51 protein-coding genes (2 of these 51 cut by a window edge) are annotated in these 56,951 nt (G+C 66.8%); 24 read left to right on the top strand and 27 right to left on the bottom strand.

Translation table 11 applies throughout. The features are described from left to right. The 4 genes from AC5RUU_RS16340 to AC5RUU_RS16325 all read left to right on the top strand — a co-directional run. A protein-coding gene (locus tag AC5RUU_RS16340; protein WP_493976247.1) for an LCP family protein crosses the window boundary here: on the top strand, nt 1-995 show its 3' portion. It extends 127 nt beyond the left edge of the window; 995 of the gene's 1,122 nt are visible here — the last part of the coding sequence; its start codon lies beyond the left edge, outside the window; the stop codon is at nt 993-995. A gap of 129 nt (nt 996-1,124) precedes the next feature. Further along, entirely contained in the window at nt 1,125-2,813 is a 1,689-nt protein-coding gene (locus AC5RUU_RS16335) for an alkaline phosphatase D family protein (RefSeq protein ID WP_493976246.1), read from the top strand. A gap of 133 nt (nt 2,814-2,946) precedes the next feature. Beyond that, nucleotides 2,947-3,723, top strand: a complete 777-nt coding sequence (locus tag AC5RUU_RS16330; RefSeq protein ID WP_493976245.1) for a histidine phosphatase family protein — start codon at nt 2,947-2,949, stop codon at nt 3,721-3,723. Further along, nucleotides 3,692-4,633, top strand: coding sequence for an NAD(P)H-hydrate dehydratase (locus tag AC5RUU_RS16325; protein WP_493976244.1), 942 nt, complete (start codon nt 3,692-3,694; stop codon nt 4,631-4,633). Before AC5RUU_RS16330 ends, AC5RUU_RS16325 begins: the two co-directional genes overlap by 32 nt. Before the next feature lie 408 nt (nt 4,634-5,041). On the opposite strand, the gene AC5RUU_RS16320 is transcribed toward AC5RUU_RS16325, so the two are convergent. Continuing rightward, complete coding sequence (locus AC5RUU_RS16320; RefSeq protein ID WP_493976243.1) at nt 5,042-5,464, bottom strand: Hsp20/alpha crystallin family protein; 423 nt, start codon at nt 5,462-5,464, stop codon at nt 5,042-5,044. Nucleotides 5,465-6,144: 680 nt separating this feature from the next. Here AC5RUU_RS16320 and AC5RUU_RS16315 point away from each other — a divergent pair. Beyond that, entirely contained in the window at nt 6,145-8,388 is a 2,244-nt protein-coding gene (locus AC5RUU_RS16315; protein WP_493976242.1) for a S9 family peptidase, read from the top strand. Nucleotides 8,389-8,555: 167 nt separating this feature from the next. Here AC5RUU_RS16315 and AC5RUU_RS16310 read toward each other — a convergent pair whose 3' ends face one another. Next, entirely contained in the window at nt 8,556-9,008 is a 453-nt protein-coding gene (locus tag AC5RUU_RS16310) for an SRPBCC family protein (RefSeq protein WP_493976241.1), read from the bottom strand. Between the two features lie 239 nt (nt 9,009-9,247). Here AC5RUU_RS16310 and AC5RUU_RS16305 point away from each other — a divergent pair, with 239 nt between their 5' ends. The 3 genes from AC5RUU_RS16305 (at nt 9,248) to AC5RUU_RS16295 (ending at nt 13,630) form a co-directional block, all read left to right on the top strand. Further along, nucleotides 9,248-9,895, top strand: coding sequence for a peptidoglycan-binding protein (locus AC5RUU_RS16305; RefSeq protein ID WP_493976240.1), 648 nt, complete (start codon nt 9,248-9,250; stop codon nt 9,893-9,895). A gap of 6 nt (nt 9,896-9,901) precedes the next feature. After that, a complete protein-coding gene (locus AC5RUU_RS16300) occupies nt 9,902-12,319 on the top strand; it encodes a hypothetical protein (protein WP_493976239.1) in 2,418 nt (805 codons plus the stop codon). A 114-nt stretch (nt 12,320-12,433) separates the two neighbouring features. Continuing rightward, nucleotides 12,434-13,630, top strand: coding sequence for an NAD(P)/FAD-dependent oxidoreductase (locus AC5RUU_RS16295; RefSeq protein WP_493976238.1), 1,197 nt, complete (start codon nt 12,434-12,436; stop codon nt 13,628-13,630). On the opposite strand, the gene AC5RUU_RS16290 is transcribed toward AC5RUU_RS16295, so the two are convergent. Beyond that, complete coding sequence (locus AC5RUU_RS16290) at nt 13,627-14,781, bottom strand: acetate kinase (protein WP_493976237.1); 1,155 nt, start codon at nt 14,779-14,781, stop codon at nt 13,627-13,629. The two genes, AC5RUU_RS16295 and AC5RUU_RS16290, sit on opposite strands and share 4 nt — an antisense overlap. 236 nt (nt 14,782-15,017) lie before the next feature. Between AC5RUU_RS16290 and AC5RUU_RS16285 the strand changes: the two genes are divergently transcribed. After that, nucleotides 15,018-15,299, top strand: coding sequence for a hypothetical protein (locus AC5RUU_RS16285; protein ID WP_493976236.1), 282 nt, complete (start codon nt 15,018-15,020; stop codon nt 15,297-15,299). Between the two features lie 74 nt (nt 15,300-15,373). On the opposite strand, the gene pta is transcribed toward AC5RUU_RS16285, so the two are convergent. Then, on the bottom strand, nt 15,374-17,452 hold the full coding sequence (gene pta / locus AC5RUU_RS16280) for a phosphate acetyltransferase (protein ID WP_493976295.1): 2,079 nt from the start codon (nt 17,450-17,452) through the stop codon (nt 15,374-15,376). Between the two features lie 222 nt (nt 17,453-17,674). Between pta and AC5RUU_RS16275 the strand changes: the two genes are divergently transcribed. The 5 genes from AC5RUU_RS16275 (at nt 17,675) to AC5RUU_RS16255 (ending at nt 21,800) form a co-directional block, all read left to right on the top strand. Beyond that, complete coding sequence (locus AC5RUU_RS16275) at nt 17,675-18,142, top strand: hotdog fold thioesterase (RefSeq protein ID WP_493976235.1); 468 nt, start codon at nt 17,675-17,677, stop codon at nt 18,140-18,142. A 6-nt stretch (nt 18,143-18,148) separates the two neighbouring features. Then, a complete protein-coding gene (paaK, locus tag AC5RUU_RS16270) occupies nt 18,149-19,513 on the top strand; it encodes a phenylacetate--CoA ligase PaaK (protein WP_493976234.1) in 1,365 nt (454 codons plus the stop codon). A gap of 88 nt (nt 19,514-19,601) precedes the next feature. After that, nucleotides 19,602-20,222: a TetR/AcrR family transcriptional regulator gene (locus AC5RUU_RS16265; protein WP_493976233.1), complete on the top strand. Its 621-nt coding sequence runs from the start codon at nt 19,602-19,604 to the stop codon at nt 20,220-20,222. A gap of 113 nt (nt 20,223-20,335) precedes the next feature. Further along, nucleotides 20,336-21,481 (top strand): S1C family serine protease, encoded by a 1,146-nt coding sequence (locus AC5RUU_RS16260; protein WP_493976232.1) that lies wholly within the window; start codon nt 20,336-20,338, stop codon nt 21,479-21,481. Nucleotides 21,482-21,494: 13 nt separating this feature from the next. Further along, entirely contained in the window at nt 21,495-21,800 is a 306-nt protein-coding gene (locus AC5RUU_RS16255; protein ID WP_493976231.1) for a hypothetical protein, read from the top strand. 79 nt (nt 21,801-21,879) lie between these two features. On the opposite strand, the gene AC5RUU_RS16250 is transcribed toward AC5RUU_RS16255, so the two are convergent. Then, the gene (locus AC5RUU_RS16250; protein WP_493976230.1) at nt 21,880-22,287 is read right to left on the bottom strand and encodes a VOC family protein; all 408 of its coding nucleotides are present in this window, start codon (nt 22,285-22,287) and stop codon (nt 21,880-21,882) included. A gap of 73 nt (nt 22,288-22,360) precedes the next feature. After that, nucleotides 22,361-24,472 (bottom strand): phenylacetic acid degradation bifunctional protein PaaZ, encoded by a 2,112-nt coding sequence (gene paaZ, locus AC5RUU_RS16245; RefSeq protein WP_493976229.1) that lies wholly within the window; start codon nt 24,470-24,472, stop codon nt 22,361-22,363. 152 nt (nt 24,473-24,624) lie between these two features. Between paaZ and AC5RUU_RS16240 the strand changes: the two genes are divergently transcribed. Next, the gene (locus AC5RUU_RS16240) at nt 24,625-25,071 is read left to right on the top strand and encodes a PaaI family thioesterase (RefSeq protein ID WP_493976228.1); all 447 of its coding nucleotides are present in this window, start codon (nt 24,625-24,627) and stop codon (nt 25,069-25,071) included. Nucleotides 25,072-25,074: 3 nt separating this feature from the next. On the opposite strand, the gene AC5RUU_RS16235 is transcribed toward AC5RUU_RS16240, so the two are convergent. Then, nucleotides 25,075-27,180: a S1 family peptidase gene (locus tag AC5RUU_RS16235; protein ID WP_493976227.1), complete on the bottom strand. Its 2,106-nt coding sequence runs from the start codon at nt 27,178-27,180 to the stop codon at nt 25,075-25,077. Next, nucleotides 27,177-27,896, bottom strand: coding sequence for a tyrosine-protein phosphatase (locus AC5RUU_RS16230; protein WP_493976226.1), 720 nt, complete (start codon nt 27,894-27,896; stop codon nt 27,177-27,179). The genes AC5RUU_RS16235 and AC5RUU_RS16230 overlap by 4 nt, the downstream gene beginning before the upstream one ends. A 157-nt stretch (nt 27,897-28,053) precedes the next feature. Here AC5RUU_RS16230 and AC5RUU_RS16225 point away from each other — a divergent pair, with 157 nt between their 5' ends. Further along, nucleotides 28,054-28,968, top strand: a complete 915-nt coding sequence (locus AC5RUU_RS16225; protein ID WP_493976225.1) for an SGNH/GDSL hydrolase family protein — start codon at nt 28,054-28,056, stop codon at nt 28,966-28,968. Between the two features lie 12 nt (nt 28,969-28,980). On the opposite strand, the gene AC5RUU_RS16220 is transcribed toward AC5RUU_RS16225, so the two are convergent. Continuing rightward, entirely contained in the window at nt 28,981-29,589 is a 609-nt protein-coding gene (locus tag AC5RUU_RS16220; protein ID WP_493976224.1) for a GNAT family N-acetyltransferase, read from the bottom strand. Nucleotides 29,590-29,663: 74 nt separating this feature from the next. Here AC5RUU_RS16220 and AC5RUU_RS16215 point away from each other — a divergent pair, with 74 nt between their 5' ends. Beyond that, entirely contained in the window at nt 29,664-29,897 is a 234-nt protein-coding gene (locus AC5RUU_RS16215; protein ID WP_493976223.1) for a DUF6480 family protein, read from the top strand. Between the two features lie 68 nt (nt 29,898-29,965). On the opposite strand, the gene AC5RUU_RS16210 is transcribed toward AC5RUU_RS16215, so the two are convergent. From AC5RUU_RS16210 to AC5RUU_RS16195, 4 genes are all read right to left on the bottom strand, one after another. Further along, entirely contained in the window at nt 29,966-30,838 is an 873-nt protein-coding gene (locus AC5RUU_RS16210; RefSeq protein ID WP_493976222.1) for a 3-hydroxyacyl-CoA dehydrogenase family protein, read from the bottom strand. Further along, complete coding sequence (locus tag AC5RUU_RS16205) at nt 30,838-31,662, bottom strand: enoyl-CoA hydratase/isomerase family protein (protein WP_493976221.1); 825 nt, start codon at nt 31,660-31,662, stop codon at nt 30,838-30,840. Before AC5RUU_RS16205 ends, AC5RUU_RS16210 begins: the two co-directional genes overlap by 1 nt. Then, nucleotides 31,662-32,888 (bottom strand): thiolase family protein, encoded by a 1,227-nt coding sequence (locus AC5RUU_RS16200; protein ID WP_493976220.1) that lies wholly within the window; start codon nt 32,886-32,888, stop codon nt 31,662-31,664. The genes AC5RUU_RS16205 and AC5RUU_RS16200 overlap by 1 nt, the downstream gene beginning before the upstream one ends. Before the next feature lie 435 nt (nt 32,889-33,323). Next, nucleotides 33,324-33,782, bottom strand: a complete 459-nt coding sequence (locus AC5RUU_RS16195) for an SRPBCC family protein (protein ID WP_493976219.1) — start codon at nt 33,780-33,782, stop codon at nt 33,324-33,326. A 135-nt stretch (nt 33,783-33,917) separates the two neighbouring features. Between AC5RUU_RS16195 and AC5RUU_RS16190 the strand changes: the two genes are divergently transcribed. Continuing rightward, on the top strand, nt 33,918-34,094 hold the full coding sequence (locus AC5RUU_RS16190; RefSeq protein ID WP_079597484.1) for a CsbD family protein: 177 nt from the start codon (nt 33,918-33,920) through the stop codon (nt 34,092-34,094). A gap of 117 nt (nt 34,095-34,211) precedes the next feature. Here AC5RUU_RS16190 and AC5RUU_RS16185 read toward each other — a convergent pair whose 3' ends face one another. The 9 genes from AC5RUU_RS16185 to AC5RUU_RS16145 all read right to left on the bottom strand — a co-directional run bounded on the left by AC5RUU_RS16185 (nt 34,212) and on the right by AC5RUU_RS16145 (nt 45,020). Beyond that, nucleotides 34,212-35,282, bottom strand: coding sequence for a DNA polymerase IV (locus tag AC5RUU_RS16185; RefSeq protein WP_493976218.1), 1,071 nt, complete (start codon nt 35,280-35,282; stop codon nt 34,212-34,214). Nucleotides 35,283-35,403: 121 nt separating this feature from the next. Continuing rightward, nucleotides 35,404-36,864 (bottom strand): amino acid permease, encoded by a 1,461-nt coding sequence (locus AC5RUU_RS16180; protein ID WP_493976217.1) that lies wholly within the window; start codon nt 36,862-36,864, stop codon nt 35,404-35,406. Between the two features lie 174 nt (nt 36,865-37,038). Beyond that, complete coding sequence (locus AC5RUU_RS16175; RefSeq protein WP_493976294.1) at nt 37,039-37,365, bottom strand: Rieske (2Fe-2S) protein; 327 nt, start codon at nt 37,363-37,365, stop codon at nt 37,039-37,041. Nucleotides 37,366-37,370: 5 nt separating this feature from the next. After that, nucleotides 37,371-39,887 (bottom strand): nitrite reductase large subunit NirB, encoded by a 2,517-nt coding sequence (nirB, locus tag AC5RUU_RS16170; RefSeq protein WP_493976216.1) that lies wholly within the window; start codon nt 39,885-39,887, stop codon nt 37,371-37,373. After that, complete coding sequence (locus AC5RUU_RS16165) at nt 39,887-40,234, bottom strand: molybdopterin oxidoreductase (RefSeq protein ID WP_493976215.1); 348 nt, start codon at nt 40,232-40,234, stop codon at nt 39,887-39,889. Before AC5RUU_RS16165 ends, nirB begins: the two co-directional genes overlap by 1 nt. Nucleotides 40,235-40,476: 242 nt before the next feature. Beyond that, the gene (gene abc-f / locus AC5RUU_RS16160) at nt 40,477-42,204 is read right to left on the bottom strand and encodes a ribosomal protection-like ABC-F family protein (RefSeq protein ID WP_493976214.1); all 1,728 of its coding nucleotides are present in this window, start codon (nt 42,202-42,204) and stop codon (nt 40,477-40,479) included. 220 nt (nt 42,205-42,424) lie between these two features. Then, the gene (locus AC5RUU_RS16155) at nt 42,425-43,291 is read right to left on the bottom strand and encodes a metal ABC transporter permease (RefSeq protein WP_493976213.1); all 867 of its coding nucleotides are present in this window, start codon (nt 43,289-43,291) and stop codon (nt 42,425-42,427) included. Next, nucleotides 43,291-44,052, bottom strand: coding sequence for a metal ABC transporter ATP-binding protein (locus tag AC5RUU_RS16150; protein ID WP_493976212.1), 762 nt, complete (start codon nt 44,050-44,052; stop codon nt 43,291-43,293). Before AC5RUU_RS16150 ends, AC5RUU_RS16155 begins: the two co-directional genes overlap by 1 nt. Then, on the bottom strand, nt 44,049-45,020 hold the full coding sequence (locus AC5RUU_RS16145) for a metal ABC transporter substrate-binding protein (RefSeq protein ID WP_493976211.1): 972 nt from the start codon (nt 45,018-45,020) through the stop codon (nt 44,049-44,051). The genes AC5RUU_RS16150 and AC5RUU_RS16145 overlap by 4 nt, the downstream gene beginning before the upstream one ends. Before the next feature lie 149 nt (nt 45,021-45,169). Here AC5RUU_RS16145 and AC5RUU_RS16140 point away from each other — a divergent pair, with 149 nt between their 5' ends. The 4 genes from AC5RUU_RS16140 (at nt 45,170) to AC5RUU_RS16125 (ending at nt 49,084) form a co-directional block, all read left to right on the top strand. Continuing rightward, complete coding sequence (locus AC5RUU_RS16140; protein WP_493976210.1) at nt 45,170-45,934, top strand: CPBP family intramembrane glutamic endopeptidase; 765 nt, start codon at nt 45,170-45,172, stop codon at nt 45,932-45,934. Between the two features lie 46 nt (nt 45,935-45,980). After that, nucleotides 45,981-46,934, top strand: coding sequence for a 1,4-dihydroxy-2-naphthoyl-CoA synthase (locus tag AC5RUU_RS16135; RefSeq protein ID WP_493976209.1), 954 nt, complete (start codon nt 45,981-45,983; stop codon nt 46,932-46,934). A gap of 12 nt (nt 46,935-46,946) precedes the next feature. Continuing rightward, nucleotides 46,947-48,128 carry an AMP-binding protein gene (locus AC5RUU_RS16130; protein WP_493976208.1) on the top strand — a complete coding sequence of 394 codons (1,182 nt, stop codon included), beginning with the start codon at nt 46,947-46,949 and terminating at the stop codon, nt 48,126-48,128. A gap of 74 nt (nt 48,129-48,202) precedes the next feature. Further along, entirely contained in the window at nt 48,203-49,084 is an 882-nt protein-coding gene (locus AC5RUU_RS16125) for a 1,4-dihydroxy-2-naphthoate polyprenyltransferase (protein WP_493976207.1), read from the top strand. A gap of 5 nt (nt 49,085-49,089) precedes the next feature. Here the strand turns inward: AC5RUU_RS16125 and AC5RUU_RS16120 are convergent, their stop codons facing one another. Further along, nucleotides 49,090-49,434, bottom strand: a complete 345-nt coding sequence (locus AC5RUU_RS16120) for a DUF4229 domain-containing protein (protein ID WP_493976206.1) — start codon at nt 49,432-49,434, stop codon at nt 49,090-49,092. A gap of 62 nt (nt 49,435-49,496) precedes the next feature. On the opposite strand from AC5RUU_RS16120, the gene AC5RUU_RS16115 reads away from it, so the two are divergent. After that, nucleotides 49,497-49,889, top strand: coding sequence for a PLD nuclease N-terminal domain-containing protein (locus tag AC5RUU_RS16115; protein ID WP_493976205.1), 393 nt, complete (start codon nt 49,497-49,499; stop codon nt 49,887-49,889). A 5-nt stretch (nt 49,890-49,894) separates the two neighbouring features. Beyond that, complete coding sequence (locus tag AC5RUU_RS16110; RefSeq protein WP_493976204.1) at nt 49,895-50,560, top strand: hypothetical protein; 666 nt, start codon at nt 49,895-49,897, stop codon at nt 50,558-50,560. A gap of 17 nt (nt 50,561-50,577) precedes the next feature. On the opposite strand, the gene AC5RUU_RS16105 is transcribed toward AC5RUU_RS16110, so the two are convergent. The 4 genes from AC5RUU_RS16105 to AC5RUU_RS16090 form a co-directional block, all read right to left on the bottom strand. Next, nucleotides 50,578-52,077, bottom strand: coding sequence for a dynamin family protein (locus AC5RUU_RS16105; RefSeq protein WP_493976203.1), 1,500 nt, complete (start codon nt 52,075-52,077; stop codon nt 50,578-50,580). Then, nucleotides 52,074-53,960: a dynamin family protein gene (locus AC5RUU_RS16100; RefSeq protein ID WP_493976202.1), complete on the bottom strand. Its 1,887-nt coding sequence runs from the start codon at nt 53,958-53,960 to the stop codon at nt 52,074-52,076. Before AC5RUU_RS16100 ends, AC5RUU_RS16105 begins: the two co-directional genes overlap by 4 nt. Nucleotides 53,961-54,065: 105 nt before the next feature. Next, on the bottom strand, nt 54,066-55,220 hold the full coding sequence (locus AC5RUU_RS16095) for an IniB N-terminal domain-containing protein (RefSeq protein WP_493976201.1): 1,155 nt from the start codon (nt 55,218-55,220) through the stop codon (nt 54,066-54,068). A gap of 164 nt (nt 55,221-55,384) precedes the next feature. After that, on the bottom strand, nt 55,385-56,951 hold the 3' portion of the coding sequence (locus AC5RUU_RS16090) for a LuxR C-terminal-related transcriptional regulator (protein WP_493976200.1). The gene runs 503 nt beyond the window's last position; the window shows 1,567 of its 2,070 coding nt (coding positions 504-2,070); its start codon lies off the right edge, out of view — the gene reads right to left on this strand; it ends in the stop codon at nt 55,385-55,387.

Below are 56,951 nucleotides of genomic sequence, written 5' to 3'. Positions count from 1 at the left end.
TGGTGCTCGCGGCCGTGGCCGTAGTGGCGGTGGTCAGCCTGAACCGCGTCGGATCGGAAGCCCAGCCAGCGGCGGCCCAGACCGAATCAGCCAGCCCCACGCCGTCGGAAACGCCCACGGAAACAACGCCGGCACCGCCTCCCCCACCCCCGCCGCCACCGCCTATCCCGGAACTTCCGGCAGCCCCCATGAACGTGCTGGTGATCGGCAGCGACAGCCGCGCAAGCGCCCGGGACGCAGCAGCCCACACCGCGGCAACCGGCGAACCCATCGACCACCGCGCCGACACCCTGATGGTGGTCCATGTCCCTGCTGACCGCCGGACGCTTTACATTGTGTCCATCAACCGCGACACCTGGGTGGACATCCCCGGCTTCGGCGGCGCGAAGATCAACGCCGGCCTGCAGTACGGCGGCATCGACATGCAGACCTCGGCAGTGCAGTCGCTGCTGGGAATCACCATCGACCACACCCTGATGCTGGACTTCCACGGTTTCCGGGGCCTGATTGACGGGCTGGGCGGGATCGACGTGAACGTGCCCATCGCGTTCCAGTCCACCCACGACACCGGGCACGTCTTCGCCGCGGGCGTGAACCACCTGGACGGGCAGTCCGCCCTGGAGTTCGCCCGCGAGCGGTACGCGTTCGCTGACGGTGACTTCCAGCGGGTCCGGAACCAGCAGATCCTGCTCCGTGCCATCCTGGCCCGGCTTACCGCGGGCGGGGCGCTGAACGACGTCAACGCCGTCCGCGGGCTGGTGGACTTCGCCTCCTGCTGCCTCACGGTGGACCGTGGCTTCGACCCTGTGCAGGCCGCCATCCTGGCCTACAGCCTCCGCAACCTTGACGCGAACGCGATCGGCACCATGACGCTGCCTACTGCCGGTGCCGGATTCGTGGCCGGGCAGTCGGTGCTGTTCCCCGACTACGGCGCCGTCGCGGCCGTTGGGGCTGCCCTGCGCGACGGCCGGATCGCTGAGTTCGCCAGGCCCTAGGGGGACCCGGAATCAGTAGTCGCCGCCCCAGGTTGGGACGGACGCTAAGACCCGGCTGTTCAGCCCCGGGTTGCCGGCAGTTCATCCGCGGGAAACAGTCCATCCGCCGGCCGGCGGGAACCTGAAGGCATGACTTCGAACTCCCGCGCTGACATCTCCCGCCGCACCATGGTCAAGGGCTCCGTCCTGGCCGCCGCACTGACCTCCGTCCCTGCCGCCGCAAACGCCGCACCCACCCGGTCCCCCGCCGGCGTCGCCCTGGTCCGCAACCGGCTCACCCTGCCCAGCGGCATCGCCACCGGCGACGTGACGTCGGATTCGGCAGTGCTGTGGTCCCGCTCGTCGGGAGCCGGCCGGATGACGGCCGTCCTGCGCGCCGTGAACGACGCCGGCGGGATCCTGCGCGGGCGCGGCGCCTTTGAGCGCACCCTCCGCGGCCCCCGGGCCACCCAGGCCTCCGACTTCACGGCGAAGATCCACGCGGGCAACCTGCCGCCCAACACGCGGTTCGCGCTTGAAATCAGCTTCGAGGACGACGGCGGCGCGGCCGGTGAGACGGTCCGCGGCACCTTCCGCACGGCCCCCGACGCCGGGTCGTACAACGGCAGGGGGCGCACCGGCGACACGAGCCACGGCGGTGACGTCCCGGCGTCGTCCGCCCAAAGCTTCGTGTGGACCGGCGACACCGCCGGGCAGGGCTGGGGCATCAACGAGGAGATCGGCGGGATGCGCGGCTACCGGGCCATGCACCATACCCGGCCGGACTTCTTCATCCACTCCGGCGACACCGTGTACGCCGACGGCCCACTCGCGGAAACCGTGGTGGAAAAAGACGGCCAGGTGTGGCGGAACCTGGTTACCGAGGAGGTGTCCAAGGTGGCCGAAACGCTGACCGAGTTCCGCGGCCGGCACCGCTACAACTCGATGGACGCCAACATGCGCGCCATGTTCGCGGACGTGCCCGTCATCGCCAACTGGGATGACCACGAAACCACCAACAACTGGTACCCGGGCGAAATCCTGGAGGACCCCCGCTACACGGTCCGCGACGTGAACACGCTTGCTGCCCGCGGCCGGCAGGCGTGGCAGGAGAACATGCCCATCGCTGACAGTGCTGCGCTATGGCGGCCCGGAACGTTCGACGACGCCGGCCAGTATCAGCCCGCGCGCATCTACCGGAAGATCCGCCGCGGCCCGCAGCTGGACATCTTCTGCCTGGACATGCGCACGTTCAAGTCGCCCAATACGGACGGCAAGGAGGCCTACGCCACGAACATCTTGGGCCAGGAGCAGGTGGACTGGCTGATCCGGGAGGTGTCGGCGTCGAAGGCCACCTGGAAGGTGATCGCCGCGGACCTGCCACTGGGCATCATCGTTCCCGACGGCGCCGTGAACCAGGAGAGCCTGGCCAACCGCGACCCCGGCGCTCCGCTGGGCCGCGAGCTGGAGATCGCCGGCGTGCTCAGCGCATTCAAGCGAAACCGGGTCAAGAACGTGGTGTGGCTGACCGCGGACGTCCACTACTGCGCCGCCCACCACTACTCCCCCGAGCGCGCCGCGTTCACGGATTTCAACCCGTTTTGGGAGTTCGTAGCCGGGCCCATCGCCGCCGGGTCCTTCGGGCCGAACACCATGGATGACACGTTTGGGCCCGAGGTGGTGTTCGCCAAGGCCGGGCGCTTCCCCGGCGAATCACCGCGCGACGGCGAGAACCAGTTCTTCGGGCACGTCCAGCTGGATGCCGAAACCTTCACGGTCAGCCTGCGGAACGCCAACGGCGCCACGGTGTTCTCCAAGGTGCTGACGCCGGAAGGGTAGGCCGCCCGGGCGTGGCTGGCGGGGGTCGCTCCCCGGTGGCCCGTCGCCGTCGTCCGTTATTTTCCCGGCCCCGTGGGTACGCCGCTGGTAGTGTTCCTCCATTCGGAACCGAACGCGGACGGGGTGATCTTTCTTGAACGACGACGGACTGACACAGGCTGTACAGGAAGCCGGGGCGGTGGAGCTGCTGCTGATCCGGCACGGCGAGAGCGAAGGCAACGTGGCCGCCACCGAGGCGCGGCTGGCGGGGGCCGAGGTCATCGAGGTGCCCGCCCGAGACGCCGACGTGAACCTTTCCGGCACCGGGCAGGAACAGGCCAAGGCGCTGGGCACTGCGCTGGCCCGGATCGCCGAGGAGTTCCGCCCTGATGCCGTGGTGTCCTCCCCCTACGCCCGGGCGCGCCAGACCGCGGAGATCGCCGTGGAAACGGCTGGCTGGCCGGCGAAGGTGCGCACCGACGAACGGCTGCGTGACCGTGAACTGGGCATCCTGGACCGGCTGACCCGGCTCGGCGTGGAGAAGCGATACCCGGACGAGGTGGAACGGCGGACCTGGCTGGGCAAGCTGTACTACCGGCCGCCGGGTGGGGAATCCTGGGCGGACGTGGCCCTCCGGCTGCGCTCGGTTCTGGACGAACTGAACAACTTGGGCAGCGGGCACCGGGTGATGCTGGTCTGCCACGATGCCGTGATCATGCTGTTCCGCTACGTGCTGGAGGGCTTGTCCGAACGGGAGCTCCTGGACCTTGCCGCCAGTAACTCGGTGCTGAATGCCTCGATCACCAAATACGTGCGTCCGTCGGGTGCCGGGCCGTGGACCCTCGAGAGCTTCAACGTGGCCGACCACCTCACCGAGCAGGGCGTGGAGGTTACCGAGCATGCAGGGGATACAAGTGTCCACCCGCGGTGATGCCGCCGACCCCGTCCTGGTCACGCCGTCGCTGCTGCGCGAGTGGCCGCTGCCGGCCGCAGGTGAGGACAAGTATTCCCGCGGTTCGGTGCTGGTAATCGGCGGTGCCCGGGTAACGCCGGGTGCTGCCCTGCTCGCCGGAGCTGCCGCCCTCCGCGCCGGTGCCGGGAAGCTGACCCTCGCGGTCGCCGAATCCGTGGCGGTGCAGGTGGGGGTGGCGCTGCCGGAATGCGGGGCCATCGCCCTGCCCGAGACCGCCGACGGATCCATCGAGGCTGGCGGACTGGACCGGATCTCCTCGTACCTGGACCGGGCGGACGCCATCCTCGTGGGACCGGGCCTTGACGATCCTGACCTGGCTGAAGAGCTGTTGCGGGCCCTGCTGGAGCGGGAGGAATCGTCAGGCAGGGCCGATGACGGCCGTGGTGCCGCCGTCATCCTTGATGCCTACGCCCTGGGCGGCCTGGCCAGACTTGAAGAACAGCTGGAACCTTGGCGGGGCCGGCTGATCCTGACCCCGAATCCGAAGGAAGCGGCGATTCTGCTGGGCCGTGAAATCGACGACCTGGAAACCGACGTGGCCGCGATTGCCAGCCAGTTCGACGCAGTGGTGAGCTGCCAGGGCATCATCGCCCAGCCGCCCCGTCCTGGTGGCGGCGGGGAACCGGAACTGTGGAAGATCACCACGGGGTACGGCGGACTCGGGACCTCGGGAAGCGGGGATGTCCTGGCCGGTGCGATCGCCGGACTCAGGGCCCGCGGAACCACCAGCGCGCAGGCGGCATGCTGGGGAACGCATCTTCACGCCGCGGCCGCCGACCGGCTGGCCAGCAGGATGGGACCGCTGGGATTCCTTGCCCGCGAACTCGCGGACGAATTGCCCGCGCTCATGCTGGAGCTGAACACCTGATTTCGCTGGATGCTTGGCCTTGCAGGTTGGTTCGGGCAGTTATTTCAGCGCAAGGGGATGGCCCCCTGCTTGGAAGCTCGGGGGCCATCGTATCGGAGGGGATCACTCGCAACTGCCGATGCGCTACCGGCGCTGTGGCGTTCCTTAAAGGCAAACCGCCCAATACTGGCAGATACAACGCGTTCGGATCCTCCCGGTAACCCTGTTCTAGCACCGGCAGGCGGGCCAATACAAGGCATCCCCGCCGGTAACTTAGGACGACCCCCGGCCAAGCCGGGGGCCACCACATCGGGAAGTTCAGGTTTACGCTGCCGATGCGCTGTCTGGCGCTGTGGCGTGCACTTCAAGGCGACCCGCCCCACACTGGCAGTCAACAGAAATACCCGACATCCCGATCCTTCAAGGGAACTAGGCGGCGATTTCCTGCTTAGCCCCCTTCGTTTCGATCTCGATCTTGCGCGGCTGGGCCTTTTCGGCGACAGGAATCCGCAGCGTCAGGACACCGGCGTCGTAGCTTGCCTTAATGTTGTCCACATCCAGGGTATCGCCGAGGATCAGCTGGCGGCTGAAGACGCCGCGCGGCCTCTCGGAGGCGATCAACTCGGTGTCCTTGCCCGCAACGTCGGGCCGCTCGGCCCGCACCGTCAGGACATTCCGTTCCACATCCAGATCCACTGAGTCCACCGCAACGCCGGGCAGATCGAAGGCCACGACGAATTCCTTGTCCTCCCGCCAGGCGTCCATCGGCATGGCTGCCGGACGCGCTGCCGTTCCGAGGACCTGCTGGGCCAGCCTGTCCAGCTCGCGGAACGGATCGGTTCGCATCAACATGGCTTCCCTCCTCGTAAGAGATGGTCCAACACTTGTTTTGAGTACCAGCCGATCTGTATTGGCTGATATAGATTTTTTAGCACTGACGACAGAGATCTGCAAGCGGTCCGGCAAGGAATTTTCGAATTTTTTTGCCGCCTCCCGGGGCATGGGGAAGGGGCCCCTCGCGGTACGCGAAAGGCCCCTTCTGCTGTACCCTGCCGGGCTTTCGTCAGCTCCTGGTGGGGTCCGGGCGGAGCGGTGCCGGGCCCGGATCCGGCACGGGCAGCGGCCCTGGAGGCTCCGGCGTCGGGAACGGGTTCGGGGCCGGCGGCCCCGGATGGCCGGGCTGGGTGGGATCAGGCGACGTCGGGTCCGGCCCGGGCTCCGGCGGGAACGGCTCGGGTTCGTGCACTGGCGGGATGGTCATAAGCTTCCCCTCTCTCGCTGGGCGATGTGCCTTGGCGTGAACAGAATACGCCTGCCACCCGAACCCCACTAGGGCAGTACCGTCGGGCCCCGTCACCCTCTCTCACTTTTGGCACCTCCCACCCAAACGCCCTCCCACCTGGGTGAAAGGGCGTTCAGGAAAAAGCCACCAAAGGTGAGAGAGCGTCGGGGTTGGGCGGTAGTGGCGGGGGCCGCTCCCCCGGTAGCGAACGGCCCCGGCCATTGTGAGGGGTGGTGGATATATTGAAGGCATGACCTCCACTCCGCTGCAGGATTCCGCCAGCACGTCCATGTCCGCCGCCACCCCGCCGGTGGCCAAGAGGGTCCCCCTGGACCGGACGCACCACGGGGATACTTTCGTGGACAGCTACGAGTGGCTGCGGGACAAGGAGTCCGCCGAGGTGGTTGAGCACCTGAAGGCCGAGAACGCCTACCAGGAGGCAGTCACCGCACACCAGGAACCGCTCCGCGAAGCCATCTTCCAGGAAATCAAGGGCCGGACGCAGGAAACCGATTTGTCGGTTCCGCACCGCAAGGACGGCTGGTGGTACTACAGCCGCTCGGTGGAGGGCAAGGAGTACGGCATCCAATGCCGGGTCAGGGCCGCGGACACCGACGACAAGATCGCCGACTGGACCCCGCCCGCCGTCGAGCCCGGCGTCGCCATTCACGGGGAGGAAGTCCTGCTGGACGGTAACGTCGAGGCAGAGGGCAAGCCTTTCTTCTCGGTAGGCGGTTCGGCCGTGACAGTGGACGGCGACCTTTACGCCTACGCCGTGGACAACTCAGGCGACGAGCGCTTCACCCTCCGTATCAAGGACCTGCGCACCGGCCAGCTGCTGCCGGACATCATCGAGAACGTCTTCTACGGTGTCTCGTTCTCCCCGGACGGCACCCGCATCTTCTACACCGTGGTGGACGATTCCTGGCGCCCGTACCAGGTGAAGGCGCACGTCCTGGGCACGCCCGTGACCGAGGACGTGGTCATCTACCAGGAGGACGACGCCGCCATGTGGCTGGGCTTCGAGCTCTCTGCCGACCGGCGCCACCTGGTGCTGGGCATTGGCTGCTCCGAATACAGTGAGACCCGGCTGCTCCGCTTCGACGATCCCGCCGGGACTGTCAGCACCGTCATCTCCCGGAACGAGCGGGTTCTCTACGAGGCGGAGCCTTTCCTGCTGGAGGGCCCGGACGGGCAAAAGACAGAGCGCATCCTCCTCACGCACAACCGCGGCGCCATCAACTCCATGGTCTCCCTGGCGGACCCGGCGGAGCTGGAAAAGCCGCTGGCACAGCAGACGTGGCAGACCGTCGTCGAGCATTCCGACGACGTCCGCGTCAACGGCGCGGGGGTCACCTCCACGCACCTCATCGTCTCCATCCGCAAGGACACGATTGAGCGGGTGCAGGTGATGGGGCTGGCCGGGCTGGGCACGCCGGCCCAGCAGGCCGCGGTCGAGCCCGCTTTCGACGAGGAGCTTTACACGGCGGGCGTGGGCGGGTCTGACTACGAGGCCCCGGTCATCCGGCTGGGCTACACCTCCTACTTCACGCCGTCGCGCGTCTACGACTTCGTGCTGCCCACCCCGGAGCGGCCCGCCGGCGAGCTCCTGCTGCGCAAGGAAAGCCCGGTGCTGGGCGGCTACGACGGAACCAACTACATTGCAACCCGTGAGTGGGCGACGGCGGCGGACGGCACGCGGATCCCGCTCTCCGTGCTGCGGCACAAGGGCATCAAGCAGGATTCGACGGCGGCGGGCCTGGTGTACGGGTACGGCTCCTATGAGATGAGCATGGATCCGGGCTTCGGCATCGCGCGCCTGTCGCTGCTGGACCGCGGGGTGGTGTTCGTGATTGCGCACATCCGCGGCGGCGGCGAACTGGGCAGGCACTGGTACGAGGACGGCAAGAAGCTCACCAAGAAGAACACGTTCACCGATTTCATTGCCGCCACCGACTGGCTCGCCGGCTCGGGCTGGGTGGACCCCGCACGGATCGCGGCGCTGGGCGGCTCAGCCGGCGGCCTGCTCATGGGCGCGGTGGCCAACATGGCGCCGGAAAAGTACGCGGCGATCGTGGCGCAGGTGCCGTTCGTGGACCCGCTGACCAGCATCCTGGACCCGGACCTGCCGCTGTCCGCCCTCGAATGGGAGGAGTGGGGCAACCCCATCACGGACCCCCAGGTGTACGCGTACATGAAGTCTTACTCCCCCTACGAGAATGTGCGGGAGGTGGCGTACCCCAAGATCGCCGCCGTCACGTCCTTCAACGACACCCGTGTGCTCTATGTGGAGCCGGCGAAGTGGGTGCAGGAGCTGCGCAGCAAGACCACCGGCTCCGAACCCATCGTCATGAAGATTGAGATGGACGGCGGCCACGGCGGCGCGTCCGGCCGGTACGTTCAGTGGCGCGAGCGTGCGTGGGACTACGCTTTCATCGCCGATTCCCTCGGCGCGGCGGAACTGCTGCCCGGCGCGGGCCTGAAGCAGGGATAAACAAGGCGCGCCGCCATTCGGGTGGCCTGATGCTCGATGATCCGGACGGCGGGGCCATCCCAGGGAACTTGCCCGGCCCCGGCGGGCAGGCCGGTAATGGTTTGCACCGGCATCATTGCCATATGGGTGGATGGGGGCGGCTTTGGAACTTACGGGTGATTGGCCGATCAGGAGTTGGGATGTTCGGCCAACCACTCAGCCAGGGTTTCAAGATTGGCGCGGACCGTCCGGCCCTGGGCACGCTCCACGAGGGGATCGGCCAGTTTGCCGAAGACGCCGCCCAGCCCTGACGCGGCCTCGATCCGTTGGGTAAGGCGGGTGCCGCCGTCGGCCGGTTCCAGCGTGAGCGTCACCGTGAAGTCCAGCTTGCCTTCGACTGACCGGGACACCATGCGCCGGGGCGGATCGAACTCCACGATCTCCACCGTCCAGTCGAACTGCCGCCCCATGATCTTGCTGGTTCCCCGTCCACGGGTACCCACCCCCAACGGCCCATCACCGATCTGCTCCGAGGACGTGACCGAGGAATCATAGACGGCGATGTTTTCGAACCTCGACAGGAACTCGAAGACCTCCTGCGGCGGGCGGGCAATGACGACACTTTCTTCTACAACAGGCACGGGATTCTCCTTTGAAGGGCACCTGGTGCCGGCACGGCTCTGCCGGCGGGAAGGCAGGCACAGCGACAGCTTGGACCTCCCCTCAACTCCTGTCAATGGCTGAACGACGTGCAGTAATACGGTCGTCCGGACGGTACGCAAAAATGCTAATCATGCTTACTATTGTGGGGCGCAGGGCTGCCCGCTGGGGGCAGGCCAACCCGCGCCGTACCGGAGGTTGCAGAAGCATGGAACACGAAATGCGTCCCCTGACTGACGACGAACTGCTCGCGGAGCAGGCCACAGCTTTGCCGGACAAGGAAGTCGCCTCGGTCCTGGACCTGAACGCGGACCTGGATCTTGGCATCGACGCCGCGGCACCCATCGACCTGGCCGTTGCCGCCAACGCGAACGTGGCCGCGCCGATCGACGCCGCCGCCTCGGCCAACATCCTCTCCTACGGCTCCGATGCCCAGGCGCTGGCCGACCAGGGCGTCGTCATCGAGCAGGGCATCACTGCTGACGCGAATGCCGAGTCCACCCAGGACAGCACCATCAACCAGGCCGACGACACTATCGGGGGCGGCACGACGGCGGACGGCACCACTTCCGAGGATGCCCTGCCAAACGTCGGTGCCCTACCCACAGACCCCACCGCAGCGCTGGACGGGGACCTGCTCAACGTCAACGTGGACCTCGCCGCCGACGCGGACATCGCCGCGCCCATCAACGGCGCCGTTGCAGCGAACGCGAACGTGGCCGCACCGATCGACGCAGCCGTGGCCGCCAACATCGGCTCCATCGACAGCCAGGCCTACGCCGTGTCCGAGCAGGACGCCATCATCTCGCAGAACATCGAGGGCGAAGCCAACGCCTCTGCCGACCAGCAGTCCGACCTGCAGCAGTAAGCCCAGATGAGCCACGCCACCGGCGGGCCGCGCCCCGAGGCCGGCCCGCCGCCGTCCCCTGCCTCCACCGCCGAACACCCCCGGCAATTCCCTGCCCGGGCGAACGGTGTCCAACTCCTCGGCCGGTCCGAAGGGTCCGGCTACCGCGAAGCGCCCTCGCTGGTGCGCCGTGCGGACGGCCAGACGCTGCAGCTGACCCGGCTGCTCTACCTGGTGCTGGAGGCGGCGGACGGGACACGGGACGTGGAGGAGATCGCCCGGCACGCGAGCCAGGGCTCGGGCCGGCTGGTCAGCGGCGACAACGTGCGCACCCTGATGGACACGCAGCTGCTGCCGATGGGTTTGCTGCGCCTTGCCGACGGCTCCGAACCCGAGGTCCGCAAGGCAGACCCCCTGCTGGGCATGCGGTTCCGCTACACCGTGACGGACCCGGAGCGCACACGCAAAATCACCGCCCCATTCGCGGTGCTTTTCAACCCACTGATCGTCGTCGCCGTCACGGCCGCGTTCCTGGCAGCCTGCTGGTGGGTGCTGATGGTCAAAGGCCTGGGCTCGGCCACACACGAAGCATTTGCGAATCCCGCGCTGCTGCTGCTGGTCTTCGCCATCACCATATTCTCGGCCGGCTTCCATGAATTCGGCCACGCCGCCGCAGCCCGCAGGGGCGGCGCAACGCCAGGCGCCATGGGCGCTGGATTGTATCTCGTCTGGCCCGCCTTCTTCACGGACGTCACGGATTCGTACCGGCTTGGCCGCGGCGGCCGGCTCCGCACCGACCTGGGCGGGCTGTACTTCAACGCGATGGTGGCCGTCGCCGTCATGGGCCTCTGGTGGGCCACCGGGTTCGACGCCCTGCTGCTGGTGGTGGTCACCCAGATCCTGCAAATGGTCCGGCAGCTCCTCCCCCTGGTCCGGTTCGACGGGTACCACATCCTGGCGGACACCGCCGGCGTCCCGGACCTGTTCCGGCGCATCAAGCCCACACTGCAGGGTCTGCTGCCCTGGCACTGGGGCAAACCGGAAAGCCACACGCTCAAACCCTGGGCCCGGACCTTAGTGACGGTCTGGGTCCTGGTCACCGTTCCGCTGCTCCTTTTCAGCCTGGCCATGATGGTGATCGCCCTGCCGCGGTTGCTGGCCACTGCATGGGACAGCGTGGCCACCCAGCGGGAGATGCTGGCCGCCAGCCTGGCCACCGGGGACTTGGCCGGCGCCGCCGTGCGTATCCTGGCGATCGCCGCCGTCGCCCTGCCCATGCTCGGCATGCTGTACATCATGCTCCGGCTGCTGCGCCAGCTGGTCACCGGCCTCTGGCGGAAAACCCGCGGGAGAACGCTGCAGCGGACCGCCGCCATGGGTGCCATTGCCGCATTGCTCGCCGGGCTCGCCTGGGCATGGCGGCCCGACGGCGGGACGTACCGTCCGGTGCAGCCTTACGAGCACGGCACGCTGGCTGATGCCACTACCTCGGTCTTCCCGCAGGCGGGCAGCACGGTGCTGCGTGAGGGCGGCAGCGGCCGCACGGTTGCGCTGTGGCCGGAAGGCACCGCGAAACCCACCCGGGAGAACCCCCAGCTCGCCATGGTGCTGGTGCCGGCAGAAGGATCCGGCGGGTCCGGCCCGGTTGATCCAGCCACCGCCGCGCCGTCCTGGGTGTTCCCGTTCGACCGGCCCGCCGCCCCGGAGGAGGACGGAAACCAGGCCCTCGCTGTGAACACCACCGACGGTTCGGTGACCTACAGCGTGGCGTTCACCCTGGTGTGGGCCGAGGACGGGGAACCGGTGGATACCCGGAACGAGGCCTACGCGTTCGCCAGCTGCAGCGGCTGCGCTGCTGTGGCGGTGGGCTTCCAGGTGGTCCTCATCGTGGGCCAGACGGACGTCATCGTTCCCGAAAACCTGTCCGCCGCAGCCAACTACAACTGCATCGACTGCCTGACCTATGCGCTGGCCAGCCAGCTGGTCCTCACCCTCGACGGACCGCTGGGCAGCGACAGCCTGGCCCGGCTGAACGCCCTGTGGGCGGAGATTGCCGAGTACGGGCGGAACCTCCAGAACGTCCCGCTCTCGGAAATCCAGGCCCGGCTCGCGGCGTACAAGGAGCAGATCACGGCCATTATCAAGGCCGATCCAACCGCCCCCCGCAATACGGATGCCCCAGCCACGTCCTCCCCCACGCCGGCACCCACCGGAACCAACGCCCCTGCTGCGCCCGCCTCGCAGGCACCGGCCGGATTGGCGTCCGAGCCGGCCGGAGTGGCACCCGCCCCGGCAGGAACAGCGCCGGCCGCCGCCCCGGCAACGCAGCCGGCGGGAGGCGGGGCGCCGCCGTCGTACGCACCCGTTGAGACACCGGTGCCAACGGCGGATACTGGGGGCACGGCCCCCGCCGTGGAGCCCCAACCCACCGCAAACCCCAGCTAGGAGATCAGATGTCGTTGAGCAAGGGAACGTCCGTGGAATGGAACACGCCGCAGGGCAAAAACGGCGCCCGCGCGGCGCACAAGGCGTCCGCCCTGACGGAGAAGAAGTAGCGCCGTGGCTGCGCAGCACGAGGTGGTGATCATCGGCGGCGGCAACGCCGGGGTGTCACTGGCGGCACGCCTGGAGCGCTACGGGGTCAAGGACGTGGCAATCATCGAGCCCAAAGACCACCACCTCTACCAGCCGCTGTTCTCGCACATCGCCGGCGGCCGGGCCTCGGCCAAGGAGGCGGTCCGCACCCAGGAGTCGGTGACCCCCAACGGTGTCACCTGGATCCGGGACAGCGCGGTGGACGTGGAGGCGAACGCCAACACCGTCACGCTCGCATCAGGGTCCAGTGTGGCGTACGGGCAGCTGGTGGTGTGCCCGGGGCTGCAGTACGACTGGGACGCCGTGCCCGGGCTGGCCGGTGCCGTCCATTCACCGCACGGCGCCTCGCACTACGAGTTCGAGCTGGCGCCCAAGGCCTGGACGCTCCTTCGCGGACTGGAGGCCGGCACTGCCGTTTTCACCATGCCCGCGGGACCCATTAAGTGCGGCGGCGCCAGCCAGAAGCCCATGTACCTCGCCTGCGACTACTGGCGGGAGCAGGGCGTCCTGGACAAGATGCGCGTGGTCATGGTCCAGCCCTACCCCACCGTGTTCGGCGTGCCGGAGGTGGACCGGGAGCTGGACCGCAAGATCGGCGAGTACGGCATTGAGCTGTGGACCAACAGCGAACTGGTTTCTGTGGATGGCGCCCGCCGGATGGCGAACATCCGCAATGTCGAGACCGGGGAGCAGGAATCGCTGCAGTACGACGTGCTCAACGCGGTTCCGCCGCAGTCGGCACCGGACTGGCTGAAGGCCACGGACCTGCCGGCGGCCGGGGACAAGGGCGGGTTCGTGGAGGTGGACCGGCAGACGCTGCGGCATCTCCGGTACCACAATGTGTGGTCCCTGGGGGACGCCGCCGGCACCACGAATTCCAAATCCGGCGGTGCGCTGCGCAAGCAGACCATGGTGCTGGCGAAGAACCTGGTGGCGGCGCGGAAAGGCAAGCCGCTTCCCCGGAAGTACAACGGCTACTCGGTGTGCCCGTTCACCGTTTCACGCAACACCGTGGTGTTCGCCGAGTTCGACGACCGCTACCGGCCCATGCCCACCATCCCCCGGGTGCCCACCTGGAACGAAAGCAGGCTCTCCTGGCTGGTGGACAGGGACATCTTCCCGCAGGTGTACTGGAACCTGATCCTCAAAGGCCGCGCCTAGGAATTAACGACGGCGGCTGTCGCCTCCGCGATCGCCCGCTCCTCGTCGGTGGGTACCACCAGGACGGGAATTGCGGACTGCGGCGTGGAAACCACGCGCGGTTCCTTGGACCGCTGGGCGTTCAGGCCGGCGTCGAGCTCTATGCCCAGGGCGCCCAGCCTGTCCGCCACCAGCGCGCGGAACTGGTGCGAGTTTTCCCCGATCCCGGCCGTGAACACGAGGGCCTTGGCCCCGCCCACCGCCACATGGTAGCCGCCGATGTACTTAGCCAGCCGGTAGGACGTGACGGCGAGCGCCGTAGCGGCCCTGGAGTCACCATCCTCGGACGCTTCAACCACGGAGCGCATGTCGTTGTTGCCGGCCAGGCCCTTCAGCCCTGATTCGCGGTTCAGCATGGAATCCAGGTCCTCGGGGGTCCAGCCGGCCCGGGCCAGGAACACCAGGATGGAGGGGTCCAGGTCGCCGGAGCGGGTGCCCATCACCAGGCCTTCCAGCGGCGTGAAGCCCATCGACGTGTCCACCGAGTGGCCGCCCTGAACCGCCGTGACGGAGGCGCCGTTGCCCAGGTGGGCGATGACGCCGTCGAACTCCTCCACCGGGATGTCCAGCAACCCGGCCGCCCGGCGCGTGACGTACTCGTGCGAGGTCCCGTGGAAGCCGTAGCGGCGGATGCCGTGGTTGGTGTACAGCTCGTCCGGGACGGCGTAGCGCCAGGCGTGCTCGGGGAGAGTGCGGTGGAACGCGGTATCGAACACGGCCACCTGCGGCATGTCGGGCCATTTTTTGGTGATGGCGCGGATGCCCAGGACGTTGGCGGGGTTGTGCAGCGGAGCCAGGGGGTTGAGCCGTTCAATGGCGCGGGTGACCTCGTTGTCGATCAGCACGGGCTCGGCGAACCGCTCCCCGCCATGGACCACCCGGTGCCCCACCGCCGCCAGCTGCAGGTCGCCCAGCTCCTGGTGGATAGCGGCATCCACCTGCTCCAGTGCTTCCGCGTGGTCGCGCGGGCCCACAATTTCGCCGTCGCCGTCGCCCCCGTTGCCCATCCCGATCTTCTCGATCAGCCCCTCGGTGAGCACGGTCCCGGCCGCGACATCACGCACCTGGTACTTGAGCGAGGACGAGCCGGAGTTGATGACGAGCACGAGCATGTGGGGCCTCCTGAGCCTTTGCTTCTGCGGTTCAGTCCCCACTATATGTGCCGGGTCTGGGACTCCCCGTCCCCCCTTCGCGAGATGGCTTTTAGGGACAATGGCCCACGCCGGGACGGCCGTTAAGTGCCAACTCGCGGGGCCGCCCCCGGGCCGGCTGCCGGGTTCCTTGCGGATCGGGGCAGGCTGTGCCTACAGTCGGCGGACAGGCTGGACCACGCCGAGAGGACATTCCAATGACGAACGAGCCCACTTCGATCGACGAGAACGACCCCACCAACACCGGATCCAGCAGCACGGCGCCGCTCAACGCCGGCTCCGGCAGCAAGGACCCCACCGGCGCCGAGGGCGCCAACCCGGCCCTGGATGACACCGGCGGGGTCAAGGCCGGTGAGACCGGCGAGGCGCCGCAGGCGCCCGGGAACACGGAGGACCTGGACCTGACGCCGCAGGGCCTGTCCGACGAGCCCGCCAAGCAGGAGGACAAGGAGAGCCTGGCCAAGCCGGACAACAGCTGACCGCAGCGTAAAGGAGGACGTCGGCACCCGGGCGGGTGCCGGCGCCGTCCTTTATTGGAGCCGGCCGAAGGGTCCTAGGACGCCGGCGCCTGTGCCTGGATGGCCGTGATGGCCACGGTGTTCACGATGTCCTCCACCGTGCAGCCGCGGGACAGGTCGTTGACCGGCTTCCGCAGCCCCTGCAGGACCGGCCCAACAGCCACGGCGCCCGAGCTCTGCTGCACGGCTTTGTACGTGTTGTTGCCGGTGTTGAGGTCCGGGAAGATGAACACGGTGGCCTGCCCGGCCACTGAGGAACCCGGCATCTTGGACTCGGCGATCGAGGCGTCCACGGCGGCGTCGTACTGGATGGGGCCCTCGACGGCGAGGTCCGGCCGGCGCTGCCGCACCAGTTCGGTGGCCTGACGCACCTCGTCCACTGCCTCGCCGGAACCGGACCCGCCGGTTGAGTAGGACAGCATGGCCACGCGCGGGTCGACCCCGAATTGGGCCGCGGTCTCGGCCGAGGCGAGCGCGATGTCCGCCAGTTGTTCCACGTTGGGGTCCGGGTTCACGGCGCAGTCCCCGTACACCAGTACCCGGTCCGGCATGAGCATCAGGAACACCGAGGACACAATTTTCACGCCCTCGCGGGTCTTCACGAACTCCAGTGCGGGACGGATGGTGTGCGCCGTGGTGTGCGCGGCCCCGGACACCATCCCGTCCACCACGCCCAACTGCACCATCATGGTGCCGAAGTAGCTCACGTCCTGCATGATCTCCAGCGCCTTGGCCAGGTCCACTCCCTTGTGGGCCCGGAGTTCCGAGTACTTTTCGGCGAATTTCTGGCGCAGGTCCGACGTGGCCGGGTCCACAACGTTGATGCCGGAAAGGTCGATGCCCCGGGCCGCGGCCAGCTCGCGGACGTCCGTCTCCGGGCCCAGGACGGTCAGGTCGCAGACGTCCCGGCGGTGCAGGATCTCGGCCGCGCGCAGGATCCGCACATCCGTTCCCTCCGGCAGCACCACATGCCGGCGCTGGGCCCGGGCGCGTTCAATGAGGTCGTGCAGGAACCGCAGCGGGGTCATCCGTTCCGCCCGCGGCAGGTGCAGCCGCTCCATCAGTTCGGCCTCATCCACCCGGCGGGACCAAAGCCCCAGGGCGGAAGCCACCTTGCGGCGGTGCCCGGACCAGATCTCGCTGCGGACCTCCGAGACGCGCTTCGCGGTGGTGTAGGTGTCATCCTGGGCTGCGAACACCGGGAACGGGGCCTGTGCCAGTAACGGGTAGATGTTGGCGTCGGGCGCGAGGCCGCCGGTGAGGATCAGGGCGGATGCCACCGGGAATTCGGGCGAGAAGGACGACGCCAGGCACGCCACCATGACATCCGCCCGGTCCCCCGGCACGATCACAAGGGCGCCCTCGTCCAGCACGTTCAGGAAGTTGCCCACGTTCATGGCCGCCACCTTGATGTCCTTCACGTCCCGGTCCATGTCCGCCCGGCCGGCGATCTGGCGCACGCCCAGTGCCGTGGCCACCTCTCCGGTGGTGGGGCGGGCGATATCCTCCAGCTCGGGCAAGACATAGACGGGCCGGCCGGAGGCGCCCACCTTCACCTCCGCGGCAATATCGTTTACCAGGTCCGGATCCGCGCGGTTGACCATGATGGCCAGCAGCGCGCACTTCTCCGCGGACAGTTCCTTCCGGGCGACCTCGACGGCGGCCGCCGCCTCGGCCACGGTCCGCCCCTTCGCGCCCACCACGGCCACCACGGGGGCGGCAAGGTTGTTGGCCAGGCGGGCGTTGAGGTCGAACTCGACGGCGGCGTCCTGGCCCGTAAGGTCCGTCCCCTCCACGATCACCACATCGCAGTACCGCGAGATGTCAGCGAAAATTTCCACGCACCGGGAGTCGATCTCCTCGCGCTTGCCCTCGGCCAGCAGGGACCGTACGTCCTCGAATGTAAGGCCGCCGCGGCACCGCTCGTCCTCGAGCGCGAACCGGGATTTCATCAGGGCCACCATGGGGTCGTCCGCGGTGGAGGGACCGGTGACCACGGGTTTGAAGAAGCCGATCCTGTCCGCGTGCCGGTGCAAGGTGTCTGCCAAACCCAGGGCCACGAGGGACTTGCCCGATCCGGGAGTGGTTGCGCTGACGTAGATGCCTTTGGCCATGGTCCGCCCTTTGCTGGTCTTGCTGGTGCCGGTCATCCCATCCTTGCACCTGCAGCGTCCATTCCAGCCCAGTTTTCGATTGCCTTACCGGAAGGCGCCCCCGGAATTGCGGCCCGGATCGGCTAAAACTGGGCCGGTCTGGAGGGCCCCGCCCTTGACACCGGACCCCCTCATGGGATTACCTAATGAACATTCGGTAAATAAAGCTGGAGGCAATGACGCATGGCTGAAACAACACTTTCCGGGCCACCCCACCCCATCCTGGAAAACGACTACGCCTCCGAGTGGATGGGCATCGAGGTCCTCTCGCTGAGCGACGGCCATGCCACCATCCGGATGACCCTCCGGCAGGAAATGCTCAACGGTTTCGGCATGGCACACGGCGGAATGATCTTCGCTTTCGGTGACACCGCATTCGCACTCGCCTGCAACCCCATCAATCCGGCGCCCGGTGAGGAAAACACCATCACCGTGGCTTCGGGAGTGGACATCAACTTCCTCAAGCCCGCGTTCCGCGGCCAGGTGCTGACCGCCGTCGCGGACCGCCGTTCCAGCGCCGGGCGCAGCGGCCTGTACGACATCCAGATCTTCGCCGCCGACGCTCCCCCGGCAGAAGCCCCCACCTCCGGCACCCCGGGCGAGCTCGTTGCAGAGTTCCGCGGGCGCAGCCGCACCATCCCCAAGAAGTAGGAAACCATGACCCTGCATGCTCCCGAAACGCCCGCCGCAACGACGTCCCCGCACGCCGCCGACGCCGTCCTGGACCGCGAGGAAACCATCTCCCGCGACGAACTTGAGGCCCTCCAGCTCAGCCGCCTGCAGCACACCGTTGCCTACGCGTACGAGCGCGTGCCCCTGTACAAGCGCAAGTTCGACGACGCCGGCATCCACCCAAGCGACCTCCGTGAACTGAGCGACCTGGGCAACTTCCCCTTCACCACCAAGGAGGACCTGCGCCAGGAGTACCCGTTCGGGATGTTCGCCGTGCCGCAGAACGAGGTGGCCCGTGTGCACGCCAGCTCCGGCACCACCGGCCGGCCCACAGTGGTGGGCTACACCAAGCAGGACCTGGCTGACTGGGCCAAGCTGGTGGCCCGCTGCTTCCGCGCGTCCGGCATCCGCCCGGGCATGAAGGTCCACAACGCGTACGGCTACGGCCTGTTCACCGGCGGCCTGGGTGCGCACGCGGGGGCCGAGGCTTTGGGCTGCACGGTCATCCCCATGTCCGGCGGCCAGACCGAACGTCAGATCCAGCTCATCCAGGACTTCCAGCCGGACGCCATCCTGTGCACGCCCACCTATCTGCTGACCATCGCCGACGCCATGGCGCACATGGGCATCGACCCCACCTCCACGTCCCTGAAATACGCCGTGCTGGGCGCCGAGCCGTGGACCCAGGAGATGCGGCACGAGCTCGAGGTCACCATGGACATCAAGGCCTGCGACATTTACGGCCTGTCCGAGGTGATGGGCCCCGGCGTCGCCGGCGAAGCCGTTGAGACCCAGGACGGCAGCCACATCTGGGAGGACCACTTCCGGCCCGAAATCATTGATCCCTTCAACCCGGTGCCGGGCAAGGAGAACGTCCTGGCCGACGGCGAACACGGCGAACTCGTCTTCACCTCGCTCACCAAGGAAGCGCTGCCCATCATCCGGTACCGCACCAAGGACCTCACGCGCCTCCTGCCTGGCACCGCCCGCCCCGCGCACCGCCGGATGGGACGCATCACCGGCCGCAGCGACGATATGATCATCCTCCGCGGCGTGAACCTCTTCCCGTCCCAGATCGAGGAAATCGCGCTGCGCATCCCCGAACTGAGCCCGCACTTCCAGCTCGAGCTCACCCGGCCGGAGGGCCAGCGGATGGACCAGCTGACGGTGAGGATTGAGCGGCGGGACAACGTCACCCCCGAGCAGGGCACGACGGCGGCACGCGCTTTGAAGGAGCAGATCAAGATCCACGTGGGTTCTTCGTGTGCAGTGGACGTGGTGGAGCCGGGCTCCCTTGAACGGTCCAACGGCAAGCTCCGCCGCATCTACGACTTGCGCCCGAAGGGATAGCAGGCGGTAGTGGTGCCGGGCGGTCCGGATTTACCGGGATCCCGGCACCTGCCCGGACCAGCCGACCGTTCGTGAGAAACTAGCTCCTATGCCCAGCACCACCGAAACCTCCAGCCCTGCCGGCACCAAGCGCGGCCGGCCCGGCTACGACCAACAGTCCGTGCTGCGCATCGCCGTGGACGTCTTCAACCGCCACGGCTACGACGCCACCTCCATGGGCATCCTGGCCGAGAACCTGGGCATCTCCAAGTCAGCCATTTACCACCATGTGCCGTCCAAGGGAGACCTCCTCAAGCTCGCCCTGGACCACGCCCTGGGCGGCCTGGAGTCGATCCTCGAGGAGCCGGAGGCAACATCCGGCGCGGCTGACGCGCGGCTGGAGTTCGTCCTGCGCCAGACCGTGGCCGTGCTGGTGGACCGGCTGCCGTTCGTCACGCTGCTGCTGCGCCTGCGCGGCAACACCGAGATTGAGCGTGATGCACTGGAGCGGCGGCGCACCTTCGACCACAAGGTGGCGGCACTGATTTCCGCCGCCCGCGACGAAGGTTCCTTACGCCAGGACATCGATCCCCGGACCGTCACGCGCCTCCTGTTCGGCATGATCAACTCCATTGTGGAGTGGTACAAGCCCGGCGGTTCCCTGTCGCCTCAGAGGCTGGCCGACGACGTCATCACCATGGCCTTTGACGGACTCCATGGCCACTCCTAGCCGGCCGCGACGCCTTCTGCCCTGGCCGCGCCGCAAATACTAAGCGTGCTTGGTATTTCTGCCGTTCCCCGGCTACGGTGGTAGAAAGCCACCGTCCGCAGGGGAGGTAGTCAATGGGCACGGCCATCCATCCGGGGCGCCGCAGCCGGCCAGGCCCGGTCCGGCAGGGACGCCCCAGCCCGGCCAGGACCGCCGCCGCGGCAGTCGTCCTGAGTGCCGCCGTCGTGCTTTCCGCCTGCACGGGCGGCTCGCCCCCTCCCCCGGCGCCCAGCGAAACCGCCACCTCCGGCAACACCGCAGGCGCCAGCCCGGCCGCTTCCGCGCCGGCAACCGGCAATGGTACCGATGCCGCGGGGGGAATCCCGCAACTGGTGGAGAACCTGGCGCCGTCCGTGGTGACAATCTTCACGGACGGCGGACTGGGCAGCGGCGTGGTGTACTCCGAAGACGGCCTGATCCTGACCAACGAGCACGTCATCCGCGGCAACACCAGGGTGGAAGTCGCATTCGCTGACGGCCAGCGGGTGGAGGGCACCGTCAGGGCCACCGACCCCGTCACCGACCTCGCGCTGGTCCAGGCCAACCGCACCGGACTCCCGAAACCGACTTACCAGACCAACCTGCCCAAGGTGGGCGAGGGTGCCGTGGTGCTGGGATCCCCGCTCGGGTTTGAGAACACCGCCACCGCCGGCATCATCTCCGGGCTCCACCGCTCGATTCCCGGTTCGGCATCAAACAGCCTGTCCCTGGTGGACCTGATCCAGACGGACGCTCCGATCAGCCCCGGCAACTCTGGCGGCGCCGTGATCAACATGCGCGGCGAGATCATCGGCATCAGCGAGGCGTACATCCCGCCGTCGGCAGGCGCCGTCGCCCTTGGCTTCGCCATCCCGGCCGCCACGGCCGTGGAAGTGGCTGAGGAACTCCTGGCCGACGGCACCGCCGAGCACGCCTATGTTGGCCTCACCCCCGGCGAGCTGACCGCCCAAATTGCTGAGCAGCTGGGCATCGAGCAGGTCACCGGTGTGCTGGTTCTTGCCGTGGCCGGGGACGGTCCGGCCGGACGCGCCGGAATCCGCCCCGGTGACGTCCTGGTGTCGATGGAAGGCGTGGAACTAACCGCGCCCGAAAAGCTGCTGTCCGAACTGCGCAGCCGCAATCCGGGCGACACCGTCAACTTCTCGGTCAAACGGGGAGACGAGACCCAGGACGTCAAGGTGGACCTTGCCGAGCGTCCGACTGATAGCAGTACCCGATAGGAAGGTAAGGAAAATGAGCAACTCCAAAGAAGAGCCTGACGCAGGCTTCATTGTTCCGGACCCCTCGCAAATCCGTGAGGATGTTCCCGGCGACGCCGGCGACGAAGCGAACGTGATCCGCTTCAGCGAGGAGCAGGCACTGATCGAGGAACAGGCCCACGGTATCCGCCCGGACACCTACAGCGTTCCCTCCGGCGGCCCCACCATGGACGAGGCCCGCGGAAATATGGATCTTTCCGATCAGAGCGAAAGCGGGCGCGGCACGGGCCCCGAGGACGACAGCAGCGACGACGGTCTCCACGGCGGTGCGGAGTCCTGACACTGTCCTGACCAAGGCACCTGACTAAAGCGAAGGGGCGCCCCGGATGATCCGGGGCGCCCCTTCGCTAGTTTGTCTCCTAGAGCTGGTACTCCATCCTGTTGCCCAGGTTTTCGTGGACGCAGAGGATGTTGTGCTCGGTGTCCATGAACCACGCGCTCTTCTCCGAGCTTGTGGTGCAGATGTGGTTCTCGGTCCTCAGGTTCGGCAGGTCGTAGTCCTGGAACTGCACGCCCATGGACTCCATCTCACGGACCGTCTGCTCGATGTCCGTGACCTCGAAGCTGAGCGCGGTGTGATCCGAGTGCTTGCCGTCCGAGACCGGCATCAGCTGCAGCATGGGGCCGCCGTCGGTGCCGACTAATTCGCTTCCATCGTCTGTCATACCGCGGTGCGGGAGTCCAAGTTTCTCGGTGTAGAAACTGTGGGCGCGGGCTGCATCATCGACTGGCAGGATGGTTGTGGCTGATTTCATTTTTAGGGTCATGTGGCCACCTCCTACGGGCAGAATTTTACGCTCCCGCCCCCTAAAACGCTCTCTCACATTCGCGTCGGGTGGGTTACTTTTCGACGAGGGTGAGGACGTCGTAGGTTGCCACGATCTCGTCGTTCTGGTTGGTCAGGACGGCGTCCCAGGCCACCTCGCCGTACTCGTCCGTCTCGCGCGGGGTGATCTTCTTGGCGGTCAAGGTCACCCGGATGGAGTCTCCGGCAGCCACGGGGGTAATGAAGCGAAGGTTTTCAAGTCCGTAGTTGGCCAGCACGGGGCCCGGTGCGGGTTCCACGAACAGCCCGGCGCCCCAGGCCAGCAGCAGGTAACCGTGGGCCACGATGCCCGGGAAGAACGGGTTGGCTTCGGCGGCTTCCTGGTTGGTGTGGGCATAGAACGTGTCGCCGGTGGAGTTGGCGAACGCCGTGATGTCCTCCAGTGTGACCTGCCGCAGGTCCGACCTGACCGCGTCGCCGATGCGCAGCTTCTCAAGCGATTTCCGGAACGGGTGGGTCCCTTCGGTCTCCAGCGTGAAGTTGCGGTCTGCGCCGGCGTGCCAGACGCCGGTGATTGCGGTGAGCATATTCGGGGAGCCCTGGATGGCAGTGCGCTGCATGTGGTGCATGACGGAGCGGATGCCGCCCAGTTCTTCGCCGCCGCCGGCACGGCCGGGCCCGCCGTGGACCAGGTGCGGAACGGGCGAGCCGTGACCTGTAGACGAACGGGCGTCCTCGCGGTTGAGCATCAGCACGCGGCCGTGGTGGGCGGCGATGCCGGTCACCAGCTCCCGCGCCACGGCGGGATCGTTGGTGCAGACGGTGGCCACCAGCGAGCCGCTGCCGCGGGCGGCGAGGCGGACGGCGTCGGGCAGGTCTTTGTAGCCGACCACGGACGAAACGGGACCGAACGCCTCCAAGGAGTGAAGCGCTTCCGCTTCCGGGTCGGTCCAGCTGAGGAGGACGGGAGACATGAATGCGCCTTCCTCCACAACTGCAGAGGTGCCGTCCGCGGTGGTGACCGACGGCGAATCCAGCGTTCCGTACGCAAGCTCACCGCCGGCGTCGAGCATGGACTGGACGGCGGCGCGCACGTCCTGCAGCTGCTCCACGGAGGCCAGCGCGCCCATGGTGACGCCCTTGCCGCGGGGGTCGCCCAGCACCACGCGTTCCTGGACCCGCTTGCCGACGGCGGCCACGACGGCCGGCACCAGAGACTCAGGAACGATGGTCCGGCGGATGGCGGTGCACTTCTGGCCGGCCTTGACGGTCATTTCGGTGACCACGGACTTCACGAAGGCGTCGAACTCCGGGGTGCCCTCAACGGCGTCGGGGCCGAGGATGGCGGCGTTCAGGGAGTCGGTCTCGGAGGTGAACCGGACGCCGCCCTGGACCACGTTCGGGTGGGACTTCAGGGACAGGGCGGTGGACGCGGAGCCGGTGAAGGAAACGAGGTCGCGGTAGTCCAGCACATCCAGCAGGCCGCGGACCGAGCCGGAGATCAGCTGCAGCGAGCCCTTGGGCAGGATGTTGGATTCGACGATGGCCTTGACCACTGCCGCGGCAACATACCCGGTGGGGGTGGCGGGCTTGACAATGGTGGGGACGCCGGCGATGAACGCGGGGGCGAACTTTTCCAGCATGCCCCAGACCGGGAAGTTGAAGGCGTTGATCTGCACGGCCACGCCGGGGATGCGGGTGTAGATGTGCTCACCGGCGAAGGAGCCGTCCTTGGACAGCTGCTCCATGGGCCCGTCCACCACCACCTGCGAATTGGGCAGCTCGCGCCGGCCCTTCGACCCGAAGGTGAAAAGGACGCCGATGCCGCCATCGATGTCCACCATGGAGTCGATCCTGGTGGCACCGGTCTGTGCGGAGAAGGCATAGAAGTGTTCGCGCCGGGCGTGCAGGTACTGCGCCAGTTCCTTGAGCTTGAGCGCGCGCTGGTGGAACGTGAGCTTACCCAGTTCCGCCTGCCCGGTGCCGCGGCCATAGTCGACCACGGCCTGCAGGTCCAGTCCCTCGGTGCTCACCTTGGCCAGGACCTCCCCGGTGCTCGCATCACGGACGGGGACGGCGGAACCCGAGGTGACGGCGTCGGGGGTCCACCAGGCGTCCTGGATGAAGCTGGGCACTGTCTCCACGGTGTCGACCGAGGCCTGGGGAGCTGTGGCAGTGGTGGTCATCGTTGACGGGTCCTTCCAACAAAGGGGGCAGAAAGGCGGCCAATGATTACTGACCGTCCGTTCGGTAATATAAGTACCATACATGAATGTGCCGCGCTGCACACTAGAAGCCCGTGCCCTGTGAACGCGCGGCGACCCTGAAGGAGACTCCCATGAGCAACCCCACTTCGAACTCCGAAACGCAGGACCACGCCCCCACGGACCACGAGTTGTGGAAGATCACCCTCGGCGAACTCGACGAGAAGATGGGCATCAAGATCGTGGAGGAGTCGGTGGAGCGCGTGGTGGCAACCATGCCAGTGGAGGGGAACAGGCAGTCCTTCGGCCTGCTGCACGGCGGCGCCTCACTGGCGGTGGGCGAAGCGGTGGGGTCCTGGGCCGCCGTCATCCACGCCAGCACCATGGGCAAAACGGCGGTGGGCGTGGACGTTTCCGCCACACACCACCGGTCCGCCAGGGAAGGGCTGATCACCATCACGGCGACGCCCATCCACCTGGGCGGCACGCTCACCACCCACGAGGTGCTGATCACCAACGAGATCGGGCAGCGGCTCTGCACCCTCCGCATCACCAACCTGCTGATGCGGCGCCACAAGTAGCGGCTACTCCGCAGCACCGCGCTTCCGGCGGCGGACCAGCACCGTGAGGACGCCGCCGACGGCGATGGCAGCGAGCGCTGCACCGGCCGCGGGCAGCAGTGCGCTGGATCCCGTATACGCCAGCCCGGTTGTTGCACGCGGGGTGCCTGATCCTCCCGTGTTGGCCAGGTCCGCGGGCGCTGTTCCGGCCGGGGAAGGTACGACGGCGGCACCTCCAGCCGACGGATCGGACGGAGATGCGGGTGCCGGGTCAGCCGGAGCAGGGTTTGCGGGCACCGGCTCAGCAGGTGCGGGAGCAGGCTCATTAGGTGCCTGGTTTATGGGTGCCGGCTCAACCGGGTTCGGCTCAACCGGGGCCGGCTCAACCGGGCCCGGCGGCGCAGGCGGCTCCGCCGGAGCGGGCGCGAACTCGAAACTTCTGGTCCCGGAAACACTGAACCCGTTAACCGTCTCCGCAGTGAAGCGCAGGGTTCCGTTGCCCCCGGAGTCGCTTTCAGGAGCGGTGAAGCTCCAGTTTCCGGCGCCGTCAACAGGGACCTCGAAGGGATCCCCGCCGTCGAGGGTGATCCGGACCGCCGATCCCGCAGCCACTGCGGAAGCCGGCGCGGCGGGAACAGTCCCGCTGATTAACTGCCCCGGCTCGTAGGTACCTCCGGGCGCGGGGGAGATGACAGCAGGCCTGTTGAGGAAGACTTCCAACTCGTATCCGGGCAGCACAGCCAGGCCCTCGCTAAGAGTTGCGGCGATAGCCATGTTTTGGATGACGTTGCCGTTCTCGTCCGGGGTGTCCCCGGCCGCGTGCGTCCCCACGGCGTAGTTGCCGCTGACGTAGGGGCCGCCGGAATCACCGCCGCTGGACTGCACCGCGTAGGACAGGAAGCCGCGGAACGCCCGCAGGTCCGTGGGGTCGGCGGCGTAACCGGGGCCGGGGACAACAAAGATCCCCACCGCATCAACCGTCCCGCAGGACCAGAATGACGTGCGGCCGGAACGGCACACCGGTATGCCTACCACGGGTTCCGCGCTGCCGATAATCTTGACGTCGGGGCCAGGTTCGGCCGGGTTCCCCCATGTACTCGCCGCCGGCAGCGGGTCCAGGTCGGGGTGCAGGGACTCGATCACGGAGATGTCCGTGCCCACATTTCCCGGGTTGTCCGGGTCCAGCGGATTTTCAATGATGCGGGAATTGCCCGGGCCACCGTACTGGCTGAAACCGAACTGCCCCAGCAGCCCCTCCCGGTTGAACTGGAATTCCAGGGTGGCCGTTTCCGCTGCGCCATCCGACGCGCAGTGTCCCGCGGAGAGGACAGCGGGCAGCCCAGCGGGGTCGAAGGCGGAGAAGCCGGTGGAGCACACCCAGCCGGTGTCGGCGATGTACCCCACTCCCCCAGGAACGTCCGCTTCGGGCGCAAGGGACGCGCCGCCGTCGAGCTCCACGTTGGCGTACCTGGCCACGAACTCAGCCGGCGATACCCTTCCGGAGCTGGCAGGGACGCTTGCCGTGCCGGTGTGGCCGGTTGTCTCGGGGGTGTTGATGCCGCCGGTCCGGATCACGAATTTTCCGCCCGAGGCCAGCACTGCCTGCAGGCCCTCCGGACCGACCTCGCGCACATAGGCCTGGAACAGCTGCTCGGTACTGACCGCGAGTTCAGGCCCTTCTCCCGGCGCAGGCGTTGCAGCTGCCGAGTCCGGTTCCGCCGACTCCGCCACAGGCGCCGGCGCTTCCACAACCAGCTCAGGGACTGTTCCGGCGAGCGCAGCGACTTTCCCCAGCAACTCGGCGCCGGACCCGGTCACCACAACCTGCCCGCCCTCAAGCCTGATGCCCGCGTAGCCGGGGACGTCGCGCAGCTGCACTGCCGCAGCCGCCGCCCGGGCACCCAGTTCACCCGCCGCGGCGAACTGCTCCTGGGTGAGGCCAAGGTCGCGCTGCACTGCCTCGGCGAGCGCCGCCTCCGAAGGGCCCGATCCGCCGTCCGGGACACCAATTCCCGGAGTATCGGCGGGTGTGTCTGCCGCCCGGGCCGGAGCCGAGACATAGGCGGAGGATGCCAGAACCCCGGCAACGGCGCCCAGGGACAAGACCCGGCGCATGTTGCCCGCCCTCACCGGGCCACTCCTGCCCCGCACAGGGACAGCACGGCGTCGAGTTCATTGGTGCTCAGACCGTGCCGCAGCAGGTAGTTCCGGGTGTCCACGGCCCGCACGAACTCCACCACCGCAGCGCCGCGCTGCTCGAGCAGCGGTGCCAGCTCGGCGTCGTCAAGGTAGCGTTCCCGGTCATGCGGCGGGCCGTGCGTGCGGTAGCGCTCGTTGATGCTGCGGGCCGCACGGCGGTAGGCGTCGGCGATGTCCTGGTCGGAGTCCCCTGCCAGGTCCTGGACCATGGCGGCCACCATGCCGCTGCGATCACGTCCGGCGGCGCAGTGCAGGATTACGTTGCCGCGGCCCGCGGCAGCGGCCAGCGCCTGGAAGACGCCGACGAGCTTATCCGGAAAGATCCGGGCGTTGTCCGCATAATAGGCGGGGTCGTTGAGGTAGGGGCCGCACAGTTCCGTGAAGTGCGGGTGGCCGGGCTCTTCGGTGGGCGCGGAGACGACAGTCATGCCCTGCAATGCAGCCCCCGACACCACCGGATCGGTGTCCCGGCGCCGCGCCTCGGCTGCGTTCCGAAGATCCACCACCGTGCGGATGCCGTCGTCGAACGCCTGTTCCCAGCCCGCGTCCGTCAGCCATTCCCGCCGCCCCATCCGGTATACGCCACCGGCCACATGCCAAGCGTTGACAGCACCATCCCAGTCCATGGATCCGCCCGCTTTCTTCATCCGCACAGCTAACCACACCAGTCACAGGAGGCGCACGTCACGTTCGGGGAAATTTGGGTGAAAGAAGGGTAGCCGCGGCCGGTGACGGCCGCCGGCGCCAGGCGTACGGTACACCTACAGCACCGTGCCCAAAGGTGATGTTCAAAGGAGAACTGCGATGGGAAGTACAGGATCACGACGGCGTCGGCCGGCTTTCGCAGCCGCCCTCGCCACGTTCGCATTGGCGCTTGGGGTTACAGCTCCACCCGCGAGCGCAACCCCGCCTCCCCGCGTCGATTACGTCGCCCTCGGTGACTCCTACACTGCTGGGACAGGTGCAGGTGGCGCAGAGCGGCCAGCCGGCGTGGATTGCTGGCAAAGTCCTGGTGGATACGTTGATTTAGTCGGAGAGACCAGCCCAGTTAATCTTCTGGCGAATGGTGCCTGCCATGGAGCGGTCCTGTCGAGGTTGAGCCCAACATACGACCCCGTGATCTACACGCCAACGGTGCAGGAACAGATCCGATTCCTGGTGCGCAGTAAGGTCCTCTCGTTCAAGACTGAACTAGTATCCATCACTGCAGGAGCAAACGATCTTGGTTTCGCCCGGGTGTTGGGCGCGTGCGCCCTGTCGGACGAGGCCACCTGCCACAATGCCCTGACGCAGGCCACGTCGCCCAAAGCACTCACCTTGCTGACAGCAAGTCTGGTCCAGACCTATGCGACTATTCAGCTATACGCCCCTAACGCGAAGATCGCTGTGCTGGGTTACCCCTTGCTCTTTGATCCGGCCAGCCCGGTCGCTCCCATCCCACCTGTCAACCAAACGCTCATCAACGAAGCGGCGTTGACGGTGAACGCAACCATCCAGCGGGCCGCACGGATCGTTGATGCCTTTCCCGGAACGAGCGTCCAGTACGTCGATGTGACAGCTGTCTTCGCAGGGTACGAAGTGAATTCGGCAGATCCGTGGCTGCAGTTGTCGCCTGACTTCACCGCAGATTACAACTTCCACCCCAACGACGCAGGGCATCTCGCGTATGCGTCAGCCCTACTTGCGGCTGTGCAGCCGGCACAGCTGGCCCGGCCATAAAACCGTAAGACCCTACCCGCGCCGGGCCAGCCGGTACTCCAGCCCGGCGCGGACCATGGGCCACTCGTGCTCGAGGATTGAGAACACCACGGTGTCACGCAGGACCCCGTCACGGGTTCGGGAATGGTTGCGGAGGACGCCGTCCTGCTTGGCGCCCAGCCGGGCGATTGCCTCCCGCGACTGGTGGTTGAGCCAGTGCGTGCGGAACTCGACGGCCGGGCAGCCGATCGTCTCGAACGCGTGCCGGAGCAGCAGCAGCTTTGAGTCGGGGTTGGTGCCCGTGCCTTGGACGGATGCCGCATTCCAGGTGGAGCCGATCTCCACGCGGGGAGTCCCGGCGTCGATGTTCATGTAGGTGGTCATCCCGATGATCCTGCCGGGACCACCCGTAACGTGGTCGATCAGCCGCGTGGTGAACGGCAGCATGGACCCCTCGTCCTGAAGCGCGAGGCGCCGGCGGATTTCGCCTGCCATCTCGTCCGGCGCCGGCACGGAGGTGTACCAGAGCTTCCACAGCTCACCGTCCTTTGCGGCATCCACCAGGCCGTCGTGATGTTCATCGGCCAGCGGCTCCAGGATTACATTGCGGCCTGTCAGGGTAAGGGGTTCTAGGAAAGTCACTTGACCAGCCTAGGGCCCATCACCAGGGCCGGAAACGCTGGGCCAGCGGCAGGACGGCAAACGAGGGAGACGACGTGTCAGGAGACAATCCGGACCCGGAAGAGGACAAGCTCACTGGCCTGGAGCCGGGAGGCGGAGTGCCGCCGGGGGAAACGCCGCCGGGCGAAGCCTCCACGAACACTACCCAGGGCCACGACGAGAACGGCACGAAGAAGAGCACACAGTTCCTGTGGATCGCGATCATCGGAATCGTGGTCCTGCTGTCGCTCCTCTTCTTTATCGGCTACATCGTCGGTTTCTTCGACTAGGAACGTCCCCGGCCTGGCAATTCCCGGCCGGGGAAGTCCCGGCGGGGCAACATCTGGCACGGCCAGTCCTAGCTGGGCCAGTCGAAGAAGCCCTTACCTGTTTTGCGCCCCAGTTCGCCGCGCGCCACTTTGTCCTTCAGGATCTGCGGCGGGGCGAACCGCTCCCCCAACGTGGAGTGCAGGTATTCCGCGATCCCCAGCCGCACGTCGAGTCCCACAATGTCCGTGGTTCGAAGCGGCCCCGTGGGGTGCTTGTAGCCCAGGACCATGGCGGCGTCGATGTCCTCCGGCGAGGCCACGCCCTCCTCAACCATGCGCATTGCCTCAAGGGCGATGGCCACTCCCAGACGGGAGGACGCGAACCCGGGCGCATCATTGACGACGACGGCGGTCTTACCGAGTGCCTCCACCCACCCTTTCGCCGCTTGAGCGAGTCCGGGCGACGTCCGCTCCCCCAGCACCACTTCGATGAGCGTGGAGGCCGGAACCGGGTTGAAGAAATGCAGGCCCAGGAAGTTCTCCGGCCGCTTGAGCTCCCCGGCAAGTCCGTTGACGGACAGCGAGGACGTGTTCGAGGCAAGATAGGCGTCGTCGGCCAGTCTCTCCTCGATGCCGCGCAGGGCGGTGACCTTCAGGTCCCAGTCCTCCGGCACAGCCTCCACCACCAGTTCACGGCCCGTGAAGGCGTCGTAGTCGGTGCCGACAGCCAGCCGGGAGATGAGTTCCTCGAAGCCGGCATCAACAACGCCGCGCTCAATGCTTTTCAGAACAGCAGATTCGACGCGTTCCCGGGCAGCCTCGGCGGACACGTCGTCGCGCTCGATCACCAGCACGTCGGCACCCTTCACCAGGAAGGCGTGCGCGATGCCGGCACCCATGCGGCCGCCGCCCAGGACACCCACATGCGAGGGCAGGCCCGGAGCAATTTGGGGATTGGTCATCAGTTCTTCTTTCCGGTCTCGGTGCTTGCCTGCTGGCCGGATGCGCCGCCAGCCTTCCTGGCGGCATTCCTGTCCAGGAATTTCTGCATCCGTTCGAACTTGGCCTCGGATTCAAACAGGATCCCCTGGGCCAGCTGGTCGATCAGGGGATGGGCCTCGGCCGGGGCATGGAACACGGACTTGGTGATGCGGACCGCCAGGGGGTCCTGCCGCCCGATCCGGTCCGCCAGGTCATGCGCGGCAGCCAAGAGACCATCGGCATCATGGATTTCGGTGATGAGGTTGACTGCCAGCGCCTCATCGGCACCGAGGACCCGTCCGGCCAGCAGGATCTGCTTGGCCACCGGCTCCCCCACCAGTTCCTTGAGCCGCCAGCTGGCACCTGCCGCAGCGAGGATACCCAGCCCGGTCTCGGGATTGCCGATCCGAACGCTGGGCGTTCCGATCCGGAAATCGGCCGCGTACGCGAGCTCCGCACCGCCGCCCAGGCAGTACCCATCCAGCGCCGCGATCACAGGCATGGGCAGCTTGGCGATCCGGACGAAAATAGTGGAGTTGATGCCCTGCAGGGCGTCGTCCCGGCGCCGTTCCCGAAGCTGCGCAATGTCAGCCCCGGACGCGAAAACGCCGTCAACCCCGGCGAGGATCAGGACCTTGGGGTTCTGTTCCAGCGCAGTGCAGACCGTATGCAGTTCGTCCACCATCTGCTGGTCGATTGCGTTGCGCACCTCGGGCCTGTTGAGCAGTACCACCACCCGGTCGCCGCGCTCCTCCACCAGAAGGGCGTGGAACTTCTCGGCCGCCAGGTCCACGGCGCCCGGCATCAGACTTTCTCCAGCAGCATGGCGGTGCCCTGGCCGACGCCGATGCACATGGTGGCAAGCCCGATCGTGGCGTCCTCACGCTCCATGCGGCCCAGCAGGGTGATTGCAATGCGCGCACCGCTGGAACCCAGCGGGTGCCCTAAAGCTATGGCGCCACCGTCATTGTTCACGATGTCCGGCTCGAGGCCCAGGCGGCGGATGCAGGCAAGGGACTGCGTGGCGAAGGCTTCGTTGAGTTCGACGGCGGCAAGGTCACCAACGCTGAGGCCGCTCCGCTTGAGGACTTTCTGTGTGGCGGGAACAGGGCCGATGCCCATGATCTCGGGTTCACAGCCCGCGGAGGCACCGTCGATGATGCGTGCCCGTGGTGTCAGTCCCAGCCGCTCGATGGCCGCCTCGGACGCGACGATGATGGCAGAGGCGCCGTCGTTGAGGGACGAGGAGTTGCCGGCGGTGACCACCGATCCGCCGTGCGCCACTGGCTTCAGCCCGGCCAGGACATCCATTGTTGTTCCCGGGCGGGGGCCTTCGTCGGTGTCCACCACGGTCTCCGACTTGCGGGTCTTCACAGTCACGGGGACGATTTCGTCTTTGAAGCGGCCTGCTTCGATGGCGGCGAGGGAACGCTCGTGGGAGCGGACGGCGAAGGCGTCGGCGTCATCCCGGGAGATGTTGTCCACCCGGGCAACCTCCTCCGCGGTCTCCGGCATGGAGTACGTCATCTTGCCGCCGCGCGACAGCCCGCCGTGCTGGAACTGCGGGTTGGTGAAGCGCCAGCCGATGGAGGTGTCGAAGATCTGGCCGGGTTTGGCGAATGCGGCACTGGGCTTCTCCTGGACCCAGGGGGCCCGGCTCATGGATTCCACGCCGCCGGCGATCACGATATCCGCGGCGCCGGCCTTGATCATGTGGCTGGCCTGGATGATGGCGCTGAGGCCGGAGGAGCACAGCCGGTTTACTGTGATGCCGGGGATGTGCAGCGGCAGCCCGGCCAGCAGGGTAGCCATCCGGGCCACGTTCCGGTTCTCTTCGCCGGCGCCGTTGGCGTTGCCCAGGATGACTTCGTCGATGCTGTCCGGATCGAGGCCGGCGCGGTCGACCGCCTCGCGGACCACCAGGGCGGCCAGGTCATCGGGCCGGACGGACGAGAGCCCGCCGCCGTACCTGCCCACCGGCGTTCGTACCCCGCCAACAAGGAAAGCCTGCGGACCTGCGGTTGCAGCCATGGAAACACCCTTCACGCGATAAACAGCACTGTCATCGGTACCCGGCAGCGCTCCCCATCCCAACTAGGTAGCAGCAGATGTCGGTTTGAACGTCCAAAACGACATCTAGTGCTACCTAGTTGGGTCACTTACCGACCGTTCGTTCTGTAAATAGTACACGGCGAGGCTCGTGTTGCGTACCTGTTCGGAAACCGGCACCGCGGAATTACGCGTCGTCGAAGGACACGCCCTGGAACTCACATCCGCGCAATCTGCCCCGCTCAGCGCCAGACCGCCCGCAGCCGCATGACTGCAACTGCCGACGTCGTACTTGCCAACGCACAAATTCAGCGGCCAGACTCATCCGACAAGTTATCCAGCACCACCGGCGAAAGGGCGGGGTGCTGTTGCTTTTCTGCCCCAGGGTTTTCCGGGCCCGCCGCCGGGCGGCAGCCGCTACAGCGATTCGGCCTTGGCCGCGATCTCGGACAGATCCTTGGCGAGGGCTTTTCGGGTGAAGGCCAGTCCCATCTTCCCGAAAAGGGCCATCGTGATGCGGCTTGCGGCCGTGGGTTTGGCAACCTCCGCCCCGAATGTGACGGTAAGGTCCGTTCCGCCGTCCCGGGGGGCCAGGTTGAAGCGCGTGCTGTAATCCGCCCCGCCCTGGACGGCCTTCACGGTGGTGCTGCGGGGCGGGTCCACCTGGTCCACCCACATCTCCACGGTTTCCGACCGGCCAAGCATTTTACGGGTCTCCTTCCACCGGGTGCCCTGGCTGTAAGGGCCGTCCGTGAGGAGCTGCACCGCCTCCACGCCGGAGAGCGTTGCCGCCGAGCCCGGGATGTCCGTAATGACGGACCAAACCTTCTCCGGATTCGCCTGGATGTGCTGGGTGAGCGTGGTGGTTTGTTCCATGGTTCCGAGCCTAGCCCGGGGCACCGACAATCAACAGGCGCCGGGCCCGCCCCGTCGGCAGGACTTGAAATAGTAAGCATGCTTCGTGTTACGGTGAAGAAGTCAGGTTGATCAACGAAACGAAAGGAGTCCATCATGGGCCTCGGAGACAAGATCAGTAATGCAGCAGAAGACATGGGCGGCAAGGCCAAGGAAGCTGCGGGCAACGCGACTGACAACGACCGCCTGAAGGCCGAAGGCCAGACGGACCAGGTCAAGGCTGACGCCAAGAAGGTTGGCGAAAGCGTCAAGGACGAGTTCAAGCGCGACTAGTTCCTTGCTGGCGCAGCCGCAGCGAACGGCGTGCTGCAACAGCCAGAAACGGCGGCGGATCCCACGTGGATCCGCCGCCGTTCTGCTTGCCCGGGTGTTTGCCCGAATGGCCGCCGGTCACCATCCGCTGCGGGTGGGGGTATGCCCCTGCCGGGAGTCGTTGGGCATCGTCATTTCGGCCCGCAGCCCTAGCAGTCGGATGGGGCGGTCCGGCTCGATCCTCGCCGCAAGCTCCAGGGCGCGGGCCAGCACGTCAGCGGGGTCCGATGTCTCCGGGATCTTCCGGGCATATGTCTTGGTGATGAACGGGGCGTAGCGGACTTTGAGCGTCAGCCCGATCACCGGCCTCCCCTCGGCCGCCACGTCCTCCAGGACGTGGGCGGCCAGCTCCCGAACAGCGTCATGAATCTGCCCTGGTTCAGCCAGATCCTGCTGGAAGGTGGTTTCCCGGCTGTGCCCGCGCGCCACCCAGGGCGTGTCATCGACTTCCCGGGCGCCGTCGCCCCGTCCGAGCTGCGCATACCAGGGACCCATCTTCGGGCCGAACTCGGGGACCAGGTCATCGGGATTCGAGGCTGCAAGCTGGGCAACGGTCTCGACGCCGAGCTTGGCAAGGCGTCGGGACACCTTCGTTCCCACGCCCCACAGCTCAATGGTGGGCCGGCTGCCCATAACATCAAGCCAATTGCCTTGCGTGAGGCGGAAGACGCCTGCGGGCTTGCCGAACGTCGTCGCCACCTTGGCACGGACCAGGGTGTCACCTATGCCCACGCTGCAGTGCAGCCGGGTCTCCTGCAGGACCGCGTGCTGCAACTGCCGGGCGTAGGCGTCCGGATCCTCCGTCCGCACACCAACAAACGCTTCATCCCAGCCCAGCACCTGCACCGTGGCGCCCGGCTGGGACCGCAGCACGGCCATGACCTTTTCGGACGCCTCAAGATAGGCGTTTTGGTCAACGGGCAGGATGACGGCGTCGGGCACTTTACGGGCGGCGATGCGCAGCGGCATTCCAGAGCCGACGCCGTAAACCCTGGCCTCGTAGGACGCAGTGGACACCACTGCCCGTTCGGTAGGATCGCCGCGGCCCCCAACGATCACCGGCTTGCCCGCCAGCTCCGGCCGGCGGAGCACCTCGACGGCGGCGATGAACTGGTCGAGGTCGACATGCAGCACCCACGGTTCTTCCACAAGCCATAGTCTGCCCCCGCGGAGTGCCCGGCACCACCGTTTCCCGCACAAAGCCCTGGAACGCCGACGGCGGGATCCCCCCAAGGGGTCCCGCCGCCGTCGTACTGCTGCTGTTGAACTGCTAGCTGTACAGCTCGCTCTTAGGCTCGTTGGCCTTGACCTTCTGCCAGCCGAGCCACAGGACCACCGCGAAGAACGGGATGGTGGCCAGGGTCCACAGGCCCAGGTAGAACACCTCGCCGGTCTTGCTGGTCATGGTGTCGAAGCCGATCAGCACGGTGATGGCGAGCAGGCCGAGCAGGCCGGCCCAGCTGGTCCACGGTGAACCGGGCATCGGCAGGCTCGAAGTGACGCCCTTGCGATGCCGCAGCACGATCTGGCTGGCGAAGATGGAGCCCCAGCAGAAGATCACGCCGATGGAGGCTGTGTTCAGGGCCAGGTCGAAGGCGTGCGAGCCACCCAGCCAGATGTTCAGCAGGATACCCACCAGGTAGAAGGCCGCGACGGCCAGGATCGCCGCGTACGGGACGTGCCGCTTGGACATCCTGGTGAGCCACTGCGGGGCGTGGCCGTTGTTGGCCATGGTGCGGAACACGCGGCCGATCGAGTACAGGCCGGAGTTGCAGGAGGACAGCGCCGCGGTGATCACGATCATGTTCATCACGTCACCCACCCAGGCAAGGCCCATCTGGCCGAACACGGTGACGAACGGGGAGGTGCCGGCAACGTACTGGTCCGAGGGCAGGAGCATGGCGAGCAGGGTGACGGAACCGACGTAGAACACCACGATGCGGAGCACGACGGCGCGGATCGCCTTGGGCACTTCGCGTTCCGGGTTCTGCATCTCGCCGGCGGTGATGCCCACCAGCTCGATGCCGTTGTACGCGAAGATCACGGCGTTGAGGACCAGGACCATCACCAGGGCACCCTTGGGGAACATGCCGCCCTCGGCAGCGAAGAGGTTGGCCACGGAGGCGTTGCCGTCACCCACCTGGGCGTTGGTGACCACCATGAAAGTGCCCACCACCAGGAAGATGAGGATGGCGCCCACCTTGAGGCAGGAGGCCCAGAATTCAAATTCGCCGAACGCCTTGACGCTGAGCAGGTTCACTGCCACCAGGAGCGCCAGCGCGGCGATGGCCGAGGCCTCCACCGGAACGTTGGGGAAGAAGAACTGGAAGTACAGTCCGATGGCAATCAGTTCGGCGATGCCGGTCATGCCCCAGTTGATGAAATACATCCAGCCGGACAGGAACGCGCCCTTCTTCCCGAACATTTCACCGGCGTAGCTGACGAACGAGCCGGAGGTCTGGCGGTACATGATGAGCTCGCCCAGCGCCCGCATCAGCAGGTACGCGATGACGCCGGCAATGGCGTAGGAGAAGATCAGCGCCGGGCCGGTGGAGGCGAGGCGGCCGCCGGCACCCATGAAGAGGCCGACGCCGATGGCGCCGCCCATGGCGATCATGGTGACGTGGCGCCTGCCCAGCGTTTTGCTGTAGCCCTCGGCGCTGAGGGAAGGGTCGACGGCGGCGGATGGTGCCGTGCTGGTCTGGAGATCTGTGGGGGTACTTTGAGGCACAACGATTCCTTGTGGGTTGGGGGTTGGCCGCATCCGGGCTACGCATGATTCAGCTCACATAATTCGGTCTTCTGCTCCTGCAGCAGCCTTTTATGAGTCCAAACCTTCGTAGAGCCGAAGCTTCGCGCGGCTTGTCCATCCTACAAGATGCTCAGGGGTGCTACGTGACGTGGGCTACACCGGCCCCGTCTCCAGCATCAGGTTCCCGGCTCCGTCCAAGCTGACGCTGTAGGTCCGGAGCGGATCCGCGCCCGTGGTGGAGCATCCGGTGGCCAGGTCAAAGGCATGCTGATGCAAGGGGCAAATCACCACCTGCCGGTCGATGGTGCCGTCCGCGATGGGGCCCCCGCGGTGGGGGCACACGGCCGAAAGGGCCCGCAGGGCACCGTCCCGCAGCCGGAAAACCGCCACCTGCGTCCCCGCAATACCGAAGGCCCGCCCCTCCCCGACGGGAATCTGGTCCACCGGACCCAGGTTGTGGGTTTGGACGGCCGTTTCCATGCTGCTCACCGGACCGGGACCTGCGGCAGGACCACCAGCGGCAGTGATGTCCGGAACTGGCCTGGCGTCTGGGGGTCGTCGCGCTCCCGCCACGGATCCACGTAGCTGTCCACGGAGGCCTGCATGGCTTCATCCAGCCTGCCGGCGATCCCCTCCGAGTCATCCACCACCACCGCCCGGAGGTGTTCGATCCCCACCCGCGGCACGAACGCGTACGTCCGCTCCAGCCAGTTGGCCTGTTCGCGGTAGTACTGCATGAACCGCCCGGTGAGCCGCGTAACCTCGTCCGCGCTGTCCACGGTGGCCAGCAGGTCGCCCTTGCGGATGTGGGCGCCGGCCGCTCCACCCACGTAGATCTCCCACCGGCCACCCTCCACCGCCACCACGCCCACGTCCTTCACCAGGGATTCCGCGCAGTTCCGAGGGCAACCCGAGACGGCGAGCTTGAGCTTGGCCGGTGATTCAAGCCCTTGGAAGCGGGTCTCCATCCCGATGCCCAGGCTGGTGGAGTCCCCGGTGCCGTAGCGGCAGAAGTCCTGGCCCACGCAGGTCTTGACCGTGCGGAAACTCTTGCCGTATGCGTAGCCGGAGGGCATGTCCAGGTCCGCCCACACCTGCGGCAGGTCCTCCTTGCGGATGCCCAACAGGTCGATCCGCTGCCCGCCGGTCAGCTTGATCAGCGGCACGTTGTGCTTCTCGGCGACGTCGGCGATGCGGCGGAGCTGCTGCACCGACGTTACACCGCCCTTCATCTGCGGCACCACGGAGAAGGTCCCGTCGCGCTGGATGTTCGCATGGACTCGGTCGTTGATGAAGCGGGCGTCACGTTCGTCGATGTACCGGTCCGGGAGCATCATCTTCAGCAGCGAGGCGAGGCCCATCTTGGATTTGGCGTCCTCGGCCCTGCCGGGAGCCAGGGCCTGGAACACCTGGGAGACAGAGCGCAGCCCCTGCTTCCGGATGGCGGCCATCAGGGACGGCTTATCCAGCGGGACCCCGGGCACGTAGTAGCTGGCCGCCGGGTCTTCCTCCACCGCTCCGCCGGCGGCCCATTCCACCACCTGCTGCACCAGCAGCTTGCAGGAGCCGCAGCCCTTGCCGGCGCGGGTAGCGTCCATGGCTCCGGCTACCGTGGTGCACCCGCCCTTGACCGCTTCAGCGAGCGCCTTCTTGCTGACGCCGTTGCAGTTGCAGACCTGGGCGTCGTCGTCGAGCTCTTCCACGCCGCTCCCCCCGCCCGGTGTTCCAAGGTCGAACAACAGCGCCATCCGCTCCTCCGGCAGGGGCAGCCCGCGGTCGAAAGCCTGAGTCAGGTAGGCCACCTTACGGCTGTCCCCGAGGAGAGTGGCGCCCACCATCTTGTTGTCCCGGACCACGATGGACTTGAACACACCGCGGCTGGGCTCGGAGAAGACGATGTGTTCGTCTGTGGCCAGTTCCGGCCCATGCAGGCCCATGGAAGCCACCTCGACGCCGGCCACCTTCAACTTGGTGGCGGTGCGGGAGCCCAGATACGCCGCAGACGTGTCCGTGCCCGTTACGTGGTTGGCCAGCACCACCGCCTGCTCCCAGAGCGGCGCCACCAGGCCGTACACCTCGCCGCGGTGCTGGACGCACTCGCCCACCGCGTAGATGTCGTCCTCATCCTGGACCCGCAGCGAATCGTCCACCACAATGGCCCGCTCCACCGGCAGCCCGCTGAGCACGGCGAGGTCCACGTTGGGCCTGATCCCGGCGGCCACCACCACCATGTCGCAGGCGATGTCCGGTCCGCCCAGTAGGCTGACCCCGGCGACCCGGTCGGTGCCCAGCACGGCCGTGGTGCGGCGGCCGGTAAGCACCCCGATTCCCAGGGCCTCCACGCTGCGACGGAGCACCGCGCCGCCGTCGGGCCCCATCTGCGCGCTCATCAGGTGTCCTCCTGAATGGACCACATCCACCTCAAGCCCTTTGCTGCGCAGGCCGGAGGCGGCCTCAAGCCCCAGCAGTCCCCCGCCGATGACCACCGCCTTGTGATGGTCATCGGCGCGGGCGTGTGCCAGCAATTTCCGTGTGTCATCGAGGGTGCGGAAGCCGAAGACGCCCGGTTTCAAGGAACCGCCGGGCGTATACAGTCCGTCCATCGGTGGCAGGTGGGAGCGGCTTCCGGTGGCGATGATGAGGACGTCGTACGGCGTCACCCTTCCGTCGTTGGAAAACACGTGCTTGGTGAAGCGGTCGATCCGGTCCACCCTTACCCCGGCATGCAGCGTGATGGCGTTCTCCTGGTACCAGGACACCGGATTCAGGAAGATGTCGGCGTCGGTTTCCTCACCGGACAGGACGTTGCTGAGCATGATGCGGTTGTAGTTCCCGTGTGGTTCTTCCCCGAACATGGTGATGGCATACAAGTCCGCGCCACCTCGGGCCAGAATCTCCTCCACCGCCCGTGCCCCGGCCATTCCGTTGCCGATGACCACCAGCCGCCGGCGCTGCTGCTTGCCGGACCGCAGGGCCCCTCGGGTGTCCAGGACGCTGGTCATCAGTGCTCCACCATGCCGAGGTCGATCACAACGGAGCCGGTCACGCCCTCCGGCGCCGCCACATGCAGTTCGATGACCGAGCCGCCCTCGATGTCCTCCACGACTCGCAGCGGCACATGGACGTCGCCCAACGCGCCAATCGGAAAATAGCGCATGGGGACACCGTTGCGCAGGAGCACCACGGCGATCAGCTCCGGACTGGAGTTGCCGCCGCGGAAGTAGAGCGTCTGGTTGACCACGCCGTACGGGACGTAGTGCGAGAGCTCACTGTGGATGGGCACGGATTTTTCCATCCCGACGCCCTGGAAGGAGTAGATGCCCTGCAGGAAGAGGTTCTTGGTCAGCACGGGCGGATCCTTTCGGCAGCACAACAACTGGCACTGCCCATCCTGCTCCGCCGATGTTTCCGCACGCCGGTCCCCCCGGTAAAGATCCCTTAACGCAAAACTCACCGATTCGAGAGACCTGCTGGCTGCCGGCCACCCAATTGCGTGACTCATGCCCGAGGAGCAGGGAATGAGGGCGGTAATCGGGGTTCCGCTGACGGGTCAAGGCAAAGGTCCCGCATTCCGGTCGGACCGGCGGCGCCTCAGGAGGGTGCCAACACCCCGTTATCCATCGAATACCGGATCCAGCGGCCAAAGGCTTGTCCCCGCGGCTCTGGGCCGGACCCGTTACTGGCCGGCCCGCCGCGAGGACCGCTGCCGCCCGTACGGCTTGCGCGGGCACACCGGGCGAACCATTCCCGGAGGGCGCGGTCATGGCTGACCATAACCAGCGTTCCAGTGAACTCCGCGAGCGCCGCCTCAAGCTGTTCCACGAGGACAGGCGCCAGGTGGTTGGTCGGCTCGTCCACAATAAGGGTGCCGTAGCCGCCGAGCAGCAGCCGGGCCAGGGCGAGCCTGCGCTGCTGGCCTGCCGAAAGGCCGCCCACCGGAACATGGAACTCGCTGGTTCGAAACAGTCCCAGGCGAAGGAGTGCCTCGGCGTGCCCATCAATGTTGCCGCCGAGGCCAGCCGCGAAAGCGGGCAGCAGCCGGAGGGCAGGCCGCTGCGGGAGCTCGAGTTCCTGCTGCAGGTAACCCACCCGGTCCGGCCGCGAAACGCTCCCCTCGGCGGGCTGGAGAGTTCCCGCCAGCACGGACAACAGTGTGGACTTGCCTGCGCCGTTGGGCCCGGTGATGAGGATTTTGTCGCCCGGGGCGGCGCGGAAGTCTGTGGCGCAAAGCCGGCCGGGAACACCGACGCCGCGGGCCTCCAGCGCGGCTTCCCCGCGGGACGCCACCTCCGGGCCAACCACCTCCGGCGCTGGTGGAGCGGTAAGGCGCAACGGCACGGGCGGACGCTCCACTGGGCTTGCTTCGAGGCGCCGCAGCCGTTCCTGGGCGTTGCGGACCTTGCTTCTGGCGGCCCGCTCCCAGGTACCGGTCTTGAAGCCGAAGGCCATCTTGTCCGCATCGCGCCTGCGGCCGTAACCCATCGTCCCCGCCACGGTCTGGGCCTGCCGCTTTTCGGACTCCATCTCATCAATCCAGGAATGGTATTGCTGAACCCAGCGCTGGCGTTCGGCTGCCTTCTCCCGGAGGTAACCGTCGTAGCCGTTGCCGTAGCGGGTCACAGCGCGGCGCTCGGCGTCCACTTCGATAATGGTGTTGGCCACCTTGCGAAGGAGCACGCGGTCATGGGACACCACCACCACGGTGCCCCGGTGCGCAGCCAACCGCTCCTCCAGCCAGGCAGTTCCGCGGGCATCGAGGTGGTTGGTAGGTTCGTCGAGAAGCAGGATGTCCGCGGGGTCGGCCAGGACGCAGGCCAGCGCCACGCGTTCCTGCTCCCCGCCCGACAGCGATCCGAGCGTCCGGTCCCGGTCCAAACCGCCCAGGCCCAGCCGGTCCAGCGCAGCTTCCACCCGGGACTCCGCGGCGTAGCCTTCCCTCAGCTGGTACTCGGTCTGGAGCCTGCCATAGGCCTCCAAGTCGCTGTCCTCCGCATCAGCCAGCCCGCCCTCGAGCCGGTCCAGCTCCGCTTCAAGGGCACGGAGCGATGCGAGGGAAGCATCAATGGCACCGCCTACGGTGAATGACTCCGGCAGCCCATGGGCCTGGGCGAGGTAGCCCACGCGGCCCTGAATCGCCACCGCGCCCTCGTCAGGCTGCTCCTGTCCGGCAAGGATGCGCAGCAGCGTGGATTTGCCGGCACCGTTTTCGCCCACCACCGCTACATGCTCCCGGGCGGTAATGACCAGGTCGATGGTGTCCAGCAGCAGGCGGTCGCCATAGCCATGGGAAACGCGGGAAAGGCTAAGGTGTTCAGTCAAGGGAAGTCCTCGCAAAAAACTCCGAAGGATGGCCGCGGGAGCTGGACCGGATGACCCGGTGCTCAACCAACGGTCTTGGATTCTTGGGGAACAGTCCGGCACGGCCGGGCTGCTGTCAGGACTTCATCGCTCCAGCCTGCCCCGGAAGAGGCCGTTGCGTCAAGCTGCACGCAGCCGGCAGCGGCAGCCAGGCCAGGTGCCGCCGTCGTACGCCGGACAGCTACGCGGCGAGCGCTGCCGCCCTTTTGCGCCGGGCGTTGGCCAGCCGGGTCCCGATCAGGCCCTGCCGAGGGCTGAAGAGATAGACCGCGCCGAACACCACGCCCTGCGTCAGCACCACCATCGCCCCGGAAGCAGTGTCCAGGTAGTAGCTGATGAAGATCCCGGCGACGGAGCAGACTGCCGAAATGGTGGGCGCTATGACCAGCATCCGGGAGAACCGGTCCGTCAGCAGGTAGGCCGTGGCGCCGGGAATAATCAGCATCGCCACCACGAGCACCACGCCCACCGTCTGCAGCGCCACCACCGACGTCAGGGCGAGCAGGCCGAGCAGCAGCGCGCCCAGCCGCCGCGGCGAGAGCCCGATGGCGTGCGCGTGCGTGGGGTCGAACGCGTAGAGGGTGAGATCCCGCCGCTTGAGGATCAGGATGACAAACGCTGCGAAGCCCAGCACGAGCACCTGGATCAGGTCCGGCAGGCTGACGCCCAGGAGGTTGCCGAAGATGATGTGGTTGAGGTCGGTCTGGCTGGGGGTCACGGAGATCAGCACCAGGCCCAGCGCAAACAGCGAGGAGAACACGATGCCGATGGCGGCGTCCTCCTTGACCCGGCTGGTGTTGCGGACCACCCCGATCAGGGTCACCGCAATCAGCGCGAACACGAGCGCTCCGAGCGCGAACGGGGCGCCCACGATGTAGGCCAGCACGACGCCGGGAAGCACCGCGTGCGAGACGGCGTCGCCCATGAGGGACCAGCCGATCAGGACGAGCCAGCAGCTGAGCACGGCACAAACGACGGCGGCGAGCGCGGTGGTCACGATGGCCCGGACCATGAAGTCGTAGGTCAGGGGTTCGAGGAGAAGCTCCATCAGGCCGTCCGCTCCTTCCCAGCCGGCAGATCCCGGTTCAGCACGTCCAGGCCGAAGGCCATCGCCAGGTTTTCCGGCTGCAGCACCTGGTCCGGCGGCCCGTGCATCAGCACCCGGTGCATCAGCAGCACGGCCTCGTCGCACAGCTGCGGCAGGGCGTGCAAATCGTGCGTGGATACCAGGATGGTGCAGCCGTCGGATGCGAGCTCGCGCAGGAGCCGGGTGATGGTGGCTTCCGAGCGCTTGTCCACACCGGCGAAGGGTTCGTCCAGGAGCATGGTGGTGGCCCCCTGGGCGATTCCCCGGGCCACGAACGCGCGCTTTTTCTGCCCGCCGGACAGCTGGCCGATCTGGCGTCCGGCGTATTCGCCGAGCTCCACGCGGTCCAGTGCTTCGTCAACGGCGGCCCGGTCAGCCTTGGAGGAACGGCGGGTGAAGCCCTGGTGGCCGTAGCGGCCCATCATCACCACGTCACGGACCGACAGCGGGAACTGCCAGTCCACGTCCTCGCTCTGCGGCACGTACCCGATGCCGCCTTCCCGCCGGGTCCGCCCGGGTGACTGCCCGTTGATCCGCACCGTGCCAGCGTCGGGCCGGATCATTCCCATGATCACCTTGAACAGCGTGGATTTGCCGGAGCCGTTCATGCCCACCAGGCCGCAGATCCGGGCCGGTTCAAGGACCAGCGAGGCGGCGTCCAGCGCCAGGACCTCACCGTAGTGGACGGTGACATTGTCAACGAGGAGGGCCGGGGTGGTCATGATCCCGCTCCGGTGAGGGCCTTGGTGATCACATCGGCGTCATGCCGGATCAGGTCCAGGTAGGTGGGCACGGGACCGTCGGCTTCAGAGAGGGAGTCCACGTAGAGGGTGCCGCCGAACCTGGTACCCGTGGCACCCACCACCTGCTGCATGGGGGCGTCCGAAACGGTGGATTCGCAGAACACGGCTGGAACCTTGTTTGCCTTGACGTACTCGATGGCCCGGGTGATCTGCTGCGGGGTGGCCTGCTGTTCCGCGTTGACGGCCCAAATGTAGAGCTCCTTCAGCCCGGCGTCACGCGCCAGGTAGGAGAACGCGCCCTCGCAGGTGACCAGGGCGCGCTGCGCTTCGGGCACCCCGGCAAGGCGGGCGGTCATCTGGTCCTGCACGGCCTGGAGTTGGGCCTTGTAGGCGTCCCCGTTGGCCTTGAAAACCTCCGCGTTGTCCGGATCCAGTTCGGAGAAGGCCTTCACCATGTTGTCCACGTAGACCTTCACGTTGAGCGGCGACATCCAGGCATGCGGGTTCGGCTTGCCCTGGTACGCGTCCTCGCTGATGTTCATGGGTTGCACACCCTCGCTGACCACTGCATGCGGCACGTCCAGCCCCTCCACGAACTGGGCGAACCAGGCTTCCAGGTTCAGCCCGTTGTCCAGGATCAGGTCAGCTTTGGATGCCTTCCGGATGTCCCCCGGCGTCGGCTCGTAGCCGTGGATCTCAGCGCCTGCCTTGGTGATGGACTCCACGGTGAGCTTGTCTCCCGCAACATTCCGGGCGACGTCGGCAAGCACGGTGAAGGTGGTCAGGACCACCTTCTTGCCGTCATCGCCGTTGCCCGCGGCGCCGCCTCCGCAGGCGGTGAGCAGGAGGGAAAGCACGACGGCGGCAGCGGCCGCTGCGGGGAAACGCACCTTTGGTGCACCGGTCCGTGCGGCTACTTTGGCGCACCGAAACGTAAATTTAGGCATACCGAACATTTTACGCGAAGCCCGATTCCCTGAACAACGTCCCCGCAACAGTCCCGTCATCCTCCCAATCCAACTAGGTAGCAGCAGATGCCGTTTTGAGGCCTCATAAGGACATCTGCTGCTACCTAGTTGGGGGATAGGCTGAAAGCATGGCTACCGCCCACCGAATACCACCTGCTCCGCAGCCACAGCTGTACCGGTTCTCCGCCCTGGACTTCACCGCCCTGGCCCTCTACCTATCCATCGCCGGAATCTTTGCCCTGGCGGGCGGGCTGCTGGTCCCCTTCCTCCGGCAGATAGCCCCCACCCCCGCGGGCGTCTCCTACGCAGCCAACCTGCTCTTTTACGGCTCTGTGGGCCTGGTGGCCCTCGTCGCTGCCCGCCGCGTCATAGCCCGGGACCTGCGGGTACTCGCCACCCGCCCCTGGTTCACCCTCAGCATGATTCCGGCCGCAGTTATAGCCATGCTGATCTTCACTGCGGTGGTGGTGGCGGTTGGCGGCGGAGTGCAGACTTCAGCGAACCAGGCGGGGCTGCAGGCGCTGATGCAGCAGGTGCCGGCCTGGCTCATGGTGCCGGTCATCGTGGTGGTGGGCCCGTTCGTGGAGGAGTACATCTTCCGCCACCTGCTGATTGGCAAGCTCAGCAGGCGCGTCAACATCTGGGTGTGCTGCGCGCTCTCCGTGCTCCTGTTCGCCGCCATGCACATAGCAGGCCGGGAAGCCATCACCCTGGCGGCACTGCTGCCCTACCTTGCGATGGGGGCCACCCTGGTCTTCGTCTACGTCTGGACCGGGAAGAACCTGATGTTCTCCTACTTCGTCCACGCCGCGAAGAACCTGCTGGCGGTTGTCTTCATCTATGCCATCCCGCCCGAGCTGTACGACCAGCTCCAGCAGGGGGTCCCGGCCTGAGGGCAACCGGTTCTGCATTAGCTAAGCTGATTACTAGACTTGGACGGTGAGTAACCAGATTCCCGCCCCGGTGTCCGACGTCTTCGATCCCACCCGCTGGCGCGTGGTGTCCGGTTTCGAGGACTTCCAGGACATGACCTACCACCGCCAGGTGGAGCGGGATTCCGACGGCGGGTGGGTGCGTGACCTGCCCACCGTACGGATCGCCTTCAACCGGCCCGAGGTCCGCAACGCATTCCGGCCGGGAACGGTGGATGAGCTCTACCGCGCCATGGACCACGCCCGGATGACGCCGGAGGTCGCCACTGTGCTGCTCACCGGCAACGGCCCCTCCCCGAAGGACGGCGGCCACTCGTTCTGCTCCGGCGGCGACCAGCGGATCCGCGGACGGGACGGCTACAAATACGCCGATGGCGACACGCAGGAAACCATCGACCCCGCCCGGGCCGGCCGCCTCCACATCCTAGAAGTCCAGCGGCTCATGCGCACCATGCCCAAGGTGGTCATCGCAGTGGTCAACGGCTGGGCGGCCGGTGGCGGGCACTCGCTGCACGTCGTTGCGGACCTCACCATCGCCTCCCGCCAGCACGGCAAGTTCAAGCAGACCGACGCCACCGTGGGAAGCTTCGACGCCGGCTACGGTTCAGCCCTGCTGGCCCGGCAGATCGGGCAGAAGGCCGCCCGTGAGATTTTCTTCCTGGCGCGTGAATATTCCGCGGAGGACATGGTCCGGATGGGCGCGGTGAACGAGGCCGTGGACCATGAACGCCTGGAGGAGGTGGCCCTGGAGTACGCGGCGGACATCGCCCGGCAGTCCCCGCAGGCCATCCGGATGCTGAAGTTCGCCTTCAACCTCGCCGACGACGGACTGGCGGGCCAGCAGGTGTTCGCCGGCGAGGCAACGCGGCTGGCGTACATGACGGACGAGGCGGTGGAGGGCAAGGAAGCCTTCCTGCAAAAACGCGACCCCGACTGGTCCAGCTTCCCGCACTACTTCTAAGCAGGAGTGGCAATGAACAGCGGTCCCCTCAACATCGAACCGGCCCTGAAGGCCCTCGCGGCCGCCCTCCATGGCGAGGGCCCCGCCGTCGAACTTTCCATTGGTGACGACGGTTCCCTGGTGGTGGGCCATATCGAAACACCCGGCTGCGACGACGCCGTCGCTGTGGTCCGCACCTCCGGATCCACCGGAACGCCCAAGGCAACGGTCCTCACCGTGGAGTCCCTGGCCGCGTCCTCCATGGCCACGGCGCTGGCGCTGAAGGGCGAAGGCCAGTGGCTGCTGGCACTGCCGGTGCAGTACGTGGCCGGCGTTCAGGTGCTGGTGCGTTCCCTGTTTGCCGGCACGCGCCCCTGGGTGATGGACATGTCCGGCGGGTTCACTCCGGAGGCTTTCACGGCGGCGGCGTTGGAACTGACGGACAAGATCCGCTTCACGTCCCTTGTCCCCACCCAGCTGCAGCGGCTCCTGGATGACCCGTCGCCGGAGACGCTTGCCGTGCTCCGGCGCTTCAACGCGGTCCTGCTGGGCGGGGCCCCGGCGCCGGCAGCCCTGCTCGAGGCGGCCCGGGACGCGGGTGTACGCGTCTTCACCACTTACGGGTCCGCCGAGTCCTCCGGGGGCTGCGTCTACAACGGCTATCCGCTCGAAGGAGTCTCGGTCCGGGTGGACGGCGACGGCAGGATCCTGCTGGGCGGCGACACCATCGCCGCGGGCTACCTGGAGGCCCCGGACCAGGAATCGGGCACCTTCTTCGAGGAGGACGGCGTGCGCTGGTACCGCACCAACGACCTCGGCAGCATCGACGACGACGGCCGGCTCGCTGTGCTGGGCAGGGCAGATGACGTGATCATCACCGGCGGCGTGAAGGTTTCCGCGCTGCATGTGCAGGAGGAACTGGAAAAGTCCGACGGCGTGACAGCGGCTTTTGTGGCCGGCGTCCCGTCTGCGGAATGGGGCCAGGCCGTGGCCGCCTACGTGGTGCTGGCGGGCGAAGCCGCCGCACGGGGCGCCGGCGGTTCCGCTGGAAGCGGGGACCACGCCGTCGTGCTTGAGGAAGAATGGCACCGCAGGCTGGGGGTCCTGGCTCCCAAGACGGTCCTTACCGCCTCCTCGCTGCCGATGCTGCCCAACGGCAAGCCCGACCGGCTTGCCATGACTGCCGAACTCAGCGCCCTGCATCAGGGAAAGTAGAGTGGACGTGCACCAATGCGGCGGGCGGGTGCTTTCCGCCCGCCGGTCTCCCGATTCAATACGAGGTACTAAACGTGGCCACAGCCGCACAATGGATCCAAGGCGCGCGACTGCGAACCCTGCCTGCCGCGATAGCGCCGGTGCTCATCGGCTCCGCCGCCGCCTACGAGATGGATTCGTTCCTCCTGCTCAACGCCATCCTCGCGGCGCTGGTGGCCCTGCTGCTCCAGGTGGGCGTGAACTTCGCCAACGACTACTCCGACGGCATCCGCGGAACGGACGATGACCGCGTGGGTCCGCTGCGCCTGGTCGGTTCAGGCGCGGCCAAGCCGGAGCATGTAAAGCGGGCCGCGTTCGGGACCTTCGCCGCGGCAATGGTGTTCGGGCTGGTCCTGGTGGTCATCACCCAGAGCTGGTGGCTGATCCTCGTGGGCCTGGGATGTGTCATGGCGGCGTGGGGCTACACGGGTGGCAAGAACCCGTACGGCTACATGGGCTTGGGCGATGTGTTCGTGTTCGTGTTCTTCGGCCTGGTGGCGACGCTCGGCACCACGTACACGCAGGCGGGGCAGATCAACCTGCCCGCCATCATCGGCGCGATCGGCACCGGGCTCATCGCCACGGCCCTGCTGATGGCCAACAATGTACGGGACATTCCCACGGACATGCAGGTGGGCAAGAAGACGCTCGCGGTCCGGCTGGGCGACAAGCATGCCCGGGAAAGCTATGTGCTGATGCTTGCCGTGGCCATCCTGCTGGTGGTCATTCTGGCTCCGGGGCGGCCGTGGATGCTGATTGTCCTACTGCTGATTCCGGCGTGCCTGATGCCGTCATGGCTGATGATCAACGGCCGCAAGCGCAAGAGCCTCATCCCGGTCCTGAAGCAGACTGGCCTGATCAACCTCGGCTACAGCCTGCTGTTCTCACTGGGCCTGGTGCTCAGCCACGGGTTCTAGGGCGGTCAGCTGCGGGGCTTGGGGTCCTTGGCGTCGTTTCTGACGGCGTCGTTTCTGATTGCGTCGTTGCTGATGGCGATGTCCGGGTTGGCGTCCAGGAGGGCGTCCTCGGCGTTGGCGTCCTGGACCTCACCTGCTGAACGGAGCGGCTTGGCCTTGCCGGAGAACCGGCGGTGCAGTGCTGCTGCTGCCTCGTCCCGCTGCTTCTGGAAAAAGAGGTAGCTGACGGCGAACGCGATGAGGGCGGCACAGATCACGGACATCAGGACGCCCAGCTGCAGGAGTGTGAAAAGCACGAACAGCGGTGCGAAGAGAGCCAGACGGATCAGGGAATATTTCAAAAAGGCCACATTCAAGTTTAGCCGCCTCCCGCCCGGGCTCCCGCGGCCCTGCGGACGATAGACTTGATGGCATGCTCCTCCGTGTGGCTTTGGCCGTGGCAGTCCTCGTCATCTTTGTGTATGGCCTCGTGGACGTGATCCGCACCGATGGCCGCCTCACGCGTGGAATTTCCAAACCTGCCTGGATCGTGGTCATGATCGTCCTGCCCGTGCTGGGCGCCATTCTTTGGCTGCTTATCGGGCGGCCCCGCGGCTCTTCGCCGCAGCAACAGAGCTACCGCCATCCCACGGCCCCGGACGATGACCCTGATTTCCTCCGCAACCTTGAAGTCCGCCGCCGCAAGGAGGCCGAGGCCGCACGCCTGAAGAAGCTCAAGGACGAGCTGGAAGCCAAGGCGAAGGACGACGGCGGCGGCAAGGATAAGCACGAAACCGACGAACGCGACACCGACGGACGGAAGTAGGACCTATGGCTCACGAATCTGACGGAGAAGAACGGCTGCGGACCAACTCGCCCGGGACCGCCTATCCGCCAGAAGCGCCAGCCCCTGCTTCATCCGGTTCGCCGGCCGGCCAACCCCCGGTGCCTCCCCCCACCCAGCATGCACCCCCGCCGCGGCCTGGCTTGTCCTATTCCGCCCCCGCACCCATCGCCGTCATCCCGCCCGCGCCCGGCACCATCAAGCACGGCCGGACTCTGTGGCTTGTCAGCTTCGTGGCCGGCCTTGCCGTCCTGGTGGGCTCCTTCCTGACCCGCGACGGGCACCTGGAGCGGCTCCGCGGTGTGGTCGAGCAGATGGCCCCCGGCGGCGACGCTGACGCCGTGACCACCGCCACCGGCATCGTCTTCTGGGGTAGCGGAGGGGCGTTACTGCTGGCGATCCTCCTTGAGGCAGCGATGCTCGGGGTGGTGCTGGGCCGGCAGGGCTGGGCCAGGTGGGCCCTCATCCCGTTGCTCGCGGGCCACGCACTGGTGATGATCGTCGCCACCGCGTTCCTGGTGCCCGAGGGCGACGGCGCCAGTTACGTCCTGCTGCTCTGGGGCGCCGAGCTCCTCCTGGCCTTTATTGGGCTGGTGATGTTCTTCCTGCCCTCGGCCAACGCCTGGTTGAGGTCCAGCCAGCCCACCGGCTGATCAGCGGCGGTGGGGGGTTAAGCAGTCTGGCGGAGGCGCTGGCGTTGGCGGGCGGATGATTCCGCAAGGACGCCCTCGCAGCTGCGGATGACTATCCGGCAGGCATCCAGCGCCGCCCGGTCCGTCAACGGGTTCTCGGCCACGGCACGCCACCGGAGCAGGAAGCGGCGGGCCTCGTCCGCGAGGTCGTCGGGGCTCGCGTCCTGGTCCAGCCCCAGCCGGACATGCGGTGCAGCGCCCCAGCCGCCGATCAGGCCCTCCGCTTCGGTCGTCAGTTCGTTGCTCAGCGGCACGCCCGTGGTCCGGAGGGCAGCCAGCAGGCGCAGTTCCCGGAACTCGTGGGCGTTGACCTGCAGCCGTTCCAGGGCCGCTGCCAGCTGCCCGGTGTCGGGCCTGGGTGATGTGCGCAGCAAGGATTCCACTCCCACCAGGGCAGTCCGGGCCTTCAGTGCCTCGGCCCGTGCCTGGAATTGGCGGTTGAGGAGGTCAAGCAGCGGATCCAGCCCGCTGCGCCGGGCGAGCTCGTGCGCCAGCGGAGTGGGTTCATCGAACCCGTTCCGGATCAGGACCACGGCCAGGCGGATGCCGAACAGGCCGTACCTGGCCAGCAGTGACGTTCGCGCTTCCGCCGTCAGCGCTTCGGGTGCGGTGGACCGGAGGAACCTGTCGGCCGAGAGCAGCATCTTTTCCCGGTCGGCGCGGTCCAGGCCCGCCAGCAGTTGCAGTGCGGCGAAATCCTGCTGGCGCATGGTCCGGGCGCTCTGGGCAAGGAGGCCCGCCACAGGGACAACGCCCAGAGCCAGCTTCCGCAGGTTGTGGTCGCGCCGGTACCTCTCGGCGATTTCGCCCGCGGAGAGCAGTGAATCTATGCGTCCTGCGCCTACTTCATCTGCCCGCGACAGGACAGCGAGCGCGTTGACCGTACCCGAGCGGCCTGCTTCGGTGTCCCGAAAGGACTCGAGGAACCGAAGGTCCGATGCGTGCATGTGGCGCATCAGGTAGATGATGGCGTCCGCTTCCGACGGGGTGTCCCCAGGTGTCAGGAAGCTGGTGGAGCGTGCGGACACGTCCTCCGACAGGGAGGCGATGCCGGGCGTATCAATCAGGGTCATAGTCTTCAGGGTTGGCGACGGCCATTCGACGTCCAGCCGCGCCACATCCTCGGCCTGCACGTCCCCGAGCACGAACACCAGGCGGCCGTCCACGCGCTTGAGCGGCAAAACCCGGGGGTCTCCGTCTTTGGGGTGCAAAGTGATGCGTGGGGTGTGCCCATACCGGTACCAGGTGACAATCCGGGTGCACTCCCCCGTGTCCGTGGGCGCGATCTCCTCACCGATGATGGCATTCAGCAGGGTGGACTTGCCCGCTTTCACCATGCCGGCGATTGCAATGCGGAGCGGCTCGGCGAGCCTGCGGGCGTACGCGTGGAGCGCCTCGGCAGCTGCGGGGTCGTCGCCGTAGACCTTCAAAGCCTCCTGGACCAGGCCGGCAGCTCCAGAAACGGTTGAACCGGTCATCCTGCGCCCACTGAGGTCAGTCTTTTGGTTCCGGCCACTTCGGCTGCCACCGTTTCTGCTGCCCGGTGAAGGGCGTCGACTTTCTTGAGCTCTGCCTTGATCTCACGGATCCGGACGTCCTTTTCCAGCGCGTAGGTGGTGGCGGCCTTTTGTGCCACGGTCACCGAATCGGTCAGGGAGCGGTGGTGTTCCTCGGCGATCTCCGTGAAGTGGTCGCGGATGGAACGCTGGACCAGCCGCAGCCGGTCTTTCAGCTGCTTGCCCACCTGGAACGTCACGTCGTCGATTTGCCGCCTGACCAGGGCCTTGGCCTCGCCCTGCCGGCGCTTGAGCCGCGCCTCCTTGTCCTCCCGGTACGCCTTGCGGCCGAGCAGCAGGCCGGCGCCGACGGACAGCGGATTGATCAGCGCCATGCCGAAGATGCCGGTCAGGAGGCCGAACATCAGCACGCCACCATAGGACCCGCGCATGCCGATCAACACCTTTTGCATGGGGTTGATGCGCCCGTCCTCCATGCCCGGCATGGCGTCCACCGGATCCAGCGCGTCACCGGAATCGGAAACCCGCATTACCGGCAACGTGACTTCGTCGGCCGCGAAGTGTTCGGCCACCTGGGCTGCCAGCCACTGGGCCCGCTCGTTGGTCCATACGAAAGTGTCGGAAATGGCGGCGGCTGCACACTCCTCCAGCCACTTGGAAAACTCATTCCACGTGGGCCCCGGGTCACCCTGGTCGATGGCTGTTTCAGCCTCCCGCTGGATGCGGCGGAGACGGTCCCGGAGGTCGTATTCCATGTCGGCGATGAGGTCGCTGATGCCGTCGTTGAGCGTGATCTGCCAGCGGGCCGAGCGCTTCCGCAGGTCGTCCGCCTCAGCCCTGGCCAGTTCCAGCTGGGCGATCATCTGGGGCGTACCTGACGGGTTCTCCAGCGCTTCCAGCTCGGTCTGCAGGGAAAGCCGAAGGTTCTCCGTGACCGAGAGCAGGTCCTGGCTGACGGAACGGCGCTGCAGGCGCTGCGCCTTTCCCACAATTTCTTCGCGGAGGTGGGTCACCAGGCGTGGGAAGCCGGATTCCTCATTCAGCTCGTTGTCCTGAAGCCGCGCCGCCTCGAGGCGGAGGTCCGAGGAGACGGGAAAAAGCGGGATGTCCGGTGCAACTTTGCTGAGATGGGTACGGTCTGTTTCCTCCACCCGGCGCCAATCCGGGTAAAGATCCGTCTTGGACAGGACACCCACAACGCTGGGGGTGATCCGCAGCGCCTGGCGGAGGAAACGCAGTTCCGGCTCGGTGTACTCCTGGGAAGCATCGGAAACCAGGAGCATGGCATCAGCCGTGGGCAGTGCCGTAAGGGTGGTCAGGGTGTGGGAAGAACCCATTCCGCCGACGCCGGGTGAATCGATGACGGTGAGCCCGCCGGTGAGGATCTTCCGGGGCAGGTAGACCTCGGCGGCCACAAGCTTCTTGCTGTTTCCAGGATTGCCCTGCTCTGACACATAGGCAGGGAGGTCGGCGAGGGGAATCGGCTGGCGTTCAACACTGGTTTCGTCACCACCGTCGGTCTCGGCTTTGGGGACCAGGATGGCCGCCGACGCCGGGTCGCCGTGGCGGACCACTGTGGGGACGGAGGTGGCAATGTCGTCGTCCACGGGGCAGGCCGGTGCGTTGACCAGCGCGTTGATGAGCTTGCTCTTGCCTTGCTTGAACTCCCCCACCACGATGACGCGGATGCTCGGATCCTTGAGCCTGCCCAGGGTCTGGTCCAGGCGCTTGCGGAGGTCCGCCCGGTCACCGGTGCTGACCAGGTGAAGGCCATGTTCCACCAGCCTGATGAGCTGGCCAGCGGTTGCCGGTGTTGTTGGTTTTGCCGGTCCTGCTTCTGCCACAGCGTGTCCTTTTGGTTGAGCCCCGAATTGGAACGTGGGATGGGTCGGGAAGAGCCCGGCAGGAGGTGGATGCCTCCTGCCGGGCTTTCCTGACTGGACCGGTTACTAGCCCGCCGTGGCCTCGGCTTCGTCATCAGCGAATGCGAGGTTGTTGTCCTCCACGTTCACGTTGGTGGAGTTGTCCTCGGTGAACTCGAGTTCGTTGTCAGCGACAACAACGTTGTCCTCGACGTTCGTGTACTCGACTTCGTTGTCCGCGACGACGACGTTGTCCTCGATGTTCGTGACAGTCGTCTCCGAGTTGTCGTTTCCGGAGTCATTGATGGAGTTGTCCGAGTTGTCGGTTGCGTTACCGACATTGTCGAAGTCGACCTCAGTGTTGCCGGAATCATTGATGGAGTTGTCCGAGTTGTCCGTGTTGCCGACATTGTTCAGGTCGGCATCGATCTCAATTTCCGTCTCTTCCTCGTTGAACGAGTCGTTGATGGAGTTGTCGTTGCCGGAATCCCGGATGTCGAGCTCGGTGGAGTTGTCCACGCTGTGATCGTCGTTGAACGAGTCGTCGATGTCGGCATCCACGTCCACGTCGGTATTGAAGGAGTCGTCGATGTCGGTCTCTTCGTTGCCGATGTTGACGTCGCCACCGGCGCGGATGGAGTTGTCGGTGGAGTTATCCGTCGAGTTGTCCGTGTTGTAGGAGTCCTCGATGTTGTTGGAGTCCTCCACGTCCGCGTCGTCGCCGGCAGCGATGGCACGGTCACCGGAAGCCACAACGGAATCGTTGTCGAACCACTGCGTAACGTCGCCGTCTGCCCAGATGTTCTGGTTCACGGACTGGTCCGTGATGGTGTCGCGGTCGTCCACCGTGGAGGTGTAGGAGTAGTTGTTCACCACGTGGTGAAGCTGCTGGACGGCGTGGGCGTGGTCGTCGCCGCCGTTGTTTCCGCCGCCGTGGCCATGTCCGCCACCGTGGTGGCCGCCGCCGTGGTTACCGCCGCCGGTGCTGCCGCCGCCGCCGTTGTGATCGGTGCTGGCCCGGTTGCCGCCCGTGTTGTACTCGCGGTCAAAGCGGGAAGCGTTGATGGTGACGGGAGCGTAGTCCAGGACTACCGGCATTGCGGCGTCAACGTCTGCCGAGCAAACCTTGCCCAGGCCGTGGTCATCCAGAACCTTCTCCGGGTCATCCAGGAAGTCCTGGGCGGCCTGACGGTCTCCGAAGAGGTGCATCAGGAACTGAACGAGATCGTTTGCGAGTGTCATTTGATGGTCCCCTAGTTTCTCTGTGTTGAGGTTCGCCGGGCGTCGTTGCCGGGCTTGAATCAAACGTATGGGCCCGGTACATGACCGGGCATCGGGCCGATTCCCCCTACCGGCAGTCCCCCTCATCGGGAACTGCCGGACCCCCGGTTAGGGGCATTAGGGGCTTACTCCTGAGGTGGATTTTCCGCGCTCAGGGCAAGGCGCAGCCTGGCCAGCAGGTCAGACCGGTTTTCGGCTCCCAGGCGCCGGCGCATGCGGGCAATATGGTGTTCGGCAGTGCGTGGGGAGATGTAAATGGATTCGCCAATCTCCCTGTAGGTCTTGCCTTCAAGCACCAGCCTGGCCACTTCCTTTTCACGCTCGCTGAGGCCCATCCCGTCCGGATGCATTCCGTTGCCCGCCTCCGCAGGAGCTGGCCGGGCCTCCGCTGAACCCGATGTTCCGTTGGCGGCGGAACTTCCCTGGGGATGCAGGTCGCGGGCGCAGGACAACAGACGCACCATGTCCTTGCGCTCTTCCGCCTTTGCCGCCGCGTGGCCGGCAAGCCGGGCGCCCTCCCAAGGCATCCCCACCCTGCCCAGGCCCCTTGCCGCCGACTCAACTTCAGCGGGGCGGAACCTGTCCGCCAGCACCGAAACCCAGGCCTTTCCGGCCGTGGCCAGCACCGCAGCCAGGTGGCTGTGGTTAGCAGCCCGGGCCAGTGCTGCCGCATGGGGGGCGAGGTTCGCCGGGCTTTCACTGAGCAGTGCCGCCTGCACGGCGGCCCAGTGGAACGGCACGGCCCACAGCGGTGGATCGCCAAGGCGCCCTAGCAACTGGTTCGCCTCATCGATGTAGTGCACCAGGCGGCGGGTCTCCCGGAGCCGGGCTGCCGCGATCATCAGTTCACCCCAAGGCAGGAGGCTGTAGAGGTCAACAGTCGCATGGAGCATCGCTTCGCGGGCGCGTTCCCAGGCCTTTATGAGCTCGGGTACGTCACCGTTGCGGCGGGCGAGGCCCACTTCCAGCGCCGAGCACAGGAACTCATCCCTCGGCACCAGCGGCCAGTGGTTCGTTTTCGAGGCCTCGTTGATGGCCAGCCGGGCATCCTCCAGCTTGTCCTGCATCATGGCCGACCATGCCTGCAGGAGGAAGAGCCGGGGCTTGGACGCATTGCCGCCCTGGCCCGCCGCAGCCGCGGACCGGCAGACGGTTTCCGCCAGGTGTGGCTCCCCGCTGTGCAAGGCCATCAGGGCGGCCAGGGCAGCAGGAGTCTCCGGCATGGGACGTGCGGCACCGGCCGCGTTGAGCATGTCCGAGGCATGGATCAGGATGGGAAGCCCCTGGTGCGGATCCGCCGCCAGGGATTCCATAATGCCCTTGCCCGTCTGGGCAAGAGTGGTGGCCAGGAGCGTGGGCGAGGCCGGCGGGGCGTCGGCGCGGAACAGTGCCTCGGCTCCAGCGCGATTGCCGCAGCCAACCAGGGCGACGGCGGCGAGGGGTGCCGATTGCCCGATCCGCGAAGGCCCCAGCCAGCTGTAGACGTCCGCGCTACGGGCCAGCATGCCACGCTGGGCCCAAACGGCCGCTGAAACGTCTGCACCTCGGCGGACATCCGGCGGATCGTCCTGGACCAGGAGGGTGTCGATAATACGCGTGGCAGTGTCCAGGTCCCCGTCACCAGCGGCGGCCTGGGCGCGCCGCGCGGCGGTGGCAATCTCGTCGGCGCCGGCCAGCAGGGCCTCGTCGTAG

The organism is Arthrobacter sp. K4-10C, assembly GCF_059090085.1.
Note: the sequence above shows the minus strand (reverse complement) of the source record. Positions and strands in the feature narration are given on the sequence as shown.

What these genes read in the sequence shown, in the direction of transcription:
- paaZ (WP_493976229.1), bottom strand. Translation starts at nt 24,472, where the DNA reads ATGACCACCACTGCCACAGCTCCCCAGGCCTCGGTCGACACCGTGGAG.
- AC5RUU_RS16225 (WP_493976225.1), top strand. Translation starts at nt 28,054, where the DNA reads ATGGGAAGTACAGGATCACGACGGCGTCGGCCGGCTTTCGCAGCCGCC.
- AC5RUU_RS16240 (WP_493976228.1), top strand. Translation starts at nt 24,625, where the DNA reads ATGAGCAACCCCACTTCGAACTCCGAAACGCAGGACCACGCCCCCACG.
- AC5RUU_RS16140 (WP_493976210.1), top strand. Translation starts at nt 45,170, where the DNA reads ATGGCTACCGCCCACCGAATACCACCTGCTCCGCAGCCACAGCTGTAC.
- AC5RUU_RS16150 (WP_493976212.1), bottom strand. Translation starts at nt 44,052, where the DNA reads ATGACCACCCCGGCCCTCCTCGTTGACAATGTCACCGTCCACTACGGT.
- AC5RUU_RS16205 (WP_493976221.1), bottom strand. Translation starts at nt 31,662, where the DNA reads ATGCCGGGCGCCGTGGACCTGGCGGCCGAGAAGTTCCACGCCCTTCTG.
- AC5RUU_RS16250 (WP_493976230.1), bottom strand. Translation starts at nt 22,287, where the DNA reads ATGACCCTAAAAATGAAATCAGCCACAACCATCCTGCCAGTCGATGAT.
- AC5RUU_RS16200 (WP_493976220.1), bottom strand. Translation starts at nt 32,888, where the DNA reads ATGGCTGCAACCGCAGGTCCGCAGGCTTTCCTTGTTGGCGGGGTACGA.
- AC5RUU_RS16195 (WP_493976219.1), bottom strand. Translation starts at nt 33,782, where the DNA reads ATGGAACAAACCACCACGCTCACCCAGCACATCCAGGCGAATCCGGAG.
- AC5RUU_RS16335 (WP_493976246.1), top strand. Translation starts at nt 1,125, where the DNA reads ATGACTTCGAACTCCCGCGCTGACATCTCCCGCCGCACCATGGTCAAG.
- AC5RUU_RS16325 (WP_493976244.1), top strand. Translation starts at nt 3,692, where the DNA reads ATGCAGGGGATACAAGTGTCCACCCGCGGTGATGCCGCCGACCCCGTC.
- nirB (WP_493976216.1), bottom strand. Translation starts at nt 39,887, where the DNA reads ATGACCAGCGTCCTGGACACCCGAGGGGCCCTGCGGTCCGGCAAGCAG.
- AC5RUU_RS16305 (WP_493976240.1), top strand. Translation starts at nt 9,248, where the DNA reads ATGCGTCCCCTGACTGACGACGAACTGCTCGCGGAGCAGGCCACAGCT.
- AC5RUU_RS16230 (WP_493976226.1), bottom strand. Translation starts at nt 27,896, where the DNA reads ATGAAGAAAGCGGGCGGATCCATGGACTGGGATGGTGCTGTCAACGCT.
- AC5RUU_RS16285 (WP_493976236.1), top strand. Translation starts at nt 15,018, where the DNA reads ATGACGAACGAGCCCACTTCGATCGACGAGAACGACCCCACCAACACC.
- AC5RUU_RS16095 (WP_493976201.1), bottom strand. Translation starts at nt 55,220, where the DNA reads ATGACACTCGCAAACGATCTCGTTCAGTTCCTGATGCACCTCTTCGGA.
- paaK (WP_493976234.1), top strand. Translation starts at nt 18,149, where the DNA reads ATGACCCTGCATGCTCCCGAAACGCCCGCCGCAACGACGTCCCCGCAC.
- AC5RUU_RS16110 (WP_493976204.1), top strand. Translation starts at nt 49,895, where the DNA reads ATGGCTCACGAATCTGACGGAGAAGAACGGCTGCGGACCAACTCGCCC.
- AC5RUU_RS16175 (WP_493976294.1), bottom strand. Translation starts at nt 37,365, where the DNA reads ATGGAAACGGCCGTCCAAACCCACAACCTGGGTCCGGTGGACCAGATT.
- AC5RUU_RS16130 (WP_493976208.1), top strand. Translation starts at nt 46,947, where the DNA reads ATGAACAGCGGTCCCCTCAACATCGAACCGGCCCTGAAGGCCCTCGCG.
- AC5RUU_RS16275 (WP_493976235.1), top strand. Translation starts at nt 17,675, where the DNA reads ATGGCTGAAACAACACTTTCCGGGCCACCCCACCCCATCCTGGAAAAC.
- AC5RUU_RS16105 (WP_493976203.1), bottom strand. Translation starts at nt 52,077, where the DNA reads ATGACCGGTTCAACCGTTTCTGGAGCTGCCGGCCTGGTCCAGGAGGCT.
- AC5RUU_RS16190 (WP_079597484.1), top strand. Translation starts at nt 33,918, where the DNA reads ATGGGCCTCGGAGACAAGATCAGTAATGCAGCAGAAGACATGGGCGGC.
- AC5RUU_RS16260 (WP_493976232.1), top strand. Translation starts at nt 20,336, where the DNA reads ATGGGCACGGCCATCCATCCGGGGCGCCGCAGCCGGCCAGGCCCGGTC.
- pta (WP_493976295.1), bottom strand. Translation starts at nt 17,452, where the DNA reads ATGGCCAAAGGCATCTACGTCAGCGCAACCACTCCCGGATCGGGCAAG.
- AC5RUU_RS16115 (WP_493976205.1), top strand. Translation starts at nt 49,497, where the DNA reads ATGCTCCTCCGTGTGGCTTTGGCCGTGGCAGTCCTCGTCATCTTTGTG.
- AC5RUU_RS16145 (WP_493976211.1), bottom strand. Translation starts at nt 45,020, where the DNA reads ATGCCTAAATTTACGTTTCGGTGCGCCAAAGTAGCCGCACGGACCGGT.
- AC5RUU_RS16315 (WP_493976242.1), top strand. Translation starts at nt 6,145, where the DNA reads ATGACCTCCACTCCGCTGCAGGATTCCGCCAGCACGTCCATGTCCGCC.
- AC5RUU_RS16255 (WP_493976231.1), top strand. Translation starts at nt 21,495, where the DNA reads ATGAGCAACTCCAAAGAAGAGCCTGACGCAGGCTTCATTGTTCCGGAC.
- AC5RUU_RS16320 (WP_493976243.1), bottom strand. Translation starts at nt 5,464, where the DNA reads ATGTTGATGCGAACCGATCCGTTCCGCGAGCTGGACAGGCTGGCCCAG.
- AC5RUU_RS16300 (WP_493976239.1), top strand. Translation starts at nt 9,902, where the DNA reads ATGAGCCACGCCACCGGCGGGCCGCGCCCCGAGGCCGGCCCGCCGCCG.
- AC5RUU_RS16155 (WP_493976213.1), bottom strand. Translation starts at nt 43,291, where the DNA reads ATGGAGCTTCTCCTCGAACCCCTGACCTACGACTTCATGGTCCGGGCC.
- AC5RUU_RS16265 (WP_493976233.1), top strand. Translation starts at nt 19,602, where the DNA reads ATGCCCAGCACCACCGAAACCTCCAGCCCTGCCGGCACCAAGCGCGGC.
- AC5RUU_RS16210 (WP_493976222.1), bottom strand. Translation starts at nt 30,838, where the DNA reads ATGACCAATCCCCAAATTGCTCCGGGCCTGCCCTCGCATGTGGGTGTC.
- AC5RUU_RS16290 (WP_493976237.1), bottom strand. Translation starts at nt 14,781, where the DNA reads ATGCTCGTGCTCGTCATCAACTCCGGCTCGTCCTCGCTCAAGTACCAG.